At 41.0% G+C, this 57,671-nt stretch carries 50 protein-coding genes and 1 other annotated feature; of the genes, 3 read left to right on the top strand and 47 right to left on the bottom strand.

What is annotated here, in order from left to right:
- Window positions 1–93: 93 nt before the first annotated feature.
- From DWV85_RS06150 to DWV85_RS06095, 12 genes are all read right to left on the bottom strand, one after another.
- Window positions 94–1,023 carry a DUF979 domain-containing protein gene (locus tag DWV85_RS06150; RefSeq protein WP_004697680.1) on the bottom strand — a complete coding sequence of 310 codons (930 nt, stop codon included), beginning with the start codon at window positions 1,021–1,023 and terminating at the stop codon, window positions 94–96.
- A gap of 1 nt (window position 1,024) precedes the next feature.
- Entirely contained in the window at window positions 1,025–1,774 is a 750-nt protein-coding gene (locus DWV85_RS06145; RefSeq protein ID WP_004694268.1) for a DUF969 domain-containing protein, read from the bottom strand.
- A 208-nt stretch (window positions 1,775–1,982) separates the two neighbouring features.
- Complete coding sequence (locus DWV85_RS06140; RefSeq protein WP_004694271.1) at window positions 1,983–2,468, bottom strand: GNAT family N-acetyltransferase; 486 nt, start codon at window positions 2,466–2,468, stop codon at window positions 1,983–1,985.
- 411 nt (window positions 2,469–2,879) lie between these two features.
- Window positions 2,880–4,610: an S-layer homology domain-containing protein gene (locus DWV85_RS06135; RefSeq protein WP_123138312.1), complete on the bottom strand. Its 1,731-nt coding sequence runs from the start codon at window positions 4,608–4,610 to the stop codon at window positions 2,880–2,882.
- A 690-nt stretch (window positions 4,611–5,300) separates the two neighbouring features.
- On the bottom strand, window positions 5,301–6,488 hold the full coding sequence (locus DWV85_RS06130; protein ID WP_060919244.1) for a flavodoxin domain-containing protein: 1,188 nt from the start codon (window positions 6,486–6,488) through the stop codon (window positions 5,301–5,303).
- Window positions 6,489–6,802: 314 nt separating this feature from the next.
- Complete coding sequence (locus tag DWV85_RS06125; RefSeq protein ID WP_012863703.1) at window positions 6,803–7,342, bottom strand: hypothetical protein; 540 nt, start codon at window positions 7,340–7,342, stop codon at window positions 6,803–6,805.
- Window positions 7,343–7,573: 231 nt separating this feature from the next.
- Window positions 7,574–8,644, bottom strand: a complete 1,071-nt coding sequence (gene leuB / locus DWV85_RS06120; protein ID WP_060919243.1) for a 3-isopropylmalate dehydrogenase — start codon at window positions 8,642–8,644, stop codon at window positions 7,574–7,576.
- A gap of 24 nt (window positions 8,645–8,668) precedes the next feature.
- Window positions 8,669–9,160, bottom strand: coding sequence for a 3-isopropylmalate dehydratase small subunit (locus tag DWV85_RS06115; protein WP_004694284.1), 492 nt, complete (start codon window positions 9,158–9,160; stop codon window positions 8,669–8,671).
- Window position 9,161: 1 nt separating this feature from the next.
- A complete protein-coding gene (leuC, locus tag DWV85_RS06110; RefSeq protein WP_060919242.1) occupies window positions 9,162–10,421 on the bottom strand; it encodes a 3-isopropylmalate dehydratase large subunit in 1,260 nt (419 codons plus the stop codon).
- 1 nt (window position 10,422) lies between these two features.
- Window positions 10,423–11,961 (bottom strand): 2-isopropylmalate synthase, encoded by a 1,539-nt coding sequence (locus DWV85_RS06105; protein ID WP_123138311.1) that lies wholly within the window; start codon window positions 11,959–11,961, stop codon window positions 10,423–10,425.
- A 154-nt stretch (window positions 11,962–12,115) separates the two neighbouring features.
- Window positions 12,116–12,317 (bottom strand) — a binding site (T-box leader).
- Between the two features lie 81 nt (window positions 12,318–12,398).
- Complete coding sequence (locus DWV85_RS06100) at window positions 12,399–12,806, bottom strand: hypothetical protein (RefSeq protein WP_012863699.1); 408 nt, start codon at window positions 12,804–12,806, stop codon at window positions 12,399–12,401.
- Between the two features lie 359 nt (window positions 12,807–13,165).
- On the bottom strand, window positions 13,166–13,795 hold the full coding sequence (locus DWV85_RS06095) for a hypothetical protein (RefSeq protein ID WP_012863698.1): 630 nt from the start codon (window positions 13,793–13,795) through the stop codon (window positions 13,166–13,168).
- A 230-nt stretch (window positions 13,796–14,025) separates the two neighbouring features.
- Between DWV85_RS06095 and DWV85_RS06090 the strand changes: the two genes are divergently transcribed.
- Window positions 14,026–14,373 carry a hypothetical protein gene (locus tag DWV85_RS06090; protein ID WP_012863697.1) on the top strand — a complete coding sequence of 116 codons (348 nt, stop codon included), beginning with the start codon at window positions 14,026–14,028 and terminating at the stop codon, window positions 14,371–14,373.
- 55 nt (window positions 14,374–14,428) lie between these two features.
- On the opposite strand, the gene DWV85_RS06085 is transcribed toward DWV85_RS06090, so the two are convergent.
- The 14 genes from DWV85_RS06085 to DWV85_RS06020 form a co-directional block, all read right to left on the bottom strand.
- Window positions 14,429–14,899, bottom strand: a complete 471-nt coding sequence (locus DWV85_RS06085; protein ID WP_012863696.1) for a hypothetical protein — start codon at window positions 14,897–14,899, stop codon at window positions 14,429–14,431.
- Between the two features lie 148 nt (window positions 14,900–15,047).
- Window positions 15,048–15,755, bottom strand: coding sequence for a hypothetical protein (locus DWV85_RS06080; RefSeq protein ID WP_123138310.1), 708 nt, complete (start codon window positions 15,753–15,755; stop codon window positions 15,048–15,050).
- 124 nt (window positions 15,756–15,879) lie between these two features.
- Entirely contained in the window at window positions 15,880–16,620 is a 741-nt protein-coding gene (locus tag DWV85_RS06075; protein WP_060918905.1) for a dipeptide/oligopeptide/nickel ABC transporter ATP-binding protein, read from the bottom strand.
- Between the two features lies 1 nt (window position 16,621).
- The gene (locus DWV85_RS06070; protein WP_123138309.1) at window positions 16,622–17,389 is read right to left on the bottom strand and encodes an ABC transporter ATP-binding protein; all 768 of its coding nucleotides are present in this window, start codon (window positions 17,387–17,389) and stop codon (window positions 16,622–16,624) included.
- Complete coding sequence (locus DWV85_RS06065; protein ID WP_123138308.1) at window positions 17,382–18,905, bottom strand: ABC transporter substrate-binding protein; 1,524 nt, start codon at window positions 18,903–18,905, stop codon at window positions 17,382–17,384. Before DWV85_RS06065 ends, DWV85_RS06070 begins: the two co-directional genes overlap by 8 nt.
- 66 nt (window positions 18,906–18,971) lie before the next feature.
- The gene (locus DWV85_RS06060; protein WP_123138307.1) at window positions 18,972–19,781 is read right to left on the bottom strand and encodes an ABC transporter permease; all 810 of its coding nucleotides are present in this window, start codon (window positions 19,779–19,781) and stop codon (window positions 18,972–18,974) included.
- Complete coding sequence (locus DWV85_RS06055; RefSeq protein ID WP_042986596.1) at window positions 19,774–20,724, bottom strand: ABC transporter permease; 951 nt, start codon at window positions 20,722–20,724, stop codon at window positions 19,774–19,776. The genes DWV85_RS06060 and DWV85_RS06055 overlap by 8 nt, the downstream gene beginning before the upstream one ends.
- Before the next feature lie 232 nt (window positions 20,725–20,956).
- Window positions 20,957–21,550 (bottom strand): hypothetical protein, encoded by a 594-nt coding sequence (locus tag DWV85_RS06050; RefSeq protein WP_123138485.1) that lies wholly within the window; start codon window positions 21,548–21,550, stop codon window positions 20,957–20,959.
- Window positions 21,551–21,817: 267 nt separating this feature from the next.
- The gene (locus DWV85_RS06045) at window positions 21,818–22,579 is read right to left on the bottom strand and encodes an SDR family NAD(P)-dependent oxidoreductase (RefSeq protein ID WP_118091135.1); all 762 of its coding nucleotides are present in this window, start codon (window positions 22,577–22,579) and stop codon (window positions 21,818–21,820) included.
- Between the two features lie 113 nt (window positions 22,580–22,692).
- Window positions 22,693–23,451, bottom strand: coding sequence for an SDR family NAD(P)-dependent oxidoreductase (locus tag DWV85_RS06040; protein WP_123138306.1), 759 nt, complete (start codon window positions 23,449–23,451; stop codon window positions 22,693–22,695).
- Window positions 23,452–23,836: 385 nt separating this feature from the next.
- A complete protein-coding gene (locus DWV85_RS06035; RefSeq protein ID WP_024061032.1) occupies window positions 23,837–24,838 on the bottom strand; it encodes an electron transfer flavoprotein subunit alpha/FixB family protein in 1,002 nt (333 codons plus the stop codon).
- Window positions 24,838–25,827, bottom strand: coding sequence for an electron transfer flavoprotein subunit beta/FixA family protein (locus DWV85_RS06030; protein WP_123138305.1), 990 nt, complete (start codon window positions 25,825–25,827; stop codon window positions 24,838–24,840). The genes DWV85_RS06035 and DWV85_RS06030 overlap by 1 nt, the downstream gene beginning before the upstream one ends.
- A 4-nt stretch (window positions 25,828–25,831) precedes the next feature.
- Window positions 25,832–26,110, bottom strand: coding sequence for a ferredoxin family protein (locus DWV85_RS06025; protein WP_008715118.1), 279 nt, complete (start codon window positions 26,108–26,110; stop codon window positions 25,832–25,834).
- Complete coding sequence (locus tag DWV85_RS06020; RefSeq protein WP_123138304.1) at window positions 26,107–27,414, bottom strand: FAD-dependent oxidoreductase; 1,308 nt, start codon at window positions 27,412–27,414, stop codon at window positions 26,107–26,109. The genes DWV85_RS06025 and DWV85_RS06020 overlap by 4 nt, the downstream gene beginning before the upstream one ends.
- A 388-nt stretch (window positions 27,415–27,802) precedes the next feature.
- Between DWV85_RS06020 and DWV85_RS06015 the strand changes: the two genes are divergently transcribed.
- Window positions 27,803–28,264, top strand: a complete 462-nt coding sequence (locus DWV85_RS06015) for a helix-turn-helix domain-containing protein (RefSeq protein WP_123138303.1) — start codon at window positions 27,803–27,805, stop codon at window positions 28,262–28,264.
- Between the two features lie 169 nt (window positions 28,265–28,433).
- Here DWV85_RS06015 and DWV85_RS06010 read toward each other — a convergent pair whose 3' ends face one another.
- The 20 genes from DWV85_RS06010 to DWV85_RS05915 form a co-directional block, all read right to left on the bottom strand.
- Entirely contained in the window at window positions 28,434–29,756 is a 1,323-nt protein-coding gene (locus tag DWV85_RS06010) for an aminotransferase class I/II-fold pyridoxal phosphate-dependent enzyme (protein ID WP_008603324.1), read from the bottom strand.
- Window positions 29,757–30,167: 411 nt separating this feature from the next.
- Window positions 30,168–32,036: a TonB-dependent receptor gene (locus DWV85_RS06005; protein WP_123138302.1), complete on the bottom strand. Its 1,869-nt coding sequence runs from the start codon at window positions 32,034–32,036 to the stop codon at window positions 30,168–30,170.
- A gap of 22 nt (window positions 32,037–32,058) precedes the next feature.
- Entirely contained in the window at window positions 32,059–32,970 is a 912-nt protein-coding gene (locus DWV85_RS06000; RefSeq protein WP_123138301.1) for an ABC transporter substrate-binding protein, read from the bottom strand.
- A 1-nt stretch (window position 32,971) separates the two neighbouring features.
- Complete coding sequence (cobN, locus tag DWV85_RS05995) at window positions 32,972–36,595, bottom strand: cobaltochelatase subunit CobN (protein WP_123138300.1); 3,624 nt, start codon at window positions 36,593–36,595, stop codon at window positions 32,972–32,974.
- 3 nt (window positions 36,596–36,598) lie between these two features.
- On the bottom strand, window positions 36,599–38,626 hold the full coding sequence (locus DWV85_RS05990; protein ID WP_123138299.1) for a VWA domain-containing protein: 2,028 nt from the start codon (window positions 38,624–38,626) through the stop codon (window positions 36,599–36,601).
- A gap of 2 nt (window positions 38,627–38,628) precedes the next feature.
- Window positions 38,629–39,558 carry an AAA family ATPase gene (locus DWV85_RS05985; protein ID WP_123138298.1) on the bottom strand — a complete coding sequence of 310 codons (930 nt, stop codon included), beginning with the start codon at window positions 39,556–39,558 and terminating at the stop codon, window positions 38,629–38,631.
- A 97-nt stretch (window positions 39,559–39,655) separates the two neighbouring features.
- Window positions 39,656–40,501 (bottom strand): ABC transporter ATP-binding protein, encoded by an 846-nt coding sequence (locus DWV85_RS05980; RefSeq protein WP_123138297.1) that lies wholly within the window; start codon window positions 40,499–40,501, stop codon window positions 39,656–39,658.
- Window positions 40,501–41,538, bottom strand: coding sequence for an iron ABC transporter permease (locus DWV85_RS05975; protein ID WP_123138296.1), 1,038 nt, complete (start codon window positions 41,536–41,538; stop codon window positions 40,501–40,503). The genes DWV85_RS05980 and DWV85_RS05975 overlap by 1 nt, the downstream gene beginning before the upstream one ends.
- The gene (locus tag DWV85_RS05970) at window positions 41,531–42,484 is read right to left on the bottom strand and encodes an ABC transporter substrate-binding protein (RefSeq protein ID WP_060918922.1); all 954 of its coding nucleotides are present in this window, start codon (window positions 42,482–42,484) and stop codon (window positions 41,531–41,533) included. Before DWV85_RS05970 ends, DWV85_RS05975 begins: the two co-directional genes overlap by 8 nt.
- Window positions 42,485–42,527: 43 nt before the next feature.
- Complete coding sequence (locus DWV85_RS05965) at window positions 42,528–44,510, bottom strand: TonB-dependent receptor (RefSeq protein ID WP_123138295.1); 1,983 nt, start codon at window positions 44,508–44,510, stop codon at window positions 42,528–42,530.
- Window positions 44,511–44,653: 143 nt separating this feature from the next.
- A complete protein-coding gene (locus tag DWV85_RS05960) occupies window positions 44,654–46,597 on the bottom strand; it encodes a TonB-dependent receptor (RefSeq protein ID WP_123138294.1) in 1,944 nt (647 codons plus the stop codon).
- Between the two features lie 18 nt (window positions 46,598–46,615).
- Window positions 46,616–47,377, bottom strand: a complete 762-nt coding sequence (locus DWV85_RS05955) for an ABC transporter ATP-binding protein (RefSeq protein ID WP_123138293.1) — start codon at window positions 47,375–47,377, stop codon at window positions 46,616–46,618.
- Window positions 47,377–48,423 (bottom strand): iron ABC transporter permease, encoded by a 1,047-nt coding sequence (locus DWV85_RS05950; RefSeq protein WP_123138292.1) that lies wholly within the window; start codon window positions 48,421–48,423, stop codon window positions 47,377–47,379. The genes DWV85_RS05955 and DWV85_RS05950 overlap by 1 nt, the downstream gene beginning before the upstream one ends.
- Window positions 48,424–48,435: 12 nt before the next feature.
- A complete protein-coding gene (locus DWV85_RS05945) occupies window positions 48,436–49,458 on the bottom strand; it encodes an ABC transporter substrate-binding protein (RefSeq protein ID WP_123138291.1) in 1,023 nt (340 codons plus the stop codon).
- The gene (locus DWV85_RS05940) at window positions 49,458–51,911 is read right to left on the bottom strand and encodes a TonB-dependent receptor (RefSeq protein WP_123138290.1); all 2,454 of its coding nucleotides are present in this window, start codon (window positions 51,909–51,911) and stop codon (window positions 49,458–49,460) included. The genes DWV85_RS05945 and DWV85_RS05940 overlap by 1 nt, the downstream gene beginning before the upstream one ends.
- 130 nt (window positions 51,912–52,041) lie before the next feature.
- Window positions 52,042–52,794, bottom strand: coding sequence for a TonB family protein (locus tag DWV85_RS05935; protein WP_039965431.1), 753 nt, complete (start codon window positions 52,792–52,794; stop codon window positions 52,042–52,044).
- Window positions 52,795–52,798: 4 nt separating this feature from the next.
- Window positions 52,799–53,203 carry a biopolymer transporter ExbD gene (locus DWV85_RS05930; RefSeq protein WP_004694375.1) on the bottom strand — a complete coding sequence of 135 codons (405 nt, stop codon included), beginning with the start codon at window positions 53,201–53,203 and terminating at the stop codon, window positions 52,799–52,801.
- On the bottom strand, window positions 53,200–53,811 hold the full coding sequence (locus DWV85_RS05925; RefSeq protein WP_004694376.1) for a MotA/TolQ/ExbB proton channel family protein: 612 nt from the start codon (window positions 53,809–53,811) through the stop codon (window positions 53,200–53,202). The genes DWV85_RS05930 and DWV85_RS05925 overlap by 4 nt, the downstream gene beginning before the upstream one ends.
- Window positions 53,812–54,441: 630 nt before the next feature.
- Window positions 54,442–55,614: a M48 family metallopeptidase gene (locus tag DWV85_RS05920; RefSeq protein ID WP_123138289.1), complete on the bottom strand. Its 1,173-nt coding sequence runs from the start codon at window positions 55,612–55,614 to the stop codon at window positions 54,442–54,444.
- Window positions 55,615–55,742: 128 nt separating this feature from the next.
- Entirely contained in the window at window positions 55,743–56,114 is a 372-nt protein-coding gene (locus tag DWV85_RS05915; RefSeq protein WP_123138288.1) for a CGGC domain-containing protein, read from the bottom strand.
- A gap of 220 nt (window positions 56,115–56,334) precedes the next feature.
- Here DWV85_RS05915 and DWV85_RS05905 point away from each other — a divergent pair, with 220 nt between their 5' ends.
- On the top strand, window positions 56,335–56,610 hold the full coding sequence (locus DWV85_RS05905) for a helix-turn-helix transcriptional regulator (RefSeq protein WP_123138286.1): 276 nt from the start codon (window positions 56,335–56,337) through the stop codon (window positions 56,608–56,610).
- A gap of 199 nt (window positions 56,611–56,809) precedes the next feature.
- On the opposite strand, the gene DWV85_RS05900 is transcribed toward DWV85_RS05905, so the two are convergent.
- Window positions 56,810–57,196, bottom strand: coding sequence for a CGGC domain-containing protein (locus tag DWV85_RS05900; protein WP_243632537.1), 387 nt, complete (start codon window positions 57,194–57,196; stop codon window positions 56,810–56,812).
- Between the last annotated feature and the right edge of the window lie 475 nt (window positions 57,197–57,671).

The following is a 57,671-nucleotide window of genomic DNA, read 5'->3' as shown; positions in this document are numbered from 1 at the left end:
TTATGGTTCATTAGAATAATCAAACATGATACATAATCTTAGAAGGATATATCATACAGTCTCATAAGAATATCGTGCTTTCACAGAAAAGGGTTAAATAAAGTAATACATTAATAGAATATTCAATACGAGCATGATCAATGCAATTGGAAGTTGTGCTTTAATAACGCCGTATTGGTCGCGCATTTCAAGGAGCGCTACCGGTACGATGTTAAAGTTGGCCGCCATAGGTGTCATCAAAGTACCGCAATAGCCAGCAAGCATTGCTATAGCACCAACAGCCGCAGGGTTCGCACCATGAGCTACAACGAGCATTGGGATACCGATGGCACTTGTAATCATCGCAAATGCAGCAAAGGCGTTACCCATGATCATTGTGAAGATAACCATACCAATGCAGTAAGCCACAACAACGAGGAATACATTATCTGCTGGTACTACACTTGCGACTGCACTGGAGATAAGTTTACCAACGCCAGCCAAATTAAATAGATACCCAAGAGCCGCTAATAACTGGGACAAAATAGCAGTCCAACTGATAGCATCGATAAGACGACGACCTTCATGGAAACCTTGGTTAAGTTCGCCCTTTGTAATAAAAAGAGCAGCACACATAGCGATGATTGCGGCAATACCTAGACCAACAAGAGCGCCTAACTTAGTAAAGAAACCAATGAAGAATGTAATAATACCAACAAGTAATGCTGGTACAAAGATAACATTGCCAATACGAACAGCTTCGCCTTTTTTGAATTCGATAGGAGATTCAAAGTAATGGCCTTTGCCGAGTTGTTTTACTAATACGATAGCTGCCATAGCAATGACAAGCCAGCCATTAATTTCCTTGGAGAGATAAGAACCAAAGATAAAGGATACGCTATATAAGAGCCAAAATAAGCCTGTACCAATACGATATTTATGTTCTTTATCTAGAAATGATTGAATAGCAAAGATAAATAGAATAATCCCTACGAGAAGATATACGTAATCTAAGGGCTGCATTTTATAGAATATTTCTAACATATTATTCAGCCTCCTTCTTCAATTCTTCTGGTGTAACAAGAATATTTAACTCATTAGGTACTAATTTACCAGCTTTCATATCCGCTTCGTCACGAGCTACAGAGGCTTGAATTGTTTTATCAAAGATAATAAAGCGAATAAAGTTAACGATATAGGCACAAACAGCCGTTGGCAATCCGTACAATACCATATCTGTTAATTCTACAGAATAACCTAATTGTTCCATAACGCCTTTGATGAGTAATAACCCACCAGCAGCAAGGAATAAGTTTTGACCGAAGAAGTTACCTATATTATCTGCAGAAGCAGCCACACCACGTACCTTATCAAGCGTACGTTGAGATACTGGACGGCCTTGAGCTACCGCAGCTTCACTCATAGGAGCAATCAATGGACGAACCATAGCAACCATACCGGACATGTTAATGCCAAAGGCTACAGTTACTTGACGCACAAATAAGTAAATCATAAAGATACGACCTGCCGTAGCAGCGTTGATCTTGCCAATCAAAATTTCTGCCCGTTCACGTAAGCCGTGACGTTCCATAAGACCGATAACAGGTAAAATCAAAATAAATAATGACATATAACGATTTTTAACAAAGGCCTCTCCAATAGCACCAACGATATCGTTAATACTGAGACCACCTGCCAGGCCCGTTACAAAGCCTGCGGCTACGACAACTAACAAGGCATTAAAGCGCAGCATCAGACCGATGACCATCACTAAAATACCAGACAAAATCAACATATGGACACATCCTTTCTACAAATCATCCATAACACATATAACCATAAAGATACGTTATATGTATATATTATATACTGAATAGTCATAATCTTACACAAAAAAATACCTTGTATCTAAATTTAGTGAATGTCCCTGATCTGCGATCAGAGCATAAAACACTCAAATAGAGTACAAGGTAATTTACGTAATTAATATAACGCTTTCTTAATTAATTTAATTCTTTCTTGAATAATATAGTTGTATGCTGTTTTCCTCTAAAATGAACCTTATCATACGCCGTAAACCCAAAGGATTCATACATTTTAGGCAACCACGGATGCTCCTTAGCCGTTCCTAATGTAACAATATGTGTTTTAAACTGTTCTTTTAAAAGCTCCTCTGCATAGCCCAAGACTTCCCGTGCATATCCTTTACCTTTGAAAGCTGGTGCCGTTACAAAATGAGCAATATGCGGATATTTATCCGGCGTTGAGTATTTCACCCAAGGCATACAAAACGTAATAGAACTAACTAATTGCCCATCAATATACAAGCCGTATACAGGATAATTTTCAATCCACTCCTTAGACTCCTCTTCCGTAAAATCAATAGCGTCGAAGCTAATGGGATAGTCTTTTATAGCTGCGTAACCATCGATTAATACCTTATGATATTCTGCTGTGTCTGCAACTGTTAATTGTCTAAATTCTTTCATGGTCTTTCCCTCATATCTATATTTTTATTCACAAACTACGAATATTAATTCACTTTGTGAAAGCAATTATACACCTATATGCATTTATTTGCAACATAATTACATAAATATTATATGAAATTATAATATCCATAAAGAAAATCTCATATGCAATAATGTAATATATGCACCAGAACTCATCCATACTGAGTATTAGATAAATTAAAGGCCCAAATCTCTACAAAAAGAAGGTTCGTATAAAAATAAGCAGAATACAATTTAAATCTTAGTCAACGACTTCATTCCGTCTAACTATAATTGACGAATTCCTATAAAATAAGCACAATACCACAAAAAAATTTAGACAAAAAAACAGGATGTATCAAAGATACATCCTGTTTTGAACTTTTACAAACTCTAGAAAAGTTAATTCTATTGATTATTGTATATACGGGAACCGTATACATCACGTTCATGTTTAGGTTCGTTGTTAACGCGAACACGTTCAGTTTTATGACGATCGTTATCATCACCAGAAATACGATCAACACGGAAATGGTTAAGACGAATATTTTGTAATTCAGGACCGAATTCATTCAATGCACGTTTCATGTTTTCGTCAATAGGAGCACCGTTTTGAAGTGCACGGTACAACATGGTAGCGAATTCGTAACGAGTCATCTTAACATCGCCTTTGAATGTGCCATCAGGGTAGCCAACAAGGATACCATTACCAGCCAATTGGCTAATATATTGGTAAGCCCAGTGGTTGCGAGGAACGTCTGGGAATTCAGCAGTTTTGCTTGGATCAATTGCATGTGGAGTCAAGATTTGTAACAAGTTATTATATTTGTTTTCCATATCTTGAAGACGTGCGTTCAATTCAGCAATTTCACGACCCATAGCTACGCGGGAACGGGATTCAGGGGAACGTTTACCAAGACGGATGGATACACCTGCGTTCAATTGAGTTTCACCAGTACCTACAGTGCCACCAACGGAGAACATTGTATCTTCGTTAGGACGGTAGAATGCGCCCAACGCAGCGGAGTTAGCATTATGGTAGTGACCATAACCAGCAGCGATTGTCCATTTATCATCTGGGTTGAAGTCCATTGGATGCAATGCAGCCAATGCAGCGGAACCTGCACCTACTTTGTTAACGCGTCTTTCAACAGTACCAACACGGTTAGTCAAGTTTTTGATATTGTTATTAATTTGACCAGGTGTGGAGTTGTTGATTTGTGTTTGTAATTCATTAGCTACGGAATACAATTGGCTACCGTTTACAGCATCTGTAGAAGTAGCGGAAAGCTCACCAGGAGCAACATTTTTAAGTTGACGCTCAGAACCAACTTGACCTACGGATACGGAACCTTTAGCTGCGGAACCTACGCCAGCAAAGCCACCGAAAGTGTGACGAGCAATGGTTGCACTGCTTTGAGCTGTAGCTTCACTTGTAGTGGAGCCTCGACCTAAAGCGATAGAGTTCAAATGTGTTGCATTTGCATGGTCACCAATTGCCATAGCGTAGTCCGCTGTAGCCTTTGCATCAGAGCCAAACGCATTAGCACGCACGTTAGTTGCTTGTGCACCAGCACCAAATGCTTGAGCATGGTCACCAGACGCAAGCGCAGAGGAGCCCATAGCAACAGAGTGATTATTAGTTGCTTTTGCACCAGAACCGATTGCATTAGATTTATAGCCAGATGCTAACGCTTCATAGCCAAGAGCTTGTGCACGAACTTCAGATGCGTTTGCACGAGTACCAATAGCTGTGGACCATGTACGTTCTGCTTCAGCAGAATGACCAATAGCGATAGTGTCATTCATCAACGCTTTTGAAGAATGACCTACGGCTAATGCAGAGGTACCTGCTGCAGTATTATTAACACCAATAGCGACAGAATTACTTTTCCAGTCACCAGTTTTTAATGTAGCATCATCTGGCTCATTCTCGTAATCACGATCGCGGAAGTTCGCAGCAGATTCTTTTACAGTATTACCACTACCATACGCAACTGCATTGTTTGTACCTGTAACAACATTTGAATTGTCCATTACAACAGAAGCAGCGTCTACCGTATTAACAGTCGCACCAACAGCAGTGACAGCAGCTAATACAGCAAACGCTAATTTTTTGGAATGTTTCATTTCTCTCATCTTACACCCTCACTAAATAAAAATATATCCATATTATTACAATACAAATTTTCATTCTCTCTATGTTCCGTCTCTCACCTCGGCCTGATCAAGTAAGTACTCTAAAATTACACGAAGAAATACCCCTATCTCAGTTTAAGAAAAATTTATATTGTCAATTACTCGCCTAGCATATCAAAGTTTTACGATATACACAACCCCTTTTTCTACAACAAATTTAATCAACCACTTCTTAACCCACTTAAAAGTCCCTTTATTCCTGATTTTATAAGGGATTAAATTTGACTCATTATCATCCCTTATGAGTTAAATTTTTCTCAACTTTGTAAACATTTTTCATCTAACGAATTGTATAACTTATAAATAAATAATCACCTTATAAGTACACCAGATATACTATCAATGCCCACCAAACCTCATTCATACTTAATTCATGAATTATTGGTGAATTAAACGATTGTGTATATTGATGCACAACTTCATCATTTTATTATAATTTTATATTTGTGCAACAGCAGTAGATATCATTTCTTATCAATATTAAACAAACCGTCAATGAGAACGAAGTGAGAATAAAACTACTAAATACGCCTTAAATTATCCAATGTTTTATGTATACGTTCTAACAAAATAAAAAAAGCCCCCTATTTTTCAAGAAAATAAAGGACTTTCTTCATTTAATATATATGTTTATGCTAATAATGCACTTACAAGTTCTTCTGCTTTATTTAGATCAGAATCTTCTGGGTTCCAGTTACATTTGATTTCAGGTTCTACTACGGAGAAACCATATTTAGTTAACTCTTCACGAAGTACCTTTGTAGATTCACCAGACCATCCATAGGTACCGAATACAGCAGCTTTTTTATTTTTGAATTTTAACTCACGCAAGAAGTCGAGCCAACCAGCTACGGCAGATAATACGCTGTTCCCCACCGTTGGGGAACCTACAGCAATGGCTTTTGACTTAAAAACTTCCGTCATGATGTCATTTTTATTGGTTTTACTAATATTGAAAATCTTAACACGTGTATCAGGCGACTGTTTCGCAATTTCTTCAGCAATCTTATGTGCCAACTTCTTGGTGCCATCCCACATAGTGTCGTATACAATTGTGATTTGATCTTCTTGGTACGCTTGCGACCATTCATAGTATTTTTCTACGATTTGCATTGGATTTTCACGCCAAATCGCTCCATGACTCGTAGCGATGATATCGATTGGCAAATTAAGCTTTTGAATTTCTTCAACTTTAGCTTTTACCAATGGAGAGAACGGATTCAAGATATTCGCGTAATACTTCATTGCCTCTTCCCATAGACGGCATTGATCGGCCTTATCTGCCCACAATTCTTCTACAGCGAAATGTTGACCAAATGCATCGTTGGAGAACAAGATATTATCCCCTGTCATATAAGTCGCCATGGAATCAGGCCAGTGGAGCATGCGCATTTCCACAAACACCAAGGATTTACCATTCCCAATATCTACGGAATCCCCTGTTTTAACAGTTTTAAAATTCCATTCAGGGTGATGATATTGTCCAACCAAGGACTTAACAGCATTCTCTGTACAATAAATAGGCGTATTAGGAATTTTTTCCATCAATGCAGGCAAGGAACCACTGTGATCCACTTCGCCGTGGTTACATACGATGAAATCAATCGTATTCAAATCGATTTCCGATTCCAAGTTATCGATGAAATCGGAGGAATGAGGTTTCCACACAGTATCGATGAGGACAGTCTTCTCCTCTTCAATCAAGTAGGCATTTTGGCTAGAGCCATTATTAATGGTGTAATCAGAACCGTGAAACTCTTGCAATTCCCAGTCGATTTTACCAACCCATGATACGTTGTTTTTAATGTGCTTTCTCATAATAACCTCCATGTTCTGTGAAAGTAAATATACTCACCTCATACCTTTTAATGAGTCTATAAAGACCCACAGATGAGAGAAGCAACTTTCACCGGTATTACCCAATATATGGCCCCATGTTGTATCAATAGATACAACACAAATCGGTCATTAACTATAGTTCTATTATATGGATATCACTTAACTAAGTCTGTATCTGTAGGTACAGATTTGAGAATTATTATAAAAACCACTCATAGTAATCACATGCCGTACATTAGTACACATCGATTTCCCATGAGTGGTTACGAGTATATGTAATTATAAGGGATGATTTATTTATTACCTGATTTAGATAGTCCAGGGATAGCTTTATAGATATATAATGCAATATATCCATCAACCAAGCTATGAACGATGGTGCCGCCACCTACAAGAACAAATACAACGTAGATGAGATCAATGTTTGGCATCGTAGTTGTAGTATAGAACAATAGGCATGCTAGTACCTCACCAATAGCGTGAACGATAGCACAAGCAAGGTTAAACGCCACAAAGGATAGAGCCCCTGTTAATACGCCTGGATGATGTTTAATATAGTAAGCCCCCATCAAGGCAAAGATGATATGAGATGCAGCACGCATAACGATAACAAGTGGGAAGCCTGCTACAAAGAAGCCGAGCGTAGAACCTATGACAACACAAGCTGCCATCTTACGAGATAAGAACATGGCCAGGAATATAGGAACATGACTCGCCAATGTATACGATGCCGGTGGAATCACAACTTTCAAAGGCATCACAATAGGAATCATAATGGCTAATGCCATCAATAAAGCAGTAATGGTTAAATTTCGATACATCGAAGAATTCATAAAGGCCTCCTTAAGGACTATCTTCCCACACATCTACTAATATAGCACTCTAATATATGAAGAGCAACTACACATACCGCTAGGTGTCCCACAAAAAAGAGAGGGCCTTACAACCCTCTCTTATTTAATTAGACAAATATATTATAATATCTGTATTTTAACACTTATGATACGATTTTGAAAATGACGTAACTCACGTTAATAAATTTGAGGAATCTTAATTCATTGCTTTTATAAACGTTCAATTACGGCTTGTGCCATTTCTGTGGTACCAACTCGTTTTAAGCCTTCGCGGTAGATATCTCCTGTACGGTAACCATCAACGAGCACTTGTTCCACAGCACGTTCAATAGCATCAGCCACTTGAGGTAAATCAAGGGAGTGACGGCACATCATAGCGGCGGACAAGATTGTGCCCAACGGGTTTGCTAAGTTTTTGCCCATGATGTCTGGTGCGGAACCGTGGATTGGCTCATACAATGCTGTGCCTGTACCCATGGATGCAGATGGTAAAAGCCCGATGGAACCGGAGATAACAGCGCCTTCATCGGACAAGATATCGCCAAACAAGTTTGTAGTAACGATAACATCAAACTGAGCAGGATTTACAACGAGTTGCATCGCTGTGTTATCTACATAGAAGTAATCTATTGCAATATCTGGATTAGCAGCCGCTTTCTCTTGCGCGATTTTACGCCACAAACGAGAAGACGCCAATACGTTTGCTTTATCGACAGATACGACCTTTTTGTTACGTTTACGAGCTGTTTCCATAGCGATATCCATGATGCGTTCTACTTCATAACGGCTGTATGTTTCTTTATCCCAAGCGAACTCATTAGCACCTTCGCCTTGTGCCTCTTCACGTTCACCGAAATAAATACCGCCAGTTAACTCACGAACGATGACGAAATCTACATCTTGTACGAGCTCCTTTTTAAGCGGAGAATACTCTTGTAAAGATGGATAAATTTTTACAGGACGCAAGTTACAGAACAAACCAAGCTCCTTGCGAAGACCTAGGATTGCCTTTTCAGGACGGATAGACGGATCTACATTATCCCATTTAGGACCGCCTACAGCACCAAGCAATACAGCATCAGCATTTTTACAAGCCTCGATAGTATCCTCAGTCAAAGGCACGCCGTATGCATCAATAGACGCACCGCCCGCTTTTTTATCGATCCAATTAACCTTTACACTGACTTTCTCAAAAGCCACATCGCACACAGCCTTCGCTGCTGTAATAATCTCAGTACCGATACCATCACCAGGAATCAATACAATATTCTTTTCGCTCATCTTACCTCTCCATATAACAAATGCTTACTTGCGGTTTTTCGCAAAATTCACAAGACCGCCTGCTGCCGCAATGTCTTGAATGAATTGTGGCAATTCAGTACCTTGGTATTGTTCATTTTTCGTCAAGTTGTACACGATACCTTTAGACAAGTCTACGCCTATAGCATCGCCTGCATCGATACGATCAACTTGTTCACCGATTTCCACAACTGGTAAACCGATGTTGATAGCATTACGGAAGAAGATACGTGCAAAGGAGTGTGCTATGATAACAGGCACGCCTTTGGCTTTAATAACGCCCGGTGCATGTTCACGAGAAGAACCACAACCAAAGTTTTTACCAGCTACCATGATTTCGCCGGCTTTCACATTAGGAGCAAATGTTGTATCAATATCTTCCATCGCATGTTCAGCCAATTCGTTCCAATCAGCAATCGCCAAGTAACGAGCCGGAATGATTACGTCTGTATCTACATCGTCGCCGTAGCGCCAGATTTTCTTGCTTTCAAAATCCATATTAAACCTCCTCAGGGCCTGCAATGCGGCCTAATACAGCACTTGCTGCCGCCACATAAGGGCTTGCCAAATATACCTCAGAATCAACGTGCCCCATACGACCACGGAAGTTACGGTTTGTTGTGGAGACGGTGCGCTCCCCTGCAGCCATGATACCCATATAACCGCCTAGACAAGGACCACATGTAGGCGTGGACACAGCGCAATCAGCTTGAATGAAGATGTCTAACAAACCATCTTTCATAGCTTGGTCGTATACATCTTGGGACCCAGGGATTACGATACAACGAACGAATGGAGCCACCTTGCGACCTTTGAAGATTTCCGCAGCTGCTACCAAGTCTTCATAACGGCCATTTGTACAAGAACCGATGATAACTTGATCGATTTTAATATCCTTGTCGATTTCGTTGATGTAATGCGTATTGGATGGCAAATGAGGGAATGCTACAACTGGCTGCAATTTGGACAAATCGATTGTAATAGTTTGGGCATATACTGCATCAGAATCTGGAGTGATTGGCTCAACAGAGCGATTTACGCGACCTTTGATGTATTCTTCAGTAATTGCATCGTAAGGGAATACGCCACATTTACCGCCCGCTTCGATAGCCATATTACAAATTGTAAGACGGTCAGCCATAGTCATATGCTGTACGCCATCGCCGGCGAATTCAAGAGCCATATAACGAGCGCCATCTACGCCGATTTGGCCAATCAAGTCAAGGATTACATCTTTACCCGTTACCCATTTGTTAGGTTTGCCGATAAGTTCAACCTTGATAGTTTCAGGCACTTTGAACCAAGTTTTACCTTCTGCCATAGCAACACCTGCATCAGTGGAGCCTACGCCTGTGGAAAACGCATTCACCGCACCATATGTACAAGTATGGGAGTCAGCGCCGATCATCATTTCACCAGGACCGATAAGCCCTTTTTCTGGCAAAATAACGTGCTCAATACCCATACGACCAACTTCAAAGTAGTTCGTAATGCCATGTTCGCGTACGAAATCGCGCATTACTTTCGCTTGTGTAGCGGATTGAATATCTTTATTTGGCGTAAAGTGGTCAGGCACCAAGTAGATTTTATGACGATCAAATACAGGTTTGCCAATTTTTAAAAACTCTTTGCGAGCCGGTGGGAATGTGATGTCGTTCATCAATACCGCATCCAAATGACACTCGATGATTTGTCCTGGCTTTACAACATCAAGACCCGCGTGACGAGCCATATTCTTTTCAGTAATGGTCATACCCATATTATTCTTCCTCCTGTTGTTCTAGCTCCATAGCTAGGAATACTGAGTTTACTGCATTAATATATGCATTTACACTTGATTTAACGATATCGGTGCTGATACCACGACCATGGTACAAGCGACCGTTATATTCTACCTTGAGAGTTGCTTCCCCAAGGGCATCTTTACCCGCTGTTATAGCGCGGATTTGGTAATCTTTCAAACTAATTGGCAAGCCAACCACACGTTCAACCGCTTTAAGGGATGCGTCTACTGGGCCATCACCAACGGCTGCATCGGCTTTTTCACCTTCTGGAGTCATGAGACGAACGTCAGCATAGGCATAGCCTTTTTCGCCCAATTTGTAGTATTGAGCCACGAGTTCGAATGCTTTTTTGTGATGTAAGTTATCTACTACAAGGGCTACGATATCATCATCGTATACTTGTTTTTTACGATCCGCCAATTCTTTGAATTTACCGAAGAGATCATTGATTTTCTCTTCTGTGAAAGATTGGAATCCAAGTTTTGCCAAATGATCGGCAAAGGCATGACGGCCAGAGTGTTTACCCAATACGAGGTCTGTTTTTTCAGCACCTACGGACTCAGGCGTCATGATTTCATACGTTTCAGGGTTGCTCATCATCCCATGTTGGTGAATACCAGACTCATGAGCAAAGGCATTAGAGCCTACGATTGGTTTATTTGGAGGAACTACAACACCTGTTAAACGGCTCACAAGTTTAGATACTTTCGTAAATTGTTTTGTATCAATATTCACTTGAAGGTCGTCGAAATAATCATGGCGTGTTTTAAGAGCCATAACAACCTCTTCAATTGCTACATTACCTGCACGTTCACCTAGACCATTAATTGTGCCTTCTACTTGACGTGCACCTGCTTTAATAGCAGCTAACGTATTCGCATTGGCAAGGCCTAAGTCGTCATGGCAGTGAACAGAGATGATGGCATTTTCAATACCTGGTGTATGTTCTTTAATATAACGGATTTTGTCACCAAATTCGTTAGGGTTCATGTACCCCACGGTATCTGGCACATTAATAATTGTAGCGCCACCAGCGATAGCCACGCCGAATACTTCACACAAGAAATCTAAGTCTGTACGAGCCGCATCTTCACCGGAGAACTCGATTTCATCAAATTTGCCTTTTGCAAATTCCAAGATAGATTTAACGCGATCCAATACATCTTGACGAGTCATTTTCAATTTATATTTCATGTGGATTTCGGATGTAGCGATAAACACATGCAAGCGGCTGCGCTCTGCATCTTTCAACGCATCAGCCACCTTTTGCACATCCTTTTCGTTGGCACGGGCCAAGCCACAAATAGTTGTGCCTTTAACCTCGCGAGCAATCGTTTGTACCGCTTCAAAATCTCCAGGGGATGCAGCTGGGAAGCCAGCCTCGATTACGTCGATGCCGAGGCGTACTAGGCCTTTCGCAATTTCAATTTTTTCAGGAGTTTGTAAAGATACACCTGGTGTTTGTTCCCCATCACGAAGGGTTGTATCGAAGAAATATACGCGATTCTGTTCCATAATAGCCACCTTTTCTATCCTCATAAAACATAATACTTTATTATATCTATCCATAGTGAAAGTTTGTAACATCGCCAATGTCGACACTATGTATAATCAGTGATTTACTAGACTTTCACAAATAAAAAAGCCCCTCAGAACAACCGTCGTTGCTCAAAGGGGCGTTATATTCATAACACGGTACCACCCTAATTGGGACTCGTTTCGGGTATAACGGAACCACCGTCGATGACTACTGACGTTCGCCACCGAAGCTCACGGGAGAGTGTCAGCGTACAACCTCTATTGCCTCGCACCAGCCGGCAACTCTCTGAAAGCAGGATTTGTAAACCTTTATACCCGTTCATCGCTTGATTTAAGATATAAGGGTATTGTACTGTATTCTATAGACTTATGTCAATTAAAATAAAATGAATATGATTTCATAAAGCTCATCGTTAGTAGTTAGTCCACTCTAAACTATCAAAATCATTCATAATGAGTTTCTTCTTCTTTACCACTTGGTTCGTTAGCTCAATGCGTTCACTAACAAATGAAATATCTGTATACCATTCCCTTAAATTAGCATACACTTCATTCTCTAAATCAATAATGATAGTTTCTATGGGATCCCACGTTTTACATTGTACAGATTCCACCATAACCATGCTACTACCTATGAAAGTAACATCTCTACCATAAATCCAAAATGGCAATACCTTATTTTTTATAGCAATAGAGTATATAGCATCCCCATGAGGTGGTTCCGTTTCATATTGCGTGCGTATTTGGTACTTTTCCATAATTTCATTACTACCATTTTCTATATATGGTAGCTTTGAAATCTTATAATTTTCTGCGTTCATATAAACTCCATTATTTTTAATATCAATCACAACAAAGAGGACTGTATATCGCTATTTGTGTAAAGAGTATTTTGCTATACTATAAGTGTTGCTAACCCTAATCTGGCAACAGAAAGGGGGTGTAGTTATTGCACAACAACTATCAATTTTGGCTAGCCGTCATGGTAAATGTAATCGCCTACTACATTTGCAAGTGGTTAGACGCTTTCCTAGCCCTTTTATTTAGCAACTAGCCCAACGCTCTAACATTAGCGTAATAATGTAAAAAATCCCTCGGAGTTGCCGCTCCGGGGGATTTTGTAGTTAATTGCACAACTATCAATTGCCTACCTATAATATACTACACCTTTAGTGTTTTTTCAATATTTTACACTGTTAATCATTTCCCTAGCCCGCTCAACAGAAACTGGCTCATTAAATAAGAACACATGATTTTGTCCTTCATGTTCCCAAGATGTTAAGTAAACAGAGTCATCTACCATTCTATAGGTCACGGTCATGCCATTTACAACCTCTGTTTTCTGAGGCACGTAATCCTTATAATCACCTGCAATATTACCAGATACTGCAGATACGCGATATTTAATATACTTTGGCATATCATCTACACGGTCAAAGTATTTTCCTTTTAAAAGCTCATGATAAGCATACACCACTTGTAGTACATCATGATCTACAACAGCCACATGTATAGCATGTAACCCTTCTACGCCATTTGGCAACTGCGGTTTAAAGTTCAAATGTTGCTTAGCTTCATATATGGTATCAAACACCTCTAGCGATTGACCTTTACGAGTACTTCTATAATCCTCATCAGTCATGCTGCAACTTCCAAGTCTATCTGGACAAGGAAACTCATTACGATCCCCATAAGGCTGGTCATAAATCGAATTACCATTAAGACGGAATCTCGTCAAATCATCTGCGGACACAAGATTAATAGAACCTATAAAAGCTAACGTAGCTAACACACATACAACCTTTTTCATGATACATTCCCCTGTAAACAAACTACATATGGTAAGTTAATTATATCACTAAAATTTAAATCAGTTATCATCACAAATCTATCACATTTGATAGTATCTATCGCAAATCATTCTACTATTCAAAATTATTGTTGGTGCTATAATGAACTCAACAAAAGGAACAGGTGCTCATATGATACTAAATGCACTATTCCAAAACTATAGTTAGTAATTATATGGAGGAAATAATCATGACACATACACAATTAACACAACTAGTTCAAGCATTATTAGATGCACCACAAAGCAATCCTAAAGTAAAAGAATTCGCTCAGTCTTGGATTGATGCAGAAGGTACTCCTAAGCAAGAAGAACTCACGAAACAACTCGTACCCGTAGCAGAACAAAATATTGCGCTTATCGACGAAACAATCGGCTTTGCAGGCTCTGAACTCGCTACACAAATCCTTGGCGAAGAAGGTGCAGCTAACCTATTACAACACGCTAAAGACATCAAAGCAGAAGGCGCAGAATTCTGTGACTGCCCTAGCTGCGTAGCAGCTAAAAATATAATTGATTTGAAAGCGGAAATTGAATAGTTTATATAAATAAAAATAGCTCCTAAGGGAACTATTTTTATTTATATTATTTGAGTTATATCTTGATATTACGTTCTATAATATCCCCCTTAGATAATATGGTTGCAGTAACATCGTATCTATTTTTTGTGATAATTATACTACACCCATAATCATATTCAAACCTTCCATTTTCTTCTGTCATTTCAGCTAATTTTTTGATATCCTCCTCCGCATTATCATTCCACCAAGGTTTTACTTCTATAACGACAAAATTGCTACTATTACATCCACGTCTATGCACTATAATATCTGGCCTTATCAACTCATTAGCCTTATTCTTTTTAGAATCAGCTAAATCCCGGTTATATTCACAGTCTACATCATACTCATCTATACATAATGATAAATAGTGCCCAATCTTATGTGAAATGGACAACTCACTTACATGATTATCAGTTTCATTAAATATTAAGTATTGATCTTTATAAAACAACATATCTAATGCAATCTTTAATGCATCATAAAAACGCCCTAAGGTATTCATAAAATATCTCCTTTTAGTGTTTGTAGATGAACTAAATATAATTCCTTTATATAACTAATTTGACCTACTAACTTACATATTCTACAAAATACTTTATCTCACAATATGTATTTATCATCGGTTCTAAAAAATTCTAATTCACAAGCAGCTATTCCTCTCTTATACTCCGTTTTCTTAATAGTTCACGTTCTTTTTTTATATAGATATATAAACTAATATAAAACCAATATATACAGTATCCGTAAATAAAGCTCCGACTAAATACGAATACTAATTCAATCCATTCTTTATGTGTCATATTAGGAAGTAAACAGCTAAGAGAAATAAAGTGCTTTATAGGATTGATGATTTCAAATGATGAAGTATACCAATCCGGAGAAATTAAAACACCTATATGATTAAACATCGCAAGAATATAATATACGCCTCCAATAAAAGGAATATAGACTATTGATAATTGTAATAAGTCAAAACTTTGATTACTTATAAATTGACAGTATGACTCCATATGGCTTAACAACTTATAAAAATCTTCAGATAATTTCATGAAGTATTCTTTTTTATCTAATTGCTTTATTATAACTTCTAGGATATAAGCTATAAGTAGTATCAAAAATAATATTCCTGGTATGCTACATACAAAAGGGATTAGCCAATAAAGAATAAACTCAACTTTTTTTAGCAATACTTTTACTATTTGAGGTAATATAGATTCAAAATCTAATATATTTACTCCATAATAAGCATATAAGTAATCAGCAAACAAACATAACAAAAAAAGTAAAACAAAAATCTTTGTAAATAAATCAAATCGTTTTCTAACTAAATTTATCAATGCCATAATACTCCCACTCATATATACCTCCTTTTATTCATAAAATATCATACCATAATATACTATTATAATTTTACTTATAGTTAAAATCGTATAATTTATTGATTATACGTATAAAAAAGCCCCTGTATAACAGGGGCCTTCTTTATTCTCCAGCACTGACAAGCGCTTTTGTATATGGGTGTACCGCTTCTTTAAGTCGTTTTGATTCGATAGTTTCTACGATTTGTCCATCTTTCATAACGATGATTCGGTCTGTTACGGCTTGTAAAAGTCCAATATCATGGCTGACGAATACGTAGCCAAAGGGTTGTTCCCTATGGAGTTTTTGTAATAAATCTAGTACCAACTTTTGATTCACCGCATCAAGGGCTGATGTAGGTTCGTCAAAGAGTACTAGTTTTGGATGCATCAACATAATCCTTGCCAGTACTAACCGTTGCAGCTGACCACCACTTACTTCATGAGGATATTTCTGAACAATCGTTTCAGGTAGATCTACATGTTGAATCCATTTACGGATATCTTCCTTTGCAGCGGTTATATCCATAAGCCTATAGTTGATATATGGCTCTAAGAGAAATGCTTCTAAGTTCATTCTCGGTGGAATCACCGCCAAGGGATTTTGGAACATCATCTGCATAGAGCGATATATTTCTGTATGATTTTGAATAGAATGGATGTCCTCACCAAAGAGTCGCAAGGTGCCAGATGTAGGTTTTTCTAGCATGGCAATCATCCTAAGCAATGTACTTTTACCAGAACCGCTACCACCAGCAATACCTACCCGTTCATTCTCCGCTACAGAAAAGGATACGTTATCAACGGCGTAAACCGTATGATTGTGGTTCGTATATTGTTTACATATATTCTCGAGTTGAATCATACTACACCACTTTCATTACGGAATCTAACAAGATGCGAGTATACTCATCCTTTGGCTGGGCCATGACCTCTTCAGTGGATCCCACTTCAACGAGTTGCCCCTTATTCATAACACCGATGCTATTGGCAATGCGCGCCGCCGCCTTGATATTATGAGTTACGATAATCACCGTTGCTCCAAGGGCCTGCGTTACCTCTTTCATAAGGTCCAATACAGAGGCTTGCACAAGCATATCTAAGGCACTAGTCGGTTCGTCAGCAAATACGATACCAGGCTTCAAGATGAGGCTCAAGGCTATTGCTAACCGTTGTTGCATACCACCGCTCAATTGAAACGGATAGGACTGCAAGATACGCTCTCCGTCAGTTAAGTGAACAAGATTAAGCATATCTATAACGCGGCTTACATCATAGCTTTCACCATGAGCACGGAATAAATCTTTGAAGTGATTTTCTACGGTTCGATTTGGATTTAGATAGGCACTGGGATTTTGAAAGATCATAGAAATCTTCGTGCCCCGCAATTGTCGCCAATCACCATCACTCAATGTGGAAACATCGGTGCCGTTTAGCAAAATTTGGCCGCTAATGTTAGCTTGTTTCAACATGCCAAAAGCGGCACGGACTAACGTAGATTTACCAGAGCCACTTTCACCAACGATGGCAAAGACCTCACCATTGGGTACGGAGAAGGATACATCGCGCACCGCTTGCTCCGCACCGTATGAAATTGTAACCTTGTCAAATACGATACAATCAGATTTATTCAATAGTAGAATCCTTTGTTAATAAGTAGTAATCGATTGGATGTACTGGTACATTTTTAACTTTTGTAGTGGATACAACCGTTGCACTTGGATACAACAAATAGATATCTGCTACGTCATCAACTAAGATTTGTTGCGCTTGTTTTGCAATATTAGAGCGTTCGTTTTGATCAAATGTTACTGACAATTGGTCGATTAACGCATCTACTTGAGGGTTAGAGTAGCCACCAACGTTTGCTTTCGCACCAGTTTTGTAGAATAAGCTGAGGAACCAGTAAGGATCGTTTGTAGACATAGTCACTACATTGCGTTCTACCAAATCGAAACCATCTGTACCAAGTGTATCTACTTCATCAGGGCTTTGTAATTTCTTAAGAGTTACAGCAATACCTGCTTTTTTCAATTCTTGTTGGATTTCTTCGTATAAGCTTGTGTCTTTACCCCAAATAGCAATAGTAATCGCTAATTCTTTGCCATCTTTTGCATACATGCCGTTTGCATTCTTAGCGTAACCAGCTTGAGTCAAGATTTGGTCAGCTTTTGCTACATCTGTCATCGGTTTATTAGCAATCGCATCATAGCCTAAGTTGGCAGATGGCGGGAATGGTGCCGCCCCTGGTGTGGAGCCGTTACCAATAATTTTTGCCATGGAATCATAGTTAATGATATGAGCAATAGCGGAACGCACAGCTTTATCATGTAATGGAGACGCTTCTGTGTGGTTTGTTTTCAACATAAACACACGAACGCCAGCGACGTCTTGAATATTGAAACCGTCTTTGAACAAGCTGCGGTTAGCAGAGTCCACTTTTTGAATTACGTCTACGTCTTTAGATTGCAACGCCATAGCGCGTTTATTGTTGTCTTCGATGTCTTTTACAGTTACAGAATCAAGACCTGGTTTGCCGCCCCAGTAATCTGCGAAGGCTGCAAGTTCAATTGTTTCACCTTTTTTGAAAGCAGTGATTTTATAAGGGCCTGTAAGAACTGGTTTAGATGCTACATCTTTAAGATCTGCAGTATCCATGATAACGAAAGCAGGTTCAGTCAAGCTAGATAACAAGGAACCATTAGGCTCTGTAGTTTTAATGATCAAGTTTTGACCATCTACTGTGATGGACTCGATTTTAACTGCTTTAGCGGAACGAGCACTTTGTTTCATCGTATACTCGATGGACTCTTTTACCTTTTGAGGCGTCATCGGTGTACCATTGTGGAATTTAACATTTTCACGGATGTGGAATTTCCATGTTGTAGGGTCTACATTTTCCCAAGAATCTGCCAATTGTGGGGCAAATTTCATATCCGGTGTAACAACGGCTAAGGTTTCACCTGCACCGATACGAGTCAATGTCCACGCATCCCACTCGTGAGTTGGGTCTAATGTTTCACCAAACCAATACAAACCAACATTCATATGCTTCCCTTGTTTGCTGTCTTTAGCAGTATCATTGCCACAGCCGACCAAGAGAGCCACCATGCATAGCATGGACAAACATACTAACAACCAACGTTTCATAATATCTCCTTTAAAATACATTGCCTCGTCGAGGCTTTCACCATAAAAAATCTATACACAGCATGGTTAACGAGATACATCGAGGGCATCGCGCAACGCATCACCAATATAATTAAATAAAACAACAGTAATAAAAATAGCGAGCCCCGGGTAAATTAGCAGCCACGGCGCCGTTTGTAGAAAATCTCGGGAACTCAACAGGATCGCGCCCCACTCCGGATTCGGCGGTTGTACACCGATGCCAATGAGCGAAAAACTGGCTACCAAAATGATGGCGTCCCCTAAATGTTGGATAATAACGATCACCAACGGTGGCAATACATTCGGCAGAATATAGCGCCACAGAATTCGTAGATTTGAAGCACCTGACATACGAGCAAAGGTAATATACTCCGCGTGGCGTTCAATCTGTACGAGGCCTCTAGTGATACGGGCATATTCCGCCCATTTCGTAATGCACAAGGAAATGATTACATTCGTTATGCTAGGTCCCATAATACCGATGAAAGCAATGGCAATCACCATGTTCGGGAACCCTAGTACCAAATCAATCAAGCGAGATAACCAACGGTCAATGCGAGGTGTAGAGAATCCTGCTAACCCACCAATAGCGATACCGATGGCCCCACTAATGCTAATGATGGTGAAAGCAATCCCTAAAGAGGCTTTACCACCATACAGAATACGAGACCACACATCACGACCGAGTTGGTCAGTACCTAATAGATGGGTACTACTAATGTCTTGTAAGCGGTCCGCGATACTCGTTGTTTCAGGATCAAAGGGAGCTATATAGGGAGCACATAAGAAAAATATGATCCACAGAGCTGCTAATACCAACATGGCGTATAAAGTATAGGGCTTTTGTCTATTCATAAGAGCCTCCTTTTATGGCGGCTCTTCGCTTCGGATTCAGCCAAACACTCAATACATCAATGATGATATTAATTACGATGAACACCAAGGTAATCCAGATGATATAACCTTGCATCAATACATAATCGCGAGCCATAATGCCTTGTACCATCATGTAGCCGATGCCTTTTATGGAGAACACCGTTTCAATAACAGCAGAGCCACCTAGCATAGCGCCCATAGTTACCCCCATCATAGGCAACAACATAAGTCCCACATGAGGGAATATGTAACGGGTGTAGACCATCCATTCTGGCAGGCCTAATGCTCGCGCCCCCTGTACAAAGGGCTGTCGCGACACTTCTAAAATAGCATTGCGCAATCGACGAATGTAGAGACCACATATCCATAAAGCAAGGGTTACCGCGGGCAATACATAGGCAGAAAAGCCATTGGTATTCGTTACCGACACTAGCTGTAATTTAACACCGAATAAGTACAGTAATAATAAACCGACCCAGAACCCAGGGATTGCTAATGCTAGAAATGTAACGAGACGAACCCCATGATCAATCCATGAGTCTTGATACTTTGCAGATAACATACCGAGCGGTATGGTCACCACTATCCCCATAACAAGAGCTAAAGATACGAGCCCCAATGTATTTGGTAGGGCCCCTTTCAACAACGTAGCCACAGGCACTGCATAAAGTATAGACTCGCCAAAGTCTCCTTGCACAATTTGACTAAGCCAACGCATATATTGTTGCCACCAAGGGTCATTGAGACCTAACTGCTCTCGTATCTGTGCAACTACAACTGGATCTGGTGTAGCCCCTACAAGATTAAACTTCATCGACACGGGGTCGATAGGAGATAATTTTATCAATACAAATGTACCGATGGTAACAACAAATAAAATACCTACAATACTCGCCAAACGCTGTAGTATTAATCGATACAATACATCACCTGCCTTCTTTATCACAAAATAGCTATATTTATATTCTATCAATGTAATACTTAGATAGATATACCCATATGGGTATTTAGAATCATTATCATTATGAAAGTTTTGCATACCAATAAAAACGGCCCCTCATATGAGGAGCCGTTCCATATAAAACCCTTACAGTGTCCATGCGAGTGCTTCACTACAGCTCGCATGCCTATCCCATTAGGCCTGGACTTTTATATTATTTTGTATGCTGTTTTGGAGCTACTGTATTAGCAACGATGGCTTTAGCCATGTCACGAGTTACAGGCCGTTCAAAATACATCCCATGAGTTTGTCCGTCTTTTGTCCAACCTATGAGATATACCATTTTATTACCGCCTTTGAAAACAACCTTTGTGCCGTTTACTTTTTCATTAGCTGTTACACGAAAATCGTTATAATCGCCGCTGATATCTTCTTTTATTTCATTGGCTATACGATGGACGATGCGTTTGCCTGCAGCTTGATTACGAGTAGCATCTTCACCAGCTTGGTAAACATAAACCACTTGCAATACATCCTTATCAATAGTACTTACAGATTCAATATTGTAACCTACAGGTAATACCTTAGGCATTTGAGGTGTAATGTTCATATATTTAGCCGCTTCATCTACAGTAGAAAACTCATGAAACGGGCTTGGCATGCCAACCATTGGCGCTTCATGTTCGGCTACCACAGATTTAGGTTGATTCGGTTTTACATCAACAGTACCTTGAGCACCGGCAACAGTATAAGAACATACACAAGCACAAGCACAAGCAACAGCCATCAATACAAATTTCTTCAACATAATCATAATCTCCGCTCTCTTACAAATACATCTGTACAAACACAACACATTTAGTATGAATACTATAATATATAAATATATTTTACAAAATATTCTTTATCAAAACTTATTTTATAATTATACCCTAAATGATAGAGAATTTCAAGTAATTATTTCTGATATAAAATCCTGAGTTCTATATTTGCTACTATATAAACATATATTCAAGATGGATAGTAAGATGCTAACAAGAAGTATCTATGTCTATATATAATCCATCCCTATCTACTATTTAGCAGCAGCTAGGTAATTAAATTTTGGCCCGCTGAGCTTAAACTCAAAGCTAGTTAAATCCACCTCGCCAACACATGCATCGCTATCATAAAGGGTGAGCAAAAAATCTGCGGTCTGTTCACTGCTATGATACTTTTCAAATGAAGCATCGTAATCAAATCCGCTTTTACCTGAAGCTACATCGCAGAACTCGCTTTTAGTAGCAGCAGGCGCTAAGATTTTAGCCTGCATTTTAGCATCTACATCCTGTGCAAGCTCATGATATAAGCCCTCTGTGAAGGCACTTACAAAAAATTTTGTGCCACAGTATGGTACTACTCCGGGCGCTAAAAAATATCCACCCACGGAGGAAACATTTATCAACTGTGTTTGTTTACATTTATAATCTCGCACGAATAAACTGGAAAGTATCGCAAGTGCAGTTACATTTAAATCTATCATTTTTACCATTTTTTGAATATCATGATTGCCCATGAATCCAAAATCACCAAAGCCTGCATTATTAATAAGTGCCTTTAACTCATAGCTTTTAAGGTCATCCCAAAGCGCTAAAACGTTTTCGCTACGCGAGAGATCACAAGGTTTTACAATAACGTCTGAATCAGGCGAAATGTTAGCAATCTCGCCTTTCAAATTTTCTAATAATTCTGCTCTACGTGCAATAACGATCAAATTTTCTCCACGGCGTGCAAAAGCTTTTGCCGTAGCTGCTCCTATGCCTGAACTTGCTCCCGTAACAACGATATACTTTTTCATTTTTTATGCCTTTCCTTTATAAATAAGAGTATCCGGCTTTATTGCACTTGCTTTGCCTCCTTAGTTAACATATGAGTCCTTTACTCAGCTTTCACATTAAATCATAGGATGTCTTATTTCTTATGCACCATAAACCCAGCTGCTTGTTGGTTAGCCATGATTGTGACATCAGAAATTTGCAAACGTTTAGGTTGGTTTGTTACGTATAGTACAACATCCGCCACATCCTCAGGTTGGATCGCATCGATGCCGGCATAGACAGCTTTAGCTCTTTCCGCATCACCGTGAAAGCGAACTTCACTAAACGGAGTCTCTACGATGCCCGGTTGAATGGTTGTGACCTTAATATCCGTTGCAATCGTATCCATGCGAATACCATCGCTCAACATCTTAACAGCCGCCTTTGTAGCACAGTAAACAGCGCCACCTGGATATGCGTAAATACCAGCAGTAGAGCCCATATTCACAATGTGACCTGCATTTTTATCAATCATATAAGGTAGTACGGCTTTTGTTACATATAAAAGACCTTTCACATTCGTATCGATCATAGTCACCGCATCATCGACAGTACTATCTTGGAAAGGATCTAAACCTTGTGCAAGGCCTGCGTTATTTACGAGGACATCAACGCCACCAAAAGCCTCAATTGCTGCTGGGACCTTGCTTTCAACATCCTCACGACTACGCACATCAAGAACCAAAGTCTCAACGCGCACGCCGTATTCCTTAGACAAACGACCCTGTACCTCAGCTAACACCTCAGCGCGACGTCCAGAAATCAAAACATTATCACCATACTTTGCATACGCCTCAGCAATACAAAGACCAATACCAGACGTTGCACCAGTAACAAAAACATTACGAGCCATAAAAACCTCCTTATCAATCCGAACTAAATCTATATCCTAATTATACCACTTTAATACGTAATGGACTCTAGGCTACTACGCGTACCACGCTCTCCTACGCCAAAAATGACATATTGACGCATCTGAAGGTAAAGCGTATAGAAATGAAAAAGGATTACCGTTCCGGAAGTGACTTAGCTCGCCTTTGTCCCTTCCACTTTCTCTAAAATGATATGTAGGCGTATCTGTATTTAATACGATAATATTTGAGCTCTATCGCAGCTAGGAAATAAATAGGGATACCTATTCGAAGCCGCCTTGGGCGCCACGCGTACCCATGAAGGCTGAGGATAGGTATCCCTATGTCTTATTTAGTCTGATAAGTAGAGCTCAAATACTATGTCTTTTATTTCAAATGCGCCAACATATCATTTAACACTTCCATGCAATCCCCCACAATCCCATAGTTAGCGTGTTGAAAGATTTCTGCATTTGGATCGTTGTTGATAGCCACGATTGTGTCAGCCCCAGAGATACCGCTCACGTGTTGAATAGCCCCAGAGATACCGAATGCCAAGTATAGTTTAGGGCTTACAGTTTTACCTGTTTGGCCTACTTGGTATGGCAATTCAATCCAACCTTTTTCAACGAGAGGACGTGTAGCACCTACAACGCCGCCGATAGCATCAGCAAGTTCGTAAAGCTTATCAAAGTTTTCTTTGGAACCCATGCCACGACCGCCCGCTACGATGATATCCGCTTCTTGAATGTTGTATCCAGCTTTGCTGAACGGAATGAAGTCAAGACGCTTCATGCGAATATCTTCAGGTTTAAGGTCGAATGGTTCAATTTGAATGCGTCCCCAACTATCTGCAATGCGTTCAGGCTTTTTAAATACATTAGGACGGACAGAACCCATTTGTGGGCGATGATTTGGGGAAATAATTTCAGCTAAAATATTTCCCCCCAAGGCAGGGCGTGTCCATTCTACAAGGCCTTCTTCAGTATCTACTGTCAAAATGGTACAGTCAGCTACGACACCATTTTTCATGCGACCAGACATACGAGGTGCTAGGTCACGACCATTATTTGTTGCACCAATCAAAAGAATATTAGGCTTATGGTCTTCAAAGAAGTCCGTCAAAACCTTTGTATAGCCGTCTGTTGTATAGTATTTCAAAAGAGGGCTTTCAAAAACGTGAACAATATCCGCACCATGTGCCACAAGTTCCTCCGCTTCGGATTGAACATTCTCACCAAGTAGCATAACTTGAACGAGTTGGCCCAATTCCTTAGCAATACGGCGAGCTTGACCGATAAGTTCGTACGTAACCGGATGCACTACGTCGTCGATGGTGTCAGCTACGACAAAGACGTCTCTATATTCATCAAAATTTGTCACTCCCATTATCGATCACCTCCTTTGGAACCTTCTTCACCTTTAACAGCTGCTAAAATCTTAAACTCACTGGAGGATACACTTTCAACAGAGGCAGCCCGCTGCACAGGATCTTTTACATCTACGCCCTCATCATTGGTATCTACAGGCTCTTCAACCAGTTCTTCGCTAGGCACTAATAGATGAGAAAACTTTTCTGGCTTGATATTATAAGCCAATTCAAGAATTTTCTTAGCCCCTTCGTCCACGGATGAAAGCATTTCTACCTTGCCTCGAAGCGGTGGTTGGTATACCTTGCGCACACGTGTAGGAGAGCCATTGAGACCAATACGGCTTTCATCAATATGCGGCATATCTCTCAATGTAATATGTGTAATCGTATACCGTTTAGCGTAAATCGAGCTCCAAAGACCGGGTTGACGAGGCTCATTGAGTTCAGCCGTAGCCGTTACCAATAGAGGCAAAGGAACTTCCACAATTTCATAACCATTTTCATGTTCTCGTTTCACAATTGCTTTTTGGGCTGCTTGATCTACGGATAATTCACAAGCATAGGTAGCTTGCGCCATGCCCAATTCCTCAGCAATTTGAGGTCCTACCTGAGCCGTATCACCATCGATAGCCTGCTTGCCGCAGAAAATGATTTGGAACTCACGATTCATGGTACGTTGAATATGACGAATGGCAGAGGCAATTGTATAGCTTGTCGCCAATGTATCAGCACCGCCAAAAGCACGATCTGTAATGAGCACCGCATCATCTGCACCGAGGGATAAACACTCGCGCAGTGCCGCCTCGGCTTGTGGAGGCCCCATAGTGACAACGGTTACACGGCTATCTTCATATTGGTCTTTTACCGCAAGAGCTGCCTCTAACGCATGCATATCATAAGGGTTTACAATACTAGGCAGACCTGTGCGGATGAGATTATTCGTTTCCGGATCCAGCTTAATCTCAGATGTATCTGGAACCTGTTTGATACATACTAATAACTCCATACACTCACCCCTGTCTAAATTCTACGCCCTTAGCGTTACGCGGATATTTCCAAGTTTTTACGATGGTTTCGCCACAGAGAACACGGCAGGTACCGCATTCAAGGCAACCTGCGAAATCAAATGCTAAATCGCCATTCTCTTGTAATGTATATAAACCAGCAGGACAGCCATTTACGAGTTTCATTTTCTCTTCCAGACCAAAGCCAGCGCCATCCACAATGATATGAGGAGACGTTTCATCTACATAGTATTTATTGGCGCCCAAGCGCTCTTCTAATTTCATAGGGAACGCACCCCTTTCCAAGCATCACGAATCAAGGTAACTAAACCTACATCACTTACACTACTCATCAATTTTTTCATCATTGGCACTGCCCCATCACCGTTTACAGTGAATACATCGCGCATCACATTATTCACAAGAGCTGGATACTCTTTGAATATGCGAGGGTTTGATGCGAGGAAGGCAGGCATATTTTTATAAAGCTTCATGTCCTTATATAGCCAAGAGTTCTTGATTTGACGTTCATACAATTTAGCAACGCGCTCCATGTTCTCATCGCGCAAGGCTACGTTAACTGCATCGGCTGCACACATACCAGATTCGATGGCAAGGTCCATCCCACGAATGGTATACCCCAAGTTCATACACATGCGCGCCGCATCACCGACGATAACATACCCATTACCGCCCAACTTAGGCAGCGCTTTAAATCCGCCTTCTGGCACGAGATGCGCACTATGCTCCTTCAATTGGCCATTTTTTAATAATGGTGCGATTCTTGGATGGTTTGTGAAAGCTAACAGCATATCATCTACCGATTTAGTAGCTTTGCCGATATCTTCAAGGCCTACAACCATACCTACAGAAAGACTATCTTTATTCGTATAAATAAATCCACCACCTAATAGGCCATCGGTCATGTCCCCCAATGTAAGCCACGCCATCCCCTCATCGCCAGATAGCATAAGGCGATTTTCAAGCTCCTCTTTTTTGAGTTTATATACCTCTTTTACCCCTACAGCCATTGTTCTTGGATCTGTAGGGCCTGTAAGACCAGCCTGTTCCAATAATAATGTATTAGAACCTTCTGCGATGACAACTAGTTTTGCATATACTTCGTCATCGTGACAGCGAACCCCTATTACGCGGCGATGTTTACCTTCGCCTTCGGTAATAAGCTCTGTTACCTGTACATTAGATACGAGAAGAGCTCCTTTTTTCTCTGCCTCTTCTGCTAGCCATTTATCAAATTTAGCACGCAATACTACGTAGGATTCTTCATTAGGTTCACCATCTTCGTAACTATACTCGATGGTAGTCATTTCATTACCTGTGCCTATAGAAATGCGCTCTTTTGTTACCTTTCGTTCCAACGGCGCACGGTCTCTAAAGTCCGGAACAAGACGCTCCAAAGAATGTGTATAGATGCGTCCACCCATCATATTTTTAGCACCTGGTGCGGTTCCACGTTCGATAAGTAAAACTTTTACCCTCTGCTCCGCAAGGCGTAATGCTGCCGCAGAACCCGCTGGTCCTGCGCCAACAACGATAACATCAAATGTTTCATTGCGATCAATTGCCATATACTCAGCTCCTTTAAATGAAAGCTTAGACTTACATAAGTTCATATAGTATATATATTTCTCTATTTAGAACCAAAATACCTTTAAAAATTATCACAGAAAGATGAATATATTCTATATTTTTCAGAAATATATTATAAAAGTCTCTACAGGTTGTATATATACTCATTATATATTAATACTAATGTATACTTTCCCTTCTAGATGAGTGCAATAAAATTCATCAATTCGTGAAATTTATAAGTAAGTCTAGCTTTCACGGTAAAAGTAGCGTATGATAAAGGTAGCAAAAACCCTATACGGAGCAAGACGCGTATAATACGACCGCATAATGCAAGTCCACGGTCAAGGTTGGGAACTCGTTATTTTTTAATTAAGAGGAGGCCCTATGGACCCGTTAAAAATCTTGAAAGCATTATCCAATCCGCATCGGTTAGATATTATATTGTGGCTAAAATACCCTGAAAAAGAATTCGGTGTACAAGTACACGCTAATACGCTTATCGACTTTCCATATAGTGTAAGCGTTAAGAGTATACAAAAGCGCTGCGGTGTATCGCAATCTTCTATTTCTACATTTATGAGCATTTTAGAAAATGCTGAACTTGTAGAATCGCGTAAAATCGACCAATATACCTATTTCCGTCGCAACGAAGAGGTTATTCACGAATTTGGCGAATGGTACAACAAAGAAGTATCCATACAGTCTGATGAAATTGACAAATTATTAGAAACGGTTATCTTAGAAGACACTTCATATCCAGCAACTGAAGAAAGCTCTATACCTAGCGAGCAACTGGCAGTCGAAATACGTACTAAGGGACCGCATCATGATGAAGAAAGTAAATAAAAGCCCTTCCCTACTTACCATATCTAGGGAAAAACGAAAAGAGCTATAATTTTGAATATTATAGCTCTTTTTTATGTAATACTATACCATACATAGTATCTATATAACTCATAATGATAACTTATAATGCAAAAAGAGTGCCTCCCTTTGGGAATGGCACTCTTTACATTTATACATTTCGTTGTGCTTCATAAGCTCTGAATAGTTTAGATAATAATTCAGGAGCCAAGCGCAATAGTTCTGGATTTTCACAGAAGGACACGCGCAATTGTGTTTTACCAGGGTTATTATCACCGTTTTTACCGCTATAGAAACCATTGAGCGGCGCCATGAGAAGTGTATATTCCTTACCATCATCAAGGCTCACTGCACCGTGTTCGGCGCACCAGGAGGCAAATTCCACGCCGTCAAAGCCAGGTTTTGCCACCTTTCTCACATCGATTACAAAGTAAATAGACGCTTCAGGGCGAGACACGATAAAGTCCGGTTCTACCTCTTTAAACCCTTTATGGAGCTCAAAGATCATTTGACGATAGTAGTCGCGTTGTTGCTCATACCAATTGTGCAACTGCGCATAGGACTCATGCTTCAAAGCGCCAAAGATATATTGGCCCAATGTATTAGCACTAAGGTTTGCCGTATATTCCGCAACAGATTTTTCATAGCATAATTTATTATCCGTAATGATAGCTCCAATGCGAAGCCCACACGCATTCCAAACCTTACTAGCTGTTTCAAGACTAATACGGCGACCTTCGATGCCAGGCACATCTTTATCGGTTAAAGCCCAAATGCTAGATGTTTCTTTCCCCTTTTCATAAGCCAATTCGCGGTACGCTTCGTCAGAGATAATCCATAAATTATGTTTAACGCACAATTTAGTATATTCAATAAGCGTTTCTTTGCTAAATAATTGACCAGTCGGATTGTCATAAGGAATAATAAGCAACGCACCAGGTTTTGTGTCGATAATGCGCTTCTCTACAGTCTCTACGGACGGCAATTCGAACTCACCATTTTCATTGAGCTCCCGTTCTACTGTTACAGTTTTACGACCTATGCGAAGACCTACTGCATCATAATTTGTATAAGAAGGATTGAACATCAAGAGAGGGCGTTCCTCTTCACCGGCACCACCACATACGCCGAGCATGATGATTTCCATCGCCATGGATGCACCGTCTGTTACGAGTACATCAAGGCCTGTCGTATCAAAACCTTGACTGCGCAAAATATGTAGAAATGCTTCACGGCATTCATCAGTGCCCGTAGTTGGTACATATGGCACAATGCCATTGTGGAACGGACTATTGACACCACCCAAATCAAACAACCTACGCTGCATGGCGGGATGCATAGGACGCATTACATTGCCAATAGAACCATTCACCAAGATAGGTGGGTTCTTACGTTCCAAGAATTTAATTTGTCCTAGGCGAATGCCAGACGGCTTGCGAGCCATCATATACGGCGATAATTCTGGTTGTTTCATTTCGATCCAACTCCTCTAAAAATCAACCTTCTCCATGGGAAGGTTTTGATAACTGTGAAAGTAACAAAACACTTACTATACAAGCAAATATACGTTTACATCACAAAACATAAACTATGAATACCTATAGATAGATACATAATATTATAGAGCTTTTACTATAGAAAATCTATAGTTTTATAACATATACTTATTTACCTATACCCAATTTATCGGTTATTGAAAATAACTCTCATGGTGCTTAGTGCGGTCTCAATATATCATCAAAAATTATAATAAAAATGAAAGAGCCCCATAAGAGGCTCTTTCACCATGATATAGATTACATTTTGAAGCTATACAAATAACTATGATGTAATTGTCAATTATTAGTATAGCTTTATAATCGAACCATTACAGTAGTTATATCTATTAGATAGTCACTTCTACACCTAGACGGAAGTTGCGACCTTGACCTGGCCACCAGTCACCAGGGTTGCCCCAACGAACGTTAGATTGTTCTGCATAGTATGTATCAAAGATATTATTGATACGACCAAATATAGTAACATTTTCGCGTACACGATAGTTAGCGCTGATATCCGCCAACCAGTACGTTTTACGTGGGAATACATTATCTGCAGGGCCAGGACGATTAATGATACCGCGGATATCCAAATGAGCATCCCATTTAGCATCGTTGTAATCAAGGCCTGCATTAACAGCATGTTTTGGCACATACCCATCGCGATTTGCTTTGCGAGTTGGTGTCGCATCAATATGAGTATACGTATAGCCAAGGCGTGCGGACAAGTGGTTCGTCAATTGTTTACGCACATCCGCATTGATGCCACGAGCTTTTTCAGTGTCAAAATTGCGATATTGGCCTGTAAAATTTGCTGGATCTGTCATAATCCAACCGATTTTATCCTTCGTACTACGGCTGAAGAAACTAAGATTACTATTCCATGTTTTACCGAATTTGTGGTGTACACCTAAATCAAATTCATGACCTGTTTCCGGTTTCAAATTGCGATTGCCATTGAAGCCATCAAATAATTGGTATGGTGTAGGTGCCAAGAAGTACTCTTTATACGCAGCATATACATTTGTTTTCTCATTTACATCATAGCCAAGGCTGATGGATGGAGATGTATGTGTACCGAAGGAGGAATGATGGTCAACGCGGATACCAGGCGTTACAGTCCACTTAGGAGCGAATTTCCACTCATCTTGAATGAAGTAAGATGTATTTGTAAGCTTCACGCCGCCCATATTAAGCACCTTATCTTGTCTCCAATCAAAGCCGCCTACTACAGTATGGTCTTTTGCTTTATACGTAACTTGATCCCCAATACCACGAGTCTTCACATCCGTTAAGTACCCATCAAATGTTGTTTTATAATGATTGTTCATCAAGTATAATTGATGGCTCCAGCGATTACTGATTTTGTTGTTCCAAATCGCACGCAAGGAGTCATTCGCTTCATTACCATAACGAATATGGTTAAGGGCACCCAAATGGTCGGAATACATCACATCACCACGATATGTATCGTAAGCTATTTTTACATCGTTCTTATCATTGATTTTATTGCCCACCATGAAAGATGCACTATGGCTGTTGCCATGTTGCGGAACGCGCACGCCATGACCATCTTTATAGGAACCAATAATATCTTTTTGTACGCCTACACGCCAATACCAATCATTTTGGCTACCTTCGTTGGTAATTGCGTATTGCTCTAAATCATTGCTGCCACCCATCACGCGAAGCTTAGTTTGTACACCTTGCTCAGGTTTTGCGGTGATTACATTTACTACACCACCAATGGCACCGGAACCATACAATGTAGAGCCTGCACCACGTTGAACTTCAATGCGATCAATACTAGACATATCTTTCAAAATAGTCATCGGCGGATTCACACCAGCCGCCCCCATATTGATGCCGTCTACCAAATACAATACTTGGTCAGACCCATTGATGCGGAATGCATTGGAGTTCGTGTAACCTACGCCACCACCATACGTATTAATATCTACGCCCGGTACGATGTTCAAGGCTTCGTTCATATTCGTAGCATGGCGCTCACGAATATCATCGCCTGTTACTACGCCTACACTAGCTGGCACTTCTGAAAGCTGTTGTTCACTACGAGTCGCCGTAACAACAATGGTATGCGCTTCTTTCGCATCACCAGCGTCAACAGCTGATACACTAGAAGCACTCAATGTGCTACCAAATACGAGAGCTAACCCTATGTACATGGATAATCGTTGCATTCTTGATACTTTCATAAAAACCTCCACACACACTAAATCATTTGTTATATATATTTTGTGCCATAGAAACCATTGCACGAGTCATAAATTGAGAATAACTCATGACCTGCGAGGAATCTACGAGGAACACACGACGATTGGCGATGGCCTTAACCCCTTGCAAAGCAGGGTCAGAATAGAGCTGTTCTGCCGTTGATGGCGTAGTACCATCCGAAGTATAGGCCACCGATGGGATGATGATAATGTCTGGATTCGCTTTAATTAAATCCTCTCGCGTCCCATTATCAAAAGGGCCCAAGCCTAATTGGGCGGCCCCATTGGTAACCTTCAGATATTTAGTCATATCATCAAAGGTTGACCCTTTGCCACCGGTTAAACCAAATTGCGTATAAAATGCTACTACAGGGCGTTCACCGGTATGTTTATTGGCTAACTCTTCGACAGTTTTCAAATCTGCATCCATGCTAGCAATCATCTTTTCATCCGAAGCGTGTAAGAGTCCTGCAATTTCATGGATAACTGCTTTTGCTTCTTCTACCGTAGTCGGAGTCTTATAGACGTAAACGGGAATCTGCATATTCCGCATTTCCCCAATTGCATCTGGAGACATCCAGTTTGGAACTAATACTAAATCAGGTTGTACTGAAAGCATGGATTCAGCAGTTGCTTTCACATGCGTCCCCACCTTGGCAGACTCGTCAGGCACATTGTTAGGCACGGTGCCAACAGCTGCCACTCGGCTCGGATCAACCAAAGATAACACTATATCCTCTGTACTCGCAGCGATAGGGACGATGCGCTTCGGCTCACTAGGTACAGTAACAGTTACACCAGTACCATCCGTAACCTGATGTGTCGTACCCGTTGTCCCCGTCTGCGTAGGACCACAACCGACCACTAGAAGTACCATCATTACTATGGTACATATAATAGATATTCTGTGCTTCATACTAACGACCTTCTATAACCCCTTCCATGGAAATAAATAATGATTGCAAATCCTGTAATATTTCAGGCGATGCATTCCAATAGCCACGTTGAGAAGCCTCTAGCAAGGTTTCTGTAATGCGCTGTAAGGCCCAAGGATTTACATTGCGCATCCAGTCTTGTACCGTCTTGTCTAAAGCATACTTATTAGCATACCCTTCATAGACCCAGTCTGGTACGACATCACTCGTAGCATCCCAACCAAAGGTATGGGATACGACATTCGACATATCCGATGCCCCTTTGTAGCCATGTTTCATCATGGCTTGAATAAATTTAGGGTTCTGCGTTTCCCCTCGCACGATGCGGCGAATTTCGTCACCTAAGGGCCTCATCACAACACGACTGCGGTCTGAGCTATCCCCCACATAGGCGCGCGGCGCACTGCCCTTTGCGGTGCGCACCGCCGCAATGAGACCACCGTGATAACTATAATAATCATCAGCACTCATAATATGGGTTTCTCGATTATCTTCGTTCTTAATGGTCACATCCATCGTAGTTAATCGACGTTGGAACAGCCTCATGTCCTGAGGAATGTCCTTGTGCAGATGAAAGCTACTCCACTTGCTGTAAACTTGAGCAATATCTTGTACGGATTCCCAGTTTTTGCCTTCAATCAAGGCTCCCACACCCGTGCCATAAGCTTGGGGCGGATCACCAAAGATACGGAGTCTAGCCTTTTTAAGGGCCAACATAGGGTCTTCACCTTGCTCAACGAGCCAGTCCACATCATCGTGAATATGCTTTTTCACGTAGTTATCTTCCAAGGACTCGTCTAGTTCTGCCACCATTTCAACGGCTTTATCAAGCCAGCCAATGGCAGTAGGCATCATATCTCGAATGAGACCACTGATGCGGCCCATTACATCGATACGAGGACGCTGTAATTCTTCTAAAGGAATCACTTCTAAACCTGACACGCGACCACCCGATTGCCATTTAGGACGAACTCCTAACAAGTAAAGGAACTCACCTAAACACTGACCATGACTTCTAGAATTGCTCGTAGCCCATAGGATAATGCCAATCGTCTCAGGATACCGTTGTTCATTCAAAATATAGTCAGCGATAACTTGATCTGCTAACTCTATGCCTAATTGATAGGCTATCTTCGTCGGTAAAGCTCTTTCATCTAAACCATAGAAGTTACGCCCCGTAGGCAGTACGTCGACTTGACCGCTCGAGGGGGCTCCACCTGGACCGGGCTCTACATATCTGCCCTGTAAGGCATTTGAAATAGAGGTTAGCTCGTTCTTGGTGTCACCTAATTTTGGAATATACTCTCGAACGATCGCATTCGCCAAAGGTTCTAACCGTTCGGGCACTGTATAATCTGGTATATTGATCACATGCCTTACAAAGCTACGCAATTCATTCCAAATTTGATCTATGGTAACACTATATCGTATACCATCTGAATGAATTTCGCCAGCATGTTCCACCATATAAGACCAATCATAACCTAATTCTTCTGCGATGGTGGCAAGGCCTGACGCGATTTCACCTTGAGGAGTGCTTACAATAGCAGTAATAAACTCTTCTAATGCTTCCCCTTCAGGACCTTGCCCCAAGATGTGCAAACCATTGCGCATCTGCATATGTTTAAAGTCGCTCAGCTTTTCGTGGACCTCTGTAATTATATCGTCCACCGTCATGGTAGAACCTCGTTCTTTATCGATGAGATAGCACTCCATGGCCTTTTCTCGAATCACTTCACCTAGAGTAGAGACACTTTCAGGATGTTCCCGCTCAAAATGACTATGTTCATCGAGTAAGGCCTCTAATTCTTCGAACTCATCATAGAGGCCCGCTGTCGTCATCGGCGGCGACAAGTGACCCACTAAGCAAGCCGAACTACGCCGCTTGGCTTGTATGCCTTCCCCAATAATGGTTGTCCAATACGGGTAAATATTTGGCAAACTAGAAATGCCGATTTCAGGATAACAACTAGCGCTGAGGCCAGCTCCTTTACCTGGCAGCCATTCTAGAGAGCCATGGGTACCAACATGAATAACTGCATCAGCTTGAAAGACGTTCCGCACCCAGTGATAAAATGCTAAATATTGATGCGGTGGTGGCAAGCAAGGATCGTGATAAATGGCCGATACATTCTCCCCAAATCCACGGGGTGGCTGTACTGTAATCCACAGATTGCCATTGGAGAAACCTGGGATAATCACGTCATCATCGTAGACGAATACATCCCCTGGGGCTTCGCCCCAAGATTTAATCATCGCCACCTGCGTATCTTCCGGCAGCGTAGCAAAATATGCTTTGTAATCATCGCTACTTAAGCGACCTTCTGCAGAGGCTAGTAGTTCATCGGTGAGCATAGAGCGGTCATTCGTCATATGAGACGTTACCATATCCATCAAGTCTGCACTTGTTTCTGGCACCGTGTCGATGGTATAACCTTCCGCCTTCATATCTCGCAATAACCGTAGCACCGACTCAGGTGTATCAAGACCTGCGGCAGAGCCAATGTTGGAGTTCTTAGGCGGATAGTTATGTAATATAACGGCCACTTTTCGCTCCGATACAGGGATATGGCGCAATGTAGACCATTTAATAGCTCGTTGTACAATAGCAGCGATGCGTTCTTTCACAGGCAAGTACACATAGTGTCCACGCTCATCATAGGTTTGGCATGCCACAACACCGCCTTGAATAACCCCATCTAGCTCAGGCTGAGATATAGATAAATTCACGTCTAAAGGTGTTACACCCTGTGGATTCTCGGCCCAAGATTTCTCATCCATGTATATGGTATAACCCTGAACGATAGGAACATCCTGTAGCTTTAACTCCTCCAAGGTTTGAGCACCTAAGGACTGAAAGGAAAATTTACAAGTATTTATGAGCACATCAAAGGGGAATTCATCCTTCCCAAAAAGATGGTTCATGGACAGCTTCATATTCGGAATGCCTACGCGCGGATTCGAGCCATACTGACCATAAAAGATAATCGGATTGTACTGATGTTTGTAAATCTCTTCAAATAAGGCCTGTTGATACTCAATATCCCCCATAATCCATTCGTCACGGTAAAAGTAGACCGCTATAGATGGCCAATCTCGATGCCCTTCGGCATCCATAAACTCATCATAAGTTTCGTAGATATTGCCTTCTCGACCCATAATGGCTTGCCAAGGAATAAGATCTGGCTCTTCCCATTCAGAGGTAGGTTTTGTACTGAAAGCACCGTTGATTAAGCGTACATAATTCATGACCCCACTGGTTCGGCGGTAGCTTTCAAGAAGGACCCGTTTATCCTCATCCAAATTGCGATATAAAATATCTGTTTTCTTAGGTTCTACTACATCAATCCAGTATTTAGGATGATGTGCATATAACCAGCGTTCCAGACGTTCTAAGAAGGGCGAGTCTAAACCAACCCCCATATTCGTTACCAGAACTACATCGGCAGCGCGTAAGCGACTTTCAAAGTCAGCATCCCATTGAGGAGGCTTTTTCATATTGCAAAGGTCCACCTCGCCCTGTAAGAGTTCCGGGTAAGTAGCAACAGCTTTTTCTATATATTGGATTTGTTTTCCTAAATTAGAAATATACAGGAGTCGACTCATGATCTACCTCCGCGATACGCGCAAAATACTATCTGACGTAATAGAGTCCATCGCATAATAACTGCCATTCATTAATTTACACAATTCCTTAGCTAAGCCGAGCTTGATAAAGCCCGTTTCCGTATCGATAACGATACAGTCTACTGGCAAGGTCCCTAAAATACGAGCCCATTGTTTCGCCTCCCCTACAGGGTCCTCAGAAGCCCCCGAAGTAGCACGACCATCGGTAATACAAATCATTTGAATCCGCTCCGCCGAATGTATGCGAAGCAATCTATCACACATAGTATAGGCGACTCGTAAACCTTGGGCTAAGGGCGTCTTGCCCCCCGTTGGCAATGTAGCTAACAGTCGTTCTGCTCGCTCTACACTACGGGTGAAAGGCAATAATACCTCTGCGGAGTCCTTGCGAAATACAATGAGTCCCACCGAATCACGGTGAACATAAGAATCACGCAAGAGCCTCAAAATCGCACCTTTTGTCGCCTCCATTCGATGGCGAGCTGCCATAGAGCCACTAGCATCCACTACGAAAAGCTGATACGCACCAATCCGCTTTTCCCGAGCCTTTCGGCGGTAATCTTGAGGTTTTACTACAATAGATAGCCCTTTTAAATCATGACGCTCTGCTTGTGGGACCATTTGACATAAGCATTCCGATGTAACAGATTGCTCCACTACATTTAATGGGGTATCTACCTGTAATTGTTTTACCCTTTCAACGGCCCGCAATCGTTGATACGGTGCGGCTGCACGCAATGTGTCAATTAAAGCCAAATCCTCTAAAGCCTGTTCATCTTGATAGGCTCGAATCATGCGCCCCCTAGTATCCTTTGTTCTAGTCATAAGGCGCCGACCAGAACCTTTACGATACTGACGGTCTACCGTTTTAGAAGATTGCAATTTCCATTGAAAGAACTGCTTAGCTATACGGGCAACAGTATCGGGCAAACATAAAGAAGATATTCCATTAGATGTGTCACTATAAGTATTCATTGAATCAGAAGTTCCCCACTCATTCGCTGTAGACTCTAATGTTTCTGAATGATTGGACTCTCTTGATTTACCATCGTCAAAATCCATATCACTTGAGCCGGCATGACCATCGATATTTGAATTATCCAGCCCATTAGCGTTTAACTCATCAGAATGGGATTCATCACGCTTGGAATCTTCGGAATCAAAGTTATCAGAGTCGTCTACATCCGAATTATCTGTTGCTGTTTCAGTATTCTTCTGCGACTGGTTTTGTTCACTTGAATTATTTGATTCCTCTCCTTGTGAAGTCTGAGACTCAGATGTATCATTGCGCTTCATGCGATGAGGCAGTACATAGAGCGCGGCTCGTTCCGCATGTGACGGCTTGCAGTAAGAACTACCATCAAGAACTGCCAGTGATTTCATAACTTGTAATAATACATACTCTGCTCCATGACCTACGGTTCGAGCTTGCAATGCATAGGATATAGCCAGTGAAAGCATAGCATCAGGAACAGCTATAGATTGAATTCGTTTAGAATCTATTAGACTCAATAAATCCTCAGATGAAGGCTCACTTTCATCTCGCCTTCGTTGTAACACCTTCACCTTAGATTGTAGTGTAGGTACATCCATAGATACATGCACATCTACGAGTTCCCACTCCACATCATCTAAGGTTCTATCCTCATGGTTTATGGTCAGTATCAGTAGTATTTGACGACGTTTCGCTTCTACCAATAGTGCATGACGGACTTCAGGCGACAGAACGTGAGCATCATCGACAACCCAGCATCGATTACTCGTATCCCCTAACAAGCCAGATGCCATAACCATCTTACCCTGTGCAAGGGATGCTTCAAAATCGATGGACTCTTGTAGTTGTGAAGTATCTATATAAACAGGTATCAGACGATATGGAATTTGCCATTTCTCGAGGCACTGACGAAGTACATAGCTTTTACCAACACCGGTACCTCCAGAAATAACAATGGTATGAATCTGGTCGTTTACAAGGCCTATTTCGAGGGCCTCTTGTACAGATGTTTCCATATTTAGCCCTCAAGCACTGCCGATACCACTGTATCAATGCGCTCCTCATCATGACCTTGTTCTTCAAATGGCAAGCGACGTAAGCGATGTTTTAAAGCTAATCGTGCCGCCACTTTGAGGTCTTCCGCTGTAATTTGACTGCGACCGTAAAAGGCTGCATGTGCACGAGCCGTATGCATCATCGTAATATCAGGGCGATGTCCATCAACGCCGACACCTATGCTGATACTCGCTATTTGTAATAACACATCATCAGATGGGATGATGCCTGGCAATACTTCACGAGCTTGTAATAAACGTTCGTGCAGGCTACGTTCTGATTCCTTGTAAGACGCTACAAAACCTTCAGGATTGTCTCCAAAGGCAAGGCGACGCTTGATTACCTCCATACGTTGTGCCGGGTCCTGTTCACCATAGACCATAACGGACAGTCCGAAACGGTCTAACAGCTGAGGTCTGAGATCGCCTTCTTCAGGATTCATCGTTCCTACGAGGATAAAACGAGATGGATGAGAGTGGCTCACCCCTTCCCGCTCTACCGTATTCACCCCCATAGCCGCCACGTCTAACAAAATATCTACAATGTGGTCATCTAATAGATTAACCTCATCTACATAGAGAATATTTTGATGGGCAGCGTATAAAATACCCGGTTCAAAGGCTTTTACCCCCTCTTGCAATGCCTTTTCCAAATTTATGGATCCTACAACGCGATCTTCCGTAGCATTGATAGGTAGCTCAACAACAGACATCGCTGATGCGCCTGTTTCCATAGGAGGTAACAGATTCGCTAACGCACGTACAGCCGTAGACTTAGCAGTGCCTTTTTCGCCTTCAATTAAGACACCGCCGATTGATGGGTTTATGGCATTGAGCAACAAGGCCAATTTCATTTCGTCTTGACCAACAATAGCAGTAAATGGATATAGCATACACCTAACCTCACTCAGATTCGCAATACAAAATAGTCACCATACATAATAAATCAATAACCCCTAGGAAAACGCTAAGTATCGTAATCCATTTTAACTATTTCAGATTTGGATCAATAGACATTTCTGAAGTAGTTTCGGTTTGTTTGAAGTTATCAATCTTTGTAGTTCCTTTTGGAAATACAAAGATACGTTGTTGTTTAAAGTACGGATCGTCATAGACCGCGGCCGATAAACGGAACGCATTTCGTAGATTTTCTGCCGTCAATACATCTCGAGGTGCACCTACATCAACGATGTGACCATCGCTAACCAAAACGAGTTTGGTGCAGTATTTTGCGGCTAACTCTAAGTCATGAACGACGATTAAAATCGTTTTGCCTTCGTCACATAATCTGCGCCCCTCATGAAAGATATCGTCAGCATATACTAAATCGAGAGCAGCCGTCGGCTCATCTAGTAATAGGACCTCTGTTTGTTGTGCCAAAGCCTTTGCTAAGAATACCCGTTGTCGTTCACCACCACTCAAAGATTGTACAGAGCGATTCCGCAGATGATAAACGCCTACCTCTTTCATAGCCTGTTCAACGATAACCTTATCTTCAGGGCCTTCTTGTTCCCACCATTTTAAATAAGGATAACGAGCGGTCATCACAATATCAATGGCTTCATAATCGAAGGAAACATTTACAGACTGTTGCATATACGCCACATGATGAGCGATTTCTTTATCGCTCAAAGAAGAGATGCTTTTACCATCCCACAAAACATCTCCACCAGATGTAGGATAAAGGCCACGCAATGCTTTTAACAACGTTGTTTTACCAGAGCCATTAGGGCCGATAATACCTACGAACTCGCCCCGGTCAATAGCAAAGGATGCCTCTTTCACAATGGTTGTGTCTCCTAATGTGACAGATAGAGATTGAACATCTAGTTTCATTAGGCCCCTCCTTTACGACGCAAGCGATGAAGTAAATAAAGAAAATACGGTGCCCCTAAGAGAGCCGTCATGATACCTACGCGAATTTCGATAGGTTGAGCGATGACGCGGCCTAATGTATCGCAGAATACGAGGAATAAGGCACCTCCAACAGCCGCCATAGGCAATAGTATTCGATGATCTGGCCCAACCAAAAGCCGTACAATATGAGGTACCACAAGACCTACAAAGCCGATGGATCCGCTGACACATACAGCGGTAGCTGTAACTACGGATGCTAGAAATAGGAATACCATGCGATATGCCATAACAGGCAAGCCTAAGGCACGCGCCTCTGTATCGCCCAGAACGAGCACATTCAAGTGACGACCGAGCATCATCAATATAACGCTGCCCGTCATGATAGGACCCACGGCGAGCAAAACGTGATCCCAACGGCGGAAATCTAGACCCCCCACCATCCAGAATAGGAATTCACGCAAGCGATATTCATTAATCATCGTCAAAATACCCGATGTGAAAGCGCCGAGCAGCATACTAACAGCTACACCAGCCAGCAACAAGGTTGTGGTGTCGAGCTTGTTATTGCGCCAGGTTAACAAAATAGTAATTCCAACGGAAACAAAGGCCCCAACGAAAGCAAAGGCAGGCATGTAAAACATGCTAAGAGATGTTACGCCAAGAGCAATGGCGATAACCGCACCGAGGGATGCCCCAGCGGATACGCCCATAATACCTGGATCTGCCAATGGATTGGAGAATACCCCTTGCATAACCGCACCAGCCAGTGCCAAGGCGCCTCCCACGAGAAGTCCGATGATAAGGCGTGGCATGCGGATAAACCACAGTACAGCCTCTTGTTCAGCCGTAATCGGTTCTGTGAAATTCACAGGGATACCTATACCATTTAAGATACTTTGTATGCCCCCACCGATAGGAATCATAATGGTCCCTACGTGGAGCGCCAATAAACTCACAATACATAGCAATACCCCAATCAGAGTTATGGCCATGATACGTTGTTTCTGTTTAGTCATGAGAATTCCTTTCTAATTGAGGATACACAGTATGCATAACGGCTAACATCGCTTCACCAATATGCTGATTCATTGTATATAAGTACGCTGCCGGTAAGGGTTTAACTCGATTTTCCTTAATAGCAGGTAGATTTTGAAAGGCTGGATTCTTTAAATATCTATCCGCCAAATTCTTGTCCATTCCCTTATAGGATGGAATAAAAATATAGTCTGGATTCATGGCTAGCACACGCTCCTCCCCAAAGGGTATTCGTGGTGGTAATCCAATCCGATCAGGTGCATTATAGATACTCATATAGTGACACATATCATCAAAAAGGCTTCCTGTGCCCGTGTATCCGTCCATAGATGACACAAAGAGAACCGTCTTGCGCTGCTCAGTTGGAATAGATTCCGCTAGGTGCTTTATTTCATCTATTTCACGATGAATTTTCCGATTGTAAAAGCTACCCTTTTCATCTTCCCCGATAATATGAGCAATCTCCATCACATTCTGAATTACTCCGTCCACCGTAGAAGGAGTAGGTACCACAACAGTGGCTATCCCCATGTGCCGTAAACCATAGATAACATCAGCCGATATATAATCTGGCGCTATAACGAGATCCGGTTTCAAGGCTATAATTTTCTCCAAAGGATACGAACTCAACACAGGTTTTACCAACTTTGCGCGCTTTGCCTCTAGCGAATATTCCTCATAGGTAGACAATTTATTAATGCCCGCTAAACGCTCTGGTTCTATAAGTCCTAATAAAATTGTGTCGAACGCAGAGGATAGCGATAAAATCCGCTTTGGATGCTCTGGAACAGCAACTTGAACGCCATCGTGACTTTCCACATAACGAGTATATGGCGTTACATTTGCCTCCGATTGAGGTCCACAACCTGTTAAACATACACAAAGGAGTATCATCAAACATATGAAAAATCCAATTTTCTTGTTCATGATGATACTCCTTGTATAGTTCTAATTAGCGATTACATAAAGACTAGAATTTTTGAGTATAGCTGAGTTGGTAATTAAATGGTTCATCCCAGTATTCCCAGTCACCGTTGGAAATAACATTGTGACGGTTCAACAAGTTACGTGCATCTAGCCGCAAGGATGCGTTTTCATTGAACTGATACCCTACGTACGCATTCCAAGCTACGAGATTAGGATTAATGCCACCATCGCGGTTCTTCATCCGTTTTGTAACAAAGTTGATGCTAGTACCTGCAGTCCAGGTTGAGCTGTTATAATGGATTCCGCCTGTAAATTGCAATTTAGGGTTAGCTTGTTTCCAATAAGTCTTATCGATTTCTTGTTGTTTAGGATTGGAATACGATGCTCCCACAGTCATCTTCAAATGATCTGTTAATTTACGGCCATATTGGGCTTCGATACCGACATTTCTATAGCGACCACCATTTACGCGGATCGTATTTTTACCATTGCTATCCGGTTTCCAAGAGAAGAAGTTTTTAAAGTCCATATAGAAGAGCGCTACTTTCCAGCTATCTTTGTTAGTAATGTGTTTGTAGCCTAATTCATAATTCCAACCTTCTTCAGGTTTCAAATTACGTCCACTAACAGAGGCATAGCCTTTATTAATTTTCTTGAAAGTATCGCTTAAGTTCGGCATTCTAAAGGCTTTACCAACATTTATATACATGGATGATTCCTTGTTAATACGATGTTGTAATTGGAACTGAGGAATTAATACGCGTTGATTTTTCACAGGGTCTTTAATATCCGAATAACGCAAGCCTAAAATACTAGTCCATTTAGGATTAATCTGATAAGAGTATGTACCATAAACGGCATAACTATTGCGATGTGGATTTCCATAGTACGGACCAGATGTGGTGCGATATGTTTCTCGTTTACCAAGTACACCCGCAATAAAATAGTCCTTACCACCGCGGAAATCCCATTCATGTTGTACATCAAAACCATATTGTCGAGCAATATAGTTATTATCACTCAACGTATATGCCTTTTTGCTATGTACGCAACTTTTACCATACAAATCTCTATCATTGTAGAAGATTGTACCTGTAGTATTGCCATCTTTATAAACTAAAGACGCATTGTTTTTAGTATCTTTATAAGCATATGTTGTAGAGTGAAGCTTTTGCTTAATAGGATTCGTTTCTGTACTTAACTGTCCAAAAGAAGAATTACCTTCAAAGCGGCTAAAGTTCAAAGTCAACTTATCATTTAATTTACCGCTCATAAATACACCTAAAGAATTCCCTTTGTTACGAGCTGTATAATATTCATACCCTCTAGCATAACCACCGATATCTGAGCGGATAGGCGTTTCTGGGTCTTGAGCACCAAAGAAGTTACGTTCCACACCAATTAAGAAGCGAGGCGTGCCATAGTTAATTTGATAAGTTTGACGACCCATATTACCAAAACCTACCGTAGCAGAGCCCCCTTCTTTACTTGGAGTCTTCGTAATTACATTGATAACACCACTCATAGCATCAGAGCCATATAAAGCAGATGCTGCACCTTTTAATACTTCAATGCGTTCAATAGAGCTAGTCGGAATAGAGCTAAGTCCGCCCTTGCCATTGAGGTTCATCGGTACCCCATTCATGAGAATCAAGGAGCCCCGTTCAAGACCACGGATATTTACACGGCTATCCATAGCCCCATATTCTAGACCAGATGCACCATAGGAAAAAGACGTAATGCCTGGCACCATATTAACCGCATCAAATGCATTTTTAGCACCGCTATTGGCTAAGTCCTTTTGAGTAATAACATCCATCGCAGCCGGTGTATCTAAATCTAAAAGGGCCATACGATTGGCTGTCACATTAATTGTATGGGTTTCAGATACTCCATTAGTTTCACTCGATGCAGCTGTAGTGGGAGTCTTATCAGTACTTACCTCTGCTGCATATCCATTCACAGACAATCCCATCAATGCTAAACCTACAAGTATAGATATACGATGCTTAATTTGTTGTCTCATACCAAATGCCTCACTTAACACATATATACATTCACACAATTATATAAACTACATATTTGTATTATTACACATTTATTTGGCCCGCACAAAACCCATACCCCTACCACTACTGTATTTTTGGGGGATTGTATCACTAATACATATTAGAATTTTTGTGTATAACTCAATTCATAATTAAATGGTGCATCCCAGTATTCATAATCGCCGTTGGACACCACATTATGACGGTTCAAAAGATTGCGTGCATCGAGGCGTAATGTAGCATCTTTATTAAAGTGATACCCAACGTAAGCATTCCAAAGAGCAATGTTAGGGTTCAAACCACCATCGCGATTACGCAAGCGTTTGGTTACAAAGTTCAAGGATGTACCTGCATCCCACGTAGAGCTTTTATAATGAATGCCGGTTGTAAACTGTAACTTAGGAGCCGCTTGTTTCCAATAGGTTTCATTCATTTCCTTTTGTTTTGGATTAGAATAAGAACCACTTACACTCATTTTGAGTCGATCTGATAAATGTCTATTATACTCAGCTTCAACCCCAACATTGTGGAATTTACCACCGTTTACGCGAACCGTTGGGCGACCATTTACATCAGGTTGCCATTGGAAGAAGTTCTTGAAGTCCATATAGAACACGTCCACCTTCCAGCTATCCTTCTTATTAATGCGTTTATAACCTAATTCATAGTTCCAGCCCTCTTCAGGCTTAAGATTTTTACCACTTACTGCTGTGTATTGACGGTTTACACTGCGGAATGAATCACTCAAGCTAGGCATCGTGTACGCTTTCCCTACATTTAAGTACATAGAGGAAGCTTTATTAATGGTGTGCAACAATTGGAACTGAGGCGTTAACACATGTTGATCCTTAATAGGATCACTAATGGCTGTATAGCGCAAGCCCAAAATGGCAGTCCATTTTGGATTGATTTCGCGAGAATAGCTGCTGTACACCGCATAGGTATTGCGATGAGGTCGTGTATACACAGGGGCCTGTGTGGCGCGATAGGTTTCTTGCTTACCTGTAACACCGGCAATCAAATAATCCTTACCACCTCTAAAGTCCCATTCGTGCTGTACATCCATACCATATTGACGAGCTACATAACTAGTATCTGTCGGTTTAAACTGTTTAGCACTATGAACACGGCTTTCACCGCGCATAGTACGGTCATTATAGAACAAGGTGCCTGTCGTATTATCATCCTTGTAAATCAAGGATACATTATTGCGGTCATCCTTGTAATGATAGGTCGTAGAATGACGAGCCTGTCTCATAGGATTTGTTTCTGTACTAATCAAACCAAAGGAGGACCGGCTTTCAGCGCGATTATAATTTAAGGTTACCTTATCTGAAAGCTTGCCGCTCATAAACACGCCTAGGAAGTTACCCTTATTGCGCGTAGTGTAGTAATCATAACCCTTGCGGCCTGTATAGTCATACCGCACAGGTGTAGATGGATCTTGAGCACCCCAGTATTTTCTATCAATACCAACGAGGAATCGATCAGTACCATAAGAAAGGTCAAATCGCTTAGAGCCCCGGTTACCTACAGCTACGGTAGCAGAACCGCCCTCTTTTGACGGCATTTTTGTAATGATATTTATAACGCCACCCAAAGCTTCAGCGCCATATAAGGTAGAGGCCGCCCCCTTTACCACTTCGATGCGCTCAATGGCACTGGTAGGTATAGAGCCAATTCCGCTCTTACCATTTAAGTTCATAGGTACACCGTTTACAAGAACCAGTGCACCGCGATCGAGGCCACGAATATTCGTACGGCTATCCATGCCACCAAAATCTGCGCCAGACGCACTAAAGGAATTAATGGTTACACCAGGTACATTGGCAACCGCATCAAAAGCCGTCTTAGCACCACTATTTTGTATATCCTCTTGAGTAATAACAGAAGTCGATACCGGTGTATCTAAATCTAATAACGCTGTACGATTAGCTGTAACATTTATGGTAACTTCTTCTTCATTATTGTCCATTGTTACATCTGCAGCATAACTATTAATTGACATAGTAGTTAATGCCATAAGCACTGCTGCACAGACTTGTTTATTCATTCGTTTCATCATCCACGCCTCTTTTTTTATTTATTCCATATTATATATAATATTTAATCGTCCATTTGGTAATGTTTGTACCGTGGCGGACACGCCGTAGATGTGTCGGATGGTCTCCTCTGTCAATACTTCGTGAGGGGTCCCTGTACACACTACGGAGCCGTCTTTTAGGGCAATGAGACGGTCGCAATACATAGATGCTAAATTCAAATCATGAATAGCAGACACTACAGTTGCATCAAGGCGTTTTACAATCGTCATCAGTTCCAGCTGATACTTAATATCTAAGTGGTTTGTCGGTTCGTCTAGCACTAGGCATTCTGTGCGCTGTGCCAAGGCACGTGCTAAGATAACACGCTGCTGCTCACCACCAGATAAGGTATTAAAATTGCGACTTTCAAAATCACTAAGTCCTACTTGAGACAGCGCATGTCGAGCGATTTCATAGTCATCAATTTGATCTCTATCAAGCAGCCCTTTATACGGGGAGCGCCCCATGAGAACCATTTCAAGAACTGAAAAATCAAAGTTAACCGTGCTATGCTGTGCTACTACAGCCATTTTTAAGGCCGTGTCGCGGTGACTTAAGGAACTCATTTCAGTGCCGTCAAAGAAAATCTTGCCATGATTAGGTTGAAGCACGCGATATAAGCATTTCAAAAACGTACTTTTACCACTACCATTAGGGCCTATAATCCCTACGAATTCCTTGTCTCGTATATCTAGGGAAATATCCTGGAGAATTGTTTTAGATCCAAATGAAACTTGGATATTATCTGTTTGAATATTCATTATTCCCCTCCAAATCCATAGTTCTTACGCACCAACATATACACAAAGGTTGGCGCCCCAATGAGCGAAATGAGAATACCAATTGGCAATTCTGCGTGAGGAATAATGCAGCGGCACAAGCCATCAGCTATGACGAGGAAAATGCTGCCCCCTAATGCACTGAATGGAATCAAAGTCCAGTGATTCGTCCCGATAGTCATGCGCACGAGGTGAGGAATCAAGAGTCCCACAAAGCCAATCATACCCGCAGCGTACACCACAAAGCCAATAATAAGTGAGCTAATAATCAAATAGACTTGTCGATATCTATGCAAATCACGACCTAAGGTGATGGCCACCTCATCGCCGAGAAGCATAATGTTTAAAACTCTGCTTTGAGACCAAAAGAATAGAATGCTCACGAGTACAACGATGGCAATAAATGGCAACATATCCCATTTAGCACCCGCAAAGCTCCCCATCAACCAGTACGTAATGGTTTGAATGCCTTCTTTATCGTCCGCCAAATAGACCACAAAACTGGAGAAGGAGCTACATACAGCGCTTAAAGCCAATCCTCCTAAAATTAATTTCACAGAGTTTGGTCTACCGCCCAAGTTCGAGATAAACAATACACCAAAGGAAATCGCCATGGCCCCAATAAAAGCCATAACACCGACGAAGTTCTCACCGAACATAACGCCTATTCCGAATAAAATAGCTACCGTAGCGCCAAGGGATGCACCCGACGAAATACCTAAGATATAAGGATCCGCCAGTGGATTCTTAACGATAGCCTGCATGATAACGCCAGATACGGCAAGACCTGCCCCAATAATAGCGGCCATCAACAACCGCGGCATACGTAGTAACCAAATAATAGTCTGATCAGGACTATTCATGGGATCATCGATAGCCAAAGGGCTAGAAAATTGATCCATTACAATATTAAAAATTTGAGAAAATGAAAATTGTACTGTACCAACAGAAAGTCCCCATAGAATGGCTACTGCTAGCACCCCTATGAGGACAAATCCGCCAGCAGTATATCCAATACGTTTTAGCATACTGCTCCTTTATTAATGAATTAAATCTGGTACCCCTTCTGGATATAGATTAGGGTACAACCCATGCGATACGATGTCGATACCATCGGATAAACGAATACCAGGACTATATACAGCGAGCAATGGTAAGAAATGAACGCGCTTATTGCGCAATGCATTAACACCTTGTAAACCTGGCTGCGTTAGTACATAGTTCATAATCACATCTGCTTGGCTATATTCACCATCAGATACAATCAAGAATATAACATCTGGATTTTCTTCCACAACATCCTCCATACTAATGGATGGTGTATCTGTGTCAATTACATTGGCATGTAAGGAATCCCCTATGTTACCTGCCAATGTCTTATGTCCATACAATCGAAAATGCTTGCCTTCCACCTCGACAAACAATGCCTTTGGTGGCTTCTCATGAGCCGTTTGGGCTACCGTGTACGCCACAGATTGTTGCATCTCTTGAATGAGACGCTCTGCTTCCATGTTTCGATTAAAAATACGCCCCAAATCTCGAATATATTTATACTCCATATCCATGGTGAGCGCCGATTGAGCCCCCAAGGAGGACTCTGCAATATATACATTCGCTTGTCTCGCCTGCCAAAATGTAGGTGTTTGTAACATTTTATTTGTAAAAGTAGACTTCCAACCTACCAACAAATCAGGCTTCATCATCAATACGCTTTCCAAATTGGCGTATTTCAGATCCTTGTATGGAATTTTATCGTATGCCTCACGGTATTCTGGTCGCACGTATTTGCGATCTGGAATCCCCATGCCCGCTACGATACGATCCCCTGCACCAAGAGCAATGATAGTTTCTATGGAGTTTTGCCACATCGCTACCACACGCTCGGGCACTGCTGTATAGGTACTTTCAAAAGGCTCACCTCGACGTACAAAGGATTCAATTGTCACTGGTGGCTGCAATTCGATATGTACTGGTGTAGACTGATGGTCCTCAACAGTTACCTGCTGAGGACCACAACCTACACATATTAATAGACATAGTATTAATACGCTGAATCTAATCATTAGAATTTATATTTCGCCCCAATCATGAAGGAACGTGCTGGCATAGCCGCACTACCGCGACCATTGTAAGCACTATAGCTTGTTTCATAAGCGCGGTTAAGAACGTTATTTACCACGATGTACGCAGTTAAATCTTTTGTTACATCATAGTTGAGGTTCCAGTCCACGATGAGGAAACGTCTATGAGTGAATGCATAGTCGCTGTTACCAGTGTACCAGTTAATCAACAAGCCAGAATATAGACGCTTGTTATCATAGGAAATGTTCAATGCATAGTGGTTTTGCGGACGCAAGCTATTAATAGCCACATTGATATCATCGCTATTGCTATAACCCCAGTTTGGATCAAGAATCCAACCACCTTTAGATAACCATTTATCTTTCATATGAGAGTAAGACGCACTCATTGTTACATGTTCATTTAATCTGTGGTCTACTGTAATATTGAAAGATTGTTTGTTTTCTTTTGCATTAACTGCTGTTTTTTCAAACTCGCCGGATCTGCTATTCAAAATTGGCAATGTAGCGATGGCATTTTTCATACGCGTGTAATCATAATGAACTGCTACAGTAGTATTATTACCTTTACCAAACGTATGTAATAGGCCCCATGTGAAAGCATCGCCTTTTTCATCATCTAACGGTGTATTAAATACCCCATCAACCGCACCGTAGTCGCCTGTTTTAAGCGGTCTCAAGATGCGAGTCCAACCAGCGTACATGCTAGTCTTTTTGTTAAACTTAACTTGACCATGCAAGCTAGGTGTTAAGGCGCTTACACTACCCTTACCTTGGGAGTCACCGCTGCCATTACCTTGAATACTGCTATAGTGTACATAGCGCAATGCTGGTGTTAATTCCACATTGTTACCAATGTAGATTTTATCTTGTAAATAAGCATATAAAGTATTACGACGAATATCAGAAGACACTACATCACCATTACGTTTAATAGAACGGGAATTCAAATTAGAGCGACTATAGTCGATATTAGCAATAATATCATGCTTATCAAGTTGGCGAGTCCATTGAAGTTCTACACCTGTTTTATTTTCTTTATACCATCTATTTGGGCTACCTGCCATACCGCCTGTTTCAGCAATCCATTGACGCAATGCATCACGACGATCTGGGAATGGTGCCAAATTGGAATCAACCCATGCATTAAATTGCTCCACAGTAGCGCCATTAGGGAATGCCGCAGCATAGGCAGCACGTGCGGCCTCGCTACCAAGTTTAGACCATGTATATGTATCGCGACCTTCATATCGATGATCTAAACGATACAATCTAGCAAAGCTTTCCATTTGACCTTGGCGATCGAAAGTAAATTTCAAATCTGTGTCTAAGTTTTTAAACTTACTATAAGAGCCGTAGTTACCATCTAAAGCGAATAAATTGTGGTAGCCAGGGTTTCTGGAGTCACCATACAACTTAGGTGCATAACCTTGTGGATTTTCATCTGGATCTACATATTTAGGATCTGTTTTCAACTTGTAATTAGTATCATATTGGCCAACTTCAGCATTGAAAATAATGCGACGCCAATCATCTGCATTCCAGTATTTCCGGCTTGGTGTAGAAATTGGATACCCATCGCGACCTTTTTTGAAGTTCATTGAGAACTGTAAGCTTTGTTTCTTATTGAACTCATGGTCAATACGTGCATTAAATCCTTCTTCGCGCCATTTAGAACCTGTAAGAGTGGCTACTTCACCAGTATCGCCATCTTTATACTTCGTATCTTGAGACATAGTACGTGTAGCTGTTACAAAGTAACCAGTAGATGCATTCTTACCTGCCGCACCTTGTACAGTCAAGTTATAACTATGCTTGTTCCAGCTGCCTGTAGCCAAATCAACGGAACCGCTGAAATTGCCTTTACCACGGCGTGTAATGATATTGATGACACCACCTGTAGCATCAGAACCATATTGAGAAGCACCAGGGCCTTTGATAACTTCGATTTTATCAATAGCATCCATATTGGTTACTTCATCAATATTTACACCTGTAGATTTAGAGCCTCTTTCAGAGCTATCACCTAAACGACCAGATGTAATATTGTCTACACGACGACCATCTACTAATACTACAACGCGGGAGTCACCATTAATGGACACACCATTATTATAAAATTGGTAACCATACTCGCCACCACGGTAACCAGGATTTTGGAATGTAACACCTGGAACGCGTTTAATCGCTTCAGTTACATCGCGATAATGACGTTTTTCAATCTCTTCACGAGTGATAACCTTTACATCACCACCAGTACGGTAATAAGATTGCTCAGTAATGGTATTACCATACTCATCCTTTGCCGCATCGGCTTTTACCGAAACATTATGAACCTCATAACCCTTGAAGTTCTCATCATACGCATAGGCTTGATACGTACCTAACGCTAACGTTGCCGCAATAGCAGCAGATAAAATACGACGACTCGTCATAACCCCTCCACACACAATAAATACACAATAAAAAAAATATTAAAACTAATCCTCTAACAAATGCGTTTCTTGTATTTTCTGAATTAAAACTACACACAAACATAATTCATACATTATCAGCTATTGAAAATTAGTTAAAACCATAATCTACATTAACCACAATTGTAACTGGCTCACCTGTTGTATTCTCTATACCGCCAGAGCTCTCTACGAGGCTAGCAGCAGCATTATCGAGAATGCTAGAGCCACTGCTACCAATCATTTCAGCACCTGCATAGTTGCCATCGGCATCAAAAGTGATTTCAAAGGAAACTCGTCCACTGAGGCCACGGCGCACCGCCTGTTGCGGCATTACTTTATTACTCTCAATGCGAGCAATATAACCTGAACTATCGTAAGATCCCCCACGACGTTCTACATCACCTGGACCTGGATCACCACCTTTAGAACCATTGCCCTCATTACCAAGGCCTCCATTACCAATAACCCCACCACCACCAGGGCCTGGTACATTGCCACTGCCTGGATTGCCAACAGGATTATCAGTATTACCATTCAAGTTGACTGATGCCATCTCATTACCACCTAAGTAAGGATTCAGATTTTTTAAGCCTTCTGTGGGCTTTCCCGATAAATCAGGCAACACACTACCTGCTTTACCGCCTCCTGCGACTGGTTTGTCGTCAGGTTGAATCTTTAATTTCTCAGGATCTTTCTTCTCTTGAGGAGGTTCTTGCTGCCCCATATCAAGGTTGATAACCAAGTCTTTTTTGGGTGTTTCTGGAGGTTTTATATGACCAAACCAATCACCTACAACACCCCAATATACAAGATTTAATGCCAATGCAGCTACGAAAGGAATTCCATATCGTTTATCTACCATAGAATCACTTCCGTTCTGTAGCTACGCTAACAAACCGAGCACCACTAATTTTAAGATTATCTAAAATATTGATAACGTCCTTATACGCAATATCCTCAGAGGCACGCACAATAAATGCCTGTTGAGGTTCTTTTGCAACAATACCTTGAATTTCATTGCCCAGTTGATCAGGGACAATCTCACGTTCATTCAAATACATCTTATGTGTAGCTGTTAATGAAATTGTGATAGGCTCAATCGTCTTTGCAGAAGAAGAGGAAGCCTTTGGTAAGTTAAGAGGAATTTGTTCCTCTGTATTCATATACAACGTACTCATCATGAAAAATACGAGCAAGAAGAAAACGATATCAATCATAGGTATAATCATGATGGTAGGTTCTTTTTGTATGCCTACTGAACTACGTTTCATCGTTGACTCCTAATATATAAATCCATAATAGAACCTAATTTTTGCTCTAACTTTGCGATATCTGAATTTACTTTATCTGTGCACCAACTATGGATGGCTAATGCTACGATGGCTACTGAAAGCCCTGTTGCAGTGGCAACCAGCGCTTCGGATACGCCGCCTGTAATAACAGTAGGCGCACCAATATCGCCACCAACGGCCGCGAAGGAGCGGATCATACCAACAACAGTACCCAAAAGGCCAAGTAATGGAGCCATTGTTACCATCATGCTAAGCCAGTTAAGACCACGTTTTAAACGTTCATCCATGTACCCTACCACATCATGTAAACGATTCTCTAAACCTTCCGCACTATATACAGACTCCACGATAGGAGACACGAATCGACTCAATGCATCATCACTATTTTTTATAGAATTCTCTAGAGTAGACCAATTATTACTATTACGACCGGCATCAATGCTATCGGACAACTGCTGTAACTCATGATTGATGTTTCTGTACGTACGAATACGTTCAAATAAAATAGTACATGCTGCTAACATGAATAGTACAAGTGGATACATAACGAAACCACCTGCATTAAATAGGTGAATTGTATACTCCATCATAGCCTCCATATAATATATAAAATTACGTGTTATTTAACAAAAAAATGGTCATCTATATTATTAGATTAACCACCAACATTGACATTATCCTATAAAGTATTTATAAGTACAATAACCCTATACCCCCTACCGTTATGATATTTCTATAGGATTCCATTCTAACTACATATTCCATCCACCTTAAATATACATCTATCCACTATATATAGACAATATTAAGTTCTCGCATAAAAGCTTCATAATTATTATAAAAAATATAATAATTATATCTATTAAAACTATGCTCAATAAGATAATCTCTCATATTTTATAGTTGAAAATCATTATAATTCACGTTCCACCATCAAAAATCTTTTTGTATTTTTATGAGCTTATTATTACTCCATGAATATAATTTATTCACACATGAATAATACTTATACTTCAGACTATCTATATCTTTACGGTCTATTTATTACTCCTATAGCGCTCAATATATCTTATAAACTTATTAACTTATACTCAAACTATAAATATTACAATCTATATAAAAAGAGGACTAAGCCTTTATGGGCTCAGTCCTCTGATTATTCTCATTATAATAGCATAAATCCTTAAAGCAAATTATATGCCATGTATAGCTCTTATTTATTTTTTAGCTTTATCAGCTTTTACCTTTTTATTTTCTTTTACCTTTTTAGGTTTTTCTTGTTTAACCTTTACTGGTTTTTTCGCATTAACAGCAGAACCTGCAGGCTTTACAAATGCATTGTTAAGATTTGTTGCCACTTGCAACGCTACATCCACATTTGGCGTAGAAACAATGGATTGACCAGCTACCGTTACAGTGTCACCACTATAGGATGCAGAACCTGGTGTCACTTGATTGTTATGATACAATCGTGCCAATTTACCAGCCATGTAATAAGCACGCTCTTCGCCTGTGTAGCGGCCACTACCTGCTGGAGTATAGATATTATCACCGTTTACGTACACAGTACCATTCGATACGTTTACATGATTCCCAGAATATGTGTACATACGAGAAATATTATTGTTCACCCGATCGGACAACTTTGGATGGTTATTAGGTGCTACCACTTGTGAAAGCCCTTCACGGTAGTGTTCCCCCACTTTGTTGCGCAGTACTGCCATAGAACCAGCTGCACCACCCACATTGTATGGAGACTCACTTAAAATCTTAAAGCCTAACTCATCAGCGGCTTTTTCTTGACTCATCGTAAACACTTGATTGGATAAGTAGTTACCTGCCACATTAGATAAAATAGCCGCGCCTTCACTACCACCAGCGGCTATACCGACTGCTGTAGAAAGACCAATTTGTTTCTTAGCGCCATTAATAATATCTTTATGCTCGCCATGAGAAATTTCATGGGCCATTACATAGGCTAATTGATCATCATCCAGTGTATCTAAAGCACCCTTGTTAATAGACATAACACGACCAAGTGTGGCAAACGCATTAAACTCCTCATCAGGATTCGCATAGACAACGTAGGAACGCTTTACACTAGGTGTAGCCTCTAATGTCTTCATAATTCGATTTACACGCTCTTGAGCTGCACTATCGTTTAAATAACCAGTTTTCTCTTTTGTGCGTGCCAAACTCTCCTGTTGCCCCTCTGCAGAATTATCCATTTTATTTAATGCAGTAGATACGTAAGCCATAGCAATAGCACCACCAGCTAAGGATTGTACCGCAGCAGAAGCAGCATTGACAGAAGCCGTTTGCATCATAGTAGGTGCCATTGTCACTGCCATAGCAACAGATAAGGTAGCCGCTGTAAGTTTCTTATTCATTCTCTCAACCCCTTAAACAATGATATAGCTATATAATAAAACAATATAGAATGTAAGAAAACGCCAGAATTTCCACACTACCTATATAATATTACTTCATGATAAATATAGAATGAATAATGGAACAATCATTCATCTGTTGCGACGACTTTAGCTGAAAGTACAACAGCCTCTTTCCCCTCTTTAGAAACTGCACTACCATGTGTATAGCCTACTACATCAAAGCCTGCCTCCGCACACTGCTCTGCGATGCTTTCATAATTTTCATTCTTACCACGAGTACACGTAGAAAGATGAACCGTAGTAACGCCTTTTTTCTTGAAAGACTCAATTTTCTTAGCAAGATCCCCACCACTATGTGTGAACCCCACCAACTCAATATCCTCATCAGCATAACGCTCAAAGGAATCTGCTTTATTCATAAATGCTTTTAAGCAACCACCGCAAGAACAGCGCTGCATTGTATCCTCATTCACAAGGACTGCAATTTTTTTAGTCATAAGACCTCCTATGAAAATATAGTATTAGAACTATAGTATAACACAGCTATAAGAAAAATACGTATCTCAAAGCACGTTGATTGATGCTAATTATAGATAGGCAAATTGAGGTTTGAATGCATATATGCTATCATGAGAGAAAGAAGGATTGGGATGGAGAAACCTAAGTTCATATCTTATACTAGACCAAATGGTCATAACGAATTTGAGGAGGAATATTATGCCACTAAAGACTTTAGATAAGATATTTGAAAAAGATATAAATAATCCAGTCTTAACAGAAAACTATTTAGAAGAGAAAGCTAAATTAGAAAACGCGTTAGCCGTTTTAAAATCACGAGAGGCTGAGGGTTTAACACAGCGTGATTTAGCTGAAAAATCTGGTGTTCCACAGTCAACAATTGCCCGTATAGAAAAAGGAGCCAATACAAGTTTAACTACTATGTGCAAAATTGCATTTGCCTTAGATAAACAATTAAAGATAAGCTTAGTATAAAAAATAACCCCTATAAGCCGATATGATGGATTATAGGGGTTTTAATATGTTTATAAATAAATACTTTGAAAGGAGTTGTATTTACACAAATTTAGAGTTACCCAACTGATTTACGGTTCGGTAACATTGGCACGTCGTGCCGCGTTACCGTGTAGATTTAGTTTACCTCCTACCACTAACCGCGGCTTCCTATCAATCCTCACTGTGGATCTCCCTTCTCTGCTTCGCTTCTCCAGCTTCTACTGCCCTGCTCACCAGGTACCCTAGGAGGATAGGAAGCCATACAATGTGTATAGCCTACAACATCAAAGCCGGCCTCAGCACACTGCTCTGCGATGTTTTCATAATTTTCATTCTCATAACGAGTACACGTAGACAAATGAACCGTAGTAACCCCTCTACTCTTGAAAGACTCGATTTTCTTGGCTAGATCGCCACCACTATGCGTGAAACCTATCAACTCAATATCCTCATCTGCATAACGCTCAAAGGAATCTGCTTTATTCATAAATGCTTTTAAGCAACCGCCACAAGAACAGCGCTGCATTCTATCCTCATCCACGAGAACCGCAATTTTCTTACTCATAAGACCTCCTATGAAAATATAGTACTAGAATTAGTATACCATAGCTATAAGAAAAAACGTATCTTAAAGCACGTTCATTAATGCTAATTATAGATATGCAAATTGAGGTTTGAATGTATAGTTACATATAATTGAATTTGCTCAACACCTATATTGTTCAGTAACATGAGCACTACGTGCCGCGTTACTGGTTAGATATAGTTACCTCCTACCACTAGCCGCAGCTTCCTATCAATCCTCACTGTGGATTTCCCTTCTCTGCTTCGCAGCTCGGCAAATCTTACGTTTGGAAGAAGGTGATGTGTGGGCCCCATACGTCGCTACGCTCCTCTGTTAGCTCACACCCTACCCTTCCCAGCACCGTCTAACACGGACACCTACATAGATAGTACCTCTACAACCTTGGCTGGAGACGGCTCTAGTAGGCCTAGCTAGTCGAAGACTAGCAAAAAGAAAAAGGCCTACCTTTAGGTAG

Source organism: Veillonella sp. AF13-2, assembly GCF_003603295.1.
In the GTDB taxonomy this organism is placed as follows: domain Bacteria; phylum Bacillota; class Negativicutes; order Veillonellales; family Veillonellaceae; genus Veillonella; species Veillonella parvula_E.
Note: the sequence above shows the minus strand (reverse complement) of the source record. Positions and strands in the feature narration are given on the sequence as shown.

Bases quoted from the DNA above. Each gene is read 5' to 3' on its own strand.
- DWV85_RS05960 (WP_123138294.1), bottom strand. From the start codon at position 46,597: ATGATGAAACGAATGAATAAACAAGTCTGTGCAGCAGTGCTTATGGCA.
- DWV85_RS06040 (WP_123138306.1), bottom strand. From the start codon at position 23,451: ATGGCTCGTAATGTTTTTGTTACTGGTGCAACGTCTGGTATTGGTCTT.
- DWV85_RS06035 (WP_024061032.1), bottom strand. From the start codon at position 24,838: ATGGGAGTGACAAATTTTGATGAATATAGAGACGTCTTTGTCGTAGCT.
- DWV85_RS06135 (WP_123138312.1), bottom strand. From the start codon at position 4,610: ATGAGAGAAATGAAACATTCCAAAAAATTAGCGTTTGCTGTATTAGCT.
- DWV85_RS05900 (WP_243632537.1), bottom strand. From the start codon at position 57,196: ATGAGTAAGAAAATTGCGGTTCTCGTGGATGAGGATAGAATGCAGCGC.
- DWV85_RS06030 (WP_123138305.1), bottom strand. From the start codon at position 25,827: ATGGAGTTATTAGTATGTATCAAACAGGTTCCAGATACATCTGAGATT.
- DWV85_RS05920 (WP_123138289.1), bottom strand. From the start codon at position 55,614: ATGAATAAGAAACTTACAGCGGCTACCTTATCTGTTGCTATGGCAGTG.
- DWV85_RS06145 (WP_004694268.1), bottom strand. From the start codon at position 1,774: ATGTTGATTTTGTCTGGTATTTTAGTGATGGTCATCGGTCTGATGCTG.
- DWV85_RS06005 (WP_123138302.1), bottom strand. From the start codon at position 32,036: ATGAAAGTATCAAGAATGCAACGATTATCCATGTACATAGGGTTAGCT.
- DWV85_RS06100 (WP_012863699.1), bottom strand. From the start codon at position 12,806: ATGAACGCAGAAAATTATAAGATTTCAAAGCTACCATATATAGAAAAT.
- DWV85_RS06010 (WP_008603324.1), bottom strand. From the start codon at position 29,756: ATGAAACAACCAGAATTATCGCCGTATATGATGGCTCGCAAGCCGTCT.
- DWV85_RS05990 (WP_123138299.1), bottom strand. From the start codon at position 38,626: ATGGAAACATCTGTACAAGAGGCCCTCGAAATAGGCCTTGTAAACGAC.
- DWV85_RS06075 (WP_060918905.1), bottom strand. From the start codon at position 16,620: ATGATTCAACTCGAGAATATATGTAAACAATATACGAACCACAATCAT.
- DWV85_RS06045 (WP_118091135.1), bottom strand. From the start codon at position 22,579: ATGAAAAAGTATATCGTTGTTACGGGAGCAAGTTCAGGCATAGGAGCA.
- DWV85_RS06025 (WP_008715118.1), bottom strand. From the start codon at position 26,110: ATGAAATTAGAAGAGCGCTTGGGCGCCAATAAATACTATGTAGATGAA.
- DWV85_RS05955 (WP_123138293.1), bottom strand. From the start codon at position 47,377: ATGAATATTCAAACAGATAATATCCAAGTTTCATTTGGATCTAAAACA.
- DWV85_RS05925 (WP_004694376.1), bottom strand. From the start codon at position 53,811: ATGGAGTATACAATTCACCTATTTAATGCAGGTGGTTTCGTTATGTAT.
- DWV85_RS05950 (WP_123138292.1), bottom strand. From the start codon at position 48,423: ATGCTAAAACGTATTGGATATACTGCTGGCGGATTTGTCCTCATAGGG.
- DWV85_RS05905 (WP_123138286.1), top strand. From the start codon at position 56,335: ATGCCACTAAAGACTTTAGATAAGATATTTGAAAAAGATATAAATAAT.
- DWV85_RS06095 (WP_012863698.1), bottom strand. From the start codon at position 13,795: ATGAAAAAGGTTGTATGTGTGTTAGCTACGTTAGCTTTTATAGGTTCT.
- DWV85_RS05985 (WP_123138298.1), bottom strand. From the start codon at position 39,558: ATGCTATATCCATTTACTGCTATTGTTGGTCAAGACGAAATGAAATTG.
- DWV85_RS05915 (WP_123138288.1), bottom strand. From the start codon at position 56,114: ATGACTAAAAAAATTGCAGTCCTTGTGAATGAGGATACAATGCAGCGC.
- DWV85_RS06015 (WP_123138303.1), top strand. From the start codon at position 27,803: ATGGACCCGTTAAAAATCTTGAAAGCATTATCCAATCCGCATCGGTTA.
- DWV85_RS05975 (WP_123138296.1), bottom strand. From the start codon at position 41,538: ATGACTAAACAGAAACAACGTATCATGGCCATAACTCTGATTGGGGTA.
- DWV85_RS05945 (WP_123138291.1), bottom strand. From the start codon at position 49,458: ATGATTAGATTCAGCGTATTAATACTATGTCTATTAATATGTGTAGGT.
- DWV85_RS06130 (WP_060919244.1), bottom strand. From the start codon at position 6,488: ATGAGAAAGCACATTAAAAACAACGTATCATGGGTTGGTAAAATCGAC.
- DWV85_RS05940 (WP_123138290.1), bottom strand. From the start codon at position 51,911: ATGACGAGTCGTCGTATTTTATCTGCTGCTATTGCGGCAACGTTAGCG.
- DWV85_RS06020 (WP_123138304.1), bottom strand. From the start codon at position 27,414: ATGGCAATTGATCGCAATGAAACATTTGATGTTATCGTTGTTGGCGCA.
- DWV85_RS06105 (WP_123138311.1), bottom strand. From the start codon at position 11,961: ATGGAACAGAATCGCGTATATTTCTTCGATACAACCCTTCGTGATGGG.
- DWV85_RS05965 (WP_123138295.1), bottom strand. From the start codon at position 44,510: ATGAGACAACAAATTAAGCATCGTATATCTATACTTGTAGGTTTAGCA.
- DWV85_RS06085 (WP_012863696.1), bottom strand. From the start codon at position 14,899: ATGAATACCTTAGGGCGTTTTTATGATGCATTAAAGATTGCATTAGAT.
- cobN (WP_123138300.1), bottom strand. From the start codon at position 36,595: ATGAGTCGACTCCTGTATATTTCTAATTTAGGAAAACAAATCCAATAT.
- DWV85_RS05935 (WP_039965431.1), bottom strand. From the start codon at position 52,794: ATGGTAGATAAACGATATGGAATTCCTTTCGTAGCTGCATTGGCATTA.
- DWV85_RS06080 (WP_123138310.1), bottom strand. From the start codon at position 15,755: ATGAGTGGGAGTATTATGGCATTGATAAATTTAGTTAGAAAACGATTT.
- DWV85_RS06150 (WP_004697680.1), bottom strand. From the start codon at position 1,023: ATGTTAGAAATATTCTATAAAATGCAGCCCTTAGATTACGTATATCTT.
- DWV85_RS06125 (WP_012863703.1), bottom strand. From the start codon at position 7,342: ATGAATTCTTCGATGTATCGAAATTTAACCATTACTGCTTTATTGATG.
- DWV85_RS06115 (WP_004694284.1), bottom strand. From the start codon at position 9,160: ATGGATTTTGAAAGCAAGAAAATCTGGCGCTACGGCGACGATGTAGAT.
- DWV85_RS05930 (WP_004694375.1), bottom strand. From the start codon at position 53,203: ATGAAACGTAGTTCAGTAGGCATACAAAAAGAACCTACCATCATGATT.
- DWV85_RS06060 (WP_123138307.1), bottom strand. From the start codon at position 19,781: ATGAATAGACAAAAGCCCTATACTTTATACGCCATGTTGGTATTAGCA.
- leuC (WP_060919242.1), bottom strand. From the start codon at position 10,421: ATGGGTATGACCATTACTGAAAAGAATATGGCTCGTCACGCGGGTCTT.
- leuB (WP_060919243.1), bottom strand. From the start codon at position 8,644: ATGAGCGAAAAGAATATTGTATTGATTCCTGGTGATGGTATCGGTACT.
- DWV85_RS06050 (WP_123138485.1), bottom strand. From the start codon at position 21,550: ATGTTGAAGAAATTTGTATTGATGGCTGTTGCTTGTGCTTGTGCTTGT.
- DWV85_RS06090 (WP_012863697.1), top strand. From the start codon at position 14,026: ATGACACATACACAATTAACACAACTAGTTCAAGCATTATTAGATGCA.
- DWV85_RS06140 (WP_004694271.1), bottom strand. From the start codon at position 2,468: ATGAAAGAATTTAGACAATTAACAGTTGCAGACACAGCAGAATATCAT.
- DWV85_RS05980 (WP_123138297.1), bottom strand. From the start codon at position 40,501: ATGAAACTAGATGTTCAATCTCTATCTGTCACATTAGGAGACACAACC.
- DWV85_RS06000 (WP_123138301.1), bottom strand. From the start codon at position 32,970: ATGAAGCACAGAATATCTATTATATGTACCATAGTAATGATGGTACTT.
- DWV85_RS05970 (WP_060918922.1), bottom strand. From the start codon at position 42,484: ATGAACAAGAAAATTGGATTTTTCATATGTTTGATGATACTCCTTTGT.
- DWV85_RS06065 (WP_123138308.1), bottom strand. From the start codon at position 18,905: ATGAAACGTTGGTTGTTAGTATGTTTGTCCATGCTATGCATGGTGGCT.